This is a genomic window from Deltaproteobacteria bacterium (genome assembly GCA_026129095.1).
In the GTDB taxonomy this organism is placed as follows: Bacteria; JAGRBM01; JAGRBM01; order JAGRBM01; family JAHCIT01; genus JAHCIT01.
In genome coordinates, this window is sequence record JAHCIT010000013.1 from 1 (window position 1) to 57,671 (window position 57,671).

A 57,671-nucleotide genomic window follows, 5' to 3' on the forward strand; every position below is an offset into this window, starting at 1 on the left:
GAAAATTTTTCAAAGTTGTGTTAGCGGTAGTGGTAATCGCTGCTACTTCAGCATTGGCAGGACTTGTATTCGCAGCTATTGGTGGCACCAATCTGGGTGTTGCGGCCGGAGTTGGTGGGTTTACCGGCGGGTCATTGGGCCTGGCCCGGTCCGCCCATCGAAATGTAGATGACTTGGAAGGGATGTTAGTGGGTTCCATGATTGGAACCGGAATAGGCATTCTAACCGGAATTCTCACGTATCTTGGCGGAGCATATATTCGGGAAAACCTCACCGAAGTTTCTGAATTTCTTGGCGACAGTGCCCGAAATGCAGGCAAGGAGGCGCTAGAGGGACTCCAAACCCAGCCGGGTGGACAGGCGGCGGCCGGTGGAGAAGTCGCCTATTCGCTTGCCAGGAAGATATTCAGACCCGCACTAAACTTTATCTTCCAAGACGGCCCATGGGCAGAGGGAATCCGTTCAGCAGTATTTACTGGCGGTACTGTTACCGGCGGGTATTTTGCGGCGAAAAGGATCGATCAGCTCGTGGATTACCTAAAGAACAGAAGGAACTGCATTTCTGTGGATATCCACGGGAATTCGATGTCACACGCCTGCCCCATATAACTAAAAGCCAGTGATATGAAGTGTCCATCAGCAATACGAATTGCTCCCCTTGTCCTGATCAGTTTGGCATTGGCAGTCTTCCTGCCCAGTTGCGCAATGAAGCCGGGCCCAGCCCTGGAACCTATCGACGACATGGTGCTGATCCCGGCGGGCAGCTTCTTCTTCGGAAAGGATGAAATACCCCAATTCCTTCCGGATTTCTGGATTGACCGGCATGAGGTAACGGTCAGCGAATACTATCAGTGTGTCCGTGCGGGCGTCTGTACTCCGCCTGAACCCGTTTTGATTGGATTGTGGCCGCTGTGCAGCTGGAACTATCCGTTCTTCTTCGGGTCGGGTGAGCCCCGTTCCGGCCGCGAGCGCCGTCCGGTGAACTGCGTAACGTGGGACCAGGCCAGTATCTACTGCCAGTGGGCAGGCAAGCGGCTGCCGACAGAAAGGGAATGGGAGAAGGCTGCACGGGGCGATGACCGGCGGATGTACCCCTGGGGCGATGCGCCGCCGTCCTGCGATCGTGCGGTGATGAGGAAAAACAATGTGTCTGGTTGTGGCGCAAAAACGACATGGGATGTTTGCTCAAAGCCGGATGGAAACTCGCCGCATGGCCTGTGCGACATGTCCGGCAATGTGTGGGAGTGGGTGGCTGACTGGGCAGAGATTCCGGGAAGATCGGAGGCAATAAAAATTATCAAAGGTGGGACGTATCGTTGCGATCAGGATTCAAAGACATTGAAACTGACATACCAGGGTGGGGGAAGAAACGAGTTCGCCGTAGATGTTGTCGGCTTTCGATGTGCGAAATAGCGAGTGCCATCCCCATCACCACCCCCGCGTGGGTGAGTATCCGGTCGAAGGTGGCTTGGGGCCTGCATGTCGCCGTACCAGGGCGAGACGAGAAACATCAGGTAAACGGCTGCGAGATAAATCCAGACGGAAGCGAGCAGTAGCCGGCGGGGGGCAAAGGCAGGAGCTCTCCTGCCACCCCCTCCCCGTTATAGCCTTGCGTCGGGGGCACCGGTCATGATGGACCGGATGGAGTCCCGTGTTCCTGATCTTCGCGTGCGGGTGCGCAGCCCGTCGCCGGTGAATCCGGACGGCCGGTTTGTCCTGTACTGGATGCTCATGGGCCGCCGTCCGGCGTGGAACTTCGCGCTGGACCGGGCCGTGGAGTGGGCGTCCGAACTGAAGAAGCCGCTCGTCGTTTTCGAGGGTGTCCGCCTCCAGTATCCCTGGGCGAGCGACCGCCTGCACCGGTTCCTGCTGGACGGGATGCGCGACAACCTGAGGGCGTTCGCGGCGGCGCCGGCCTGCTACTACCCCTATGTCGAAACCGCCCCCGATGCCGGGAAGGGGCTCGTCCGGGCGCTCGCGGGGCTGGCCGCCGTCGTGGTGACCGACGACTATCCGGCGTTCATGATCCCGGCCATGACCGAAGCGGCCGCCCGGCAGTCGCCGGTCCGGTTCGAGCAGGTCGATTCGAACGGCCTGCTCCCCATGCAGGCGGCCGGGGCGGTTTATCCCACGGCCTACGCGTTCCGCCGGTTTTTGCAGAAGGAACTCCCCGCCCACCTGCTGGCATTTCCAAGGGCCAGTCCCCTGAAAGGGGTCACGATCCCGGCGCTCGATGCCCTCCCCGCGGAGATCACCGGGCGCTGGCCCGCCGCCACTGCCGCTATGCTGGAGGGCGGGCAGAGGTTTCTCGCCTCGCTCCCCATCGACCACCGCGCCGGGGCGGCCGGGACGCCGGGCGGTTTCCGGGCGGGACGAAAGCAGCTTGGGGATTTTCTCGGTGCCCGGCTCCCCCGCTATCCGGAAGACCGCAGCGAGCCGGAGAAAGACGGCGGATCGGGCCTTTCACCCTATCTCCACTTCGGACATGTGTCGGCCCACGAGATCGCGGATGCCGTGTTCCGGGACGCGGGCTGGTCGCCGCAGCGGCTCGGCACCGGGGCGCAGGGCCGCAAGGAAGGGTGGTGGGGGCTGCCGCCAGCGGCCGAGGCCTTTCTGGACGAACTCGTCACTTGGCGGGAGCTGGGCTTCAACTTCTGTTCCCGGCGGGACGACTACGACCGGTACGAATCCCTTCCCGACTGGGCGCTTCACACGCTCGCCCGGCACGCGGGCGACCGGCGGCCCCATGTTTACCGGTTCGAGGAGTTCGACGGCGCCCGGACACACGACGCCCTGTGGAACGCCGCCCAGTCTCAGCTCGTCCGGGAGGGCCGGATGCACAACTACCTGCGGATGCTCTGGGGAAAGAAGATCCTCGAATGGTCGGAGGGGCCTTCGACGGCGCTCGCCACGATGATCGAGCTGAACAACCGCTACGCGCTCGATGGCCGGGATCCGAACTCCTACAGCGGGATATTCTGGGTTTTGGGGCGGTACGACCGGCCCTGGGGGCCGGAGCGGCCCATCTTCGGGACCGTCCGCTACATGAGCAGCGAGAACACCGCCCGGAAGTTCAGCGTGAAGAACTATATCCGCAAATACGCCCCGGACGGCGGCGGGCAGGGCGCGCTGCTGTAGGACGGTTCAGGCCGGTTGCTGCTGGCTGACGCAGTGGAAGGCGCCGAAGCCCCAGACGAGATCGTAGGAGTAGATGCCGATCACCTCGCGGCCGGGGAAACAGCCGCGCAGAACGGCGAGGGCCTGCTCGTCGCGGGGCTGCCCGAAGGTGGGGACGAGGACCACCCGGTTTCCGATATAGAAATTGGCGTAGCTCGCCGGCAGCGGTGTGTCCTCGTAGACCATCCGCTCGGGCATGGGCAGTTCGACGATCCGGAAGGGAGAGCCGTCCTTGTCCCTCGCCAGCCGAAGCGTCTCCAGGTTTTTTTGCAGCGGTTCGTGGTTCGGGCTCGCCGGGTCCGGCTCCACGGCGGTGACGATGGTCTTCGGATCCACGAACCGCGTGATGTCGTCCACATGGCCGTCGGTGTCGTCGCCCTCGATGCCGTCGTGAAGCCAGATGAAGTGGTCCGCGCCCAGATAATCGGTGAGGTACCGTTCGATATCCTTTTGCTGGAGATGGGGATTCCGGTTCGGGTTCAGCAGGCACTGGGCCGTGGTGATGAGCGTTCCCCGGCCGTTCACGTCAATGGACCCGCCCTCCAGCACGATACCGGGTTTGAAATGCCGCAGCCGGAACCGCTGGGCGATGCGGCCCGGAATGGCGTTGTCCAGATCCCACGGGGGGTATTTCCCTCCCCACTTGTTGAACTCCCAGTCGGTGACGGCGATTTCGCCGGTCCGGTCATTCCTGACGAAGATCGGGCCGTGATCGCGGCACCAGGCGTCGTTCGTGGGGAAGGGGTGCAGCAGGTACATGTCCTGCGGGACGCCGGATTCGGAGAGGAGACTCGCTACCCCGGCGGCCATCGCCTCTCCGGTGACGTTGATGTGCACGAACTCGCCCGTCCGGGTCAGATGGTGGACCATCTCGGCCCAGATGGGCGGTATCTTCTCGATCTTTCCCGGCCACGACTGCTCGTTGTGCGGCCAGGAGAGCCAGGTGGCGGCGTGGGGCTCGAACTCGGCGGGCATCCGGAAGCCCAGCTCCCGGGGTGTGGGGGATGACATGCGTCCGGGTCAGCTCCCCTTGTCCAGATACCGCCGGGTGAGGCCGCCATAGGCATCAATGCGCCGGTCGCGCAGGAATGGCCAGTTCCGGCGGACCACCTCGATCCGCTTGAGATCGGCCTCGCCCACCAGGATTGCCTCGCGGTTTGCCGATGCCCTGGCGACGAACTGCCCCTGCGGATCGCAGAGGAACGACTGGCCCCAGAACTCGATCCCGCCCTTGCGGTCGCCGCCGTGTTCATGGCCGACACGGTTGGCGACGGCGACATAGACGCCATTGGCGATGGCATGGGCCCGCTGGATGGTTTCCCAGGAATCGTGCTGGGCCTTCCCGTAGCGGCCCTTCTCGGAAGGATGCCAGCCGATCGCGGTCGGATAGAACAGGATCTGCGCGCCCTGAAGCGCGGTGAGCCGTGCTCCCTCGGGGTACCACTGGTCCCAGCAGATGAGGACGCCGATTTCGGCGAATTTTGTCCGGAAGGTGCGGAAGCCCAGATCGCCCGGCGTGAAGTAGTATTTCTCGTAGAACAGCGGATCGTCCGGAATGTGCATTTTCCGGTATATGCCCAGGTAGGAGCCGTCGGCATCCAGGACCGCCGTCGTGTTGTGGTAAATGCCGGCCGTCCGCCGCTCGAACAGCGACGCCACGACAGCCACGCCGTGCCTTTTCGCCGCCTTCGAGATGGCTTCCGTGGAGGGGCCGGGAACCGGCTCGGCGAGGTCGAAGTTCTGGTAGTTCTCCGACTGGCAGAAGTAGAGCGAACGGAACAGCTCCTGGAGACAGACGATCTGCGCGCCTTTGCGGGCTGCCTCGCCGATCCGGTCGATCGCCTTCTGGAGATTCGCCTTGGGGTCGGCGGAGCAGGACATCTGGACCAGCCCGATCCTGACCGTGTCCGTGCTCTGTGCCGCGGTCTTGCGGGCGCTGCTTTTCGGCTTGCGTTTGGACGGCATGGACTACTTCCCCCGGTGCTTCTCGTACAGGCTGTCCCGCCAGCGGATGAGATCGCCAAACTCCCCGGTGAGGCTCTCATCGTACAGGCAACGCCGGGTTCCCGGCTGGAGCGGCAGATACCGGTCGGCGGGAGGATTCATGAACTGCAGCGCCGCCGCCATGGCTATGTCGGCATAGGTAAACCGGCCGAGCAAATAGGGGGAAGAAGCGGCCAGCCGTCCCCGGAGGGCCAGAAGCTGCTCACGGTACCGGTCGCGGTGGGCTTCCAGTGGCCGTGCGCCAAGATTGTATTTCCGTGCGATGAACCGGGTTCCGGAGCGGGCCATCGGGATGAGGGACTTGCGGAGACTTTCCGGTACGGCGGCGGGGAGCGCTTCGGCAAGTGCCTCCTCGTCATGGCTGAAATTGTCCGTCACCAGTGCGCGGCCTGCCTCCAGTGCGATCTCGCTCGCCCCGTTCCAGTTGAGGATTTCACCCATGAGTTCGGCCGGGAACAGGCGGGGGCCGTGGCCGGTCTGTTCGGCCCGTTGGGCGATGGCGAGGGAATCGCTCACTGTGCCTGAACTTCCGATCAGCACCGGGACCGTAATCCGCCCGGTCACACGGCGGGTGCGGAGCCGGAGCAGCACTTCCCCCAGCATCGGCATGTGAGCCTCTTCCCGGTACGGAATCCGGTGGTGGTCGAGTGCCCAACGAGCCTTCTCGGACCAGGGGGAGTAGGAAAGGGCGACCAGTGTATCCATCGGTATTCCGCCTCGGCCTACACACTTGGCCCAAAGGGCGGCAGATAGGCAAGTCAGGAAGCGCGAAACGGGTTCACGGACTGGTGACGGTTTCGATCACGGCCCGGGCATAGTCGGTGAACTTGTCGAAATCGCGGCCCTTGGGGAACGCCTGCACCTGGGCGAGGGCGGCTTCCTCGATAATGGCCGCCCGGTTGGAGACCAGTACGAACCGGGTCAGATCGTCAGGGCGGGTCTTGGCGAGGAACTTCACCAGCGTGGACCATCCCTGCACGACCTTGTCCTGGAACAGCATCGAATCGCTGGTAACGATCAGGGCATATTTCCGCTGGCGGAGATGGGCGGCGAACTCCTCTATGGAACTGACGGAATCGACCGGCAACCTGAATGTCGTGCCCAGGCGCTTGGCGAACTCCTCGCGTCCCTCAAACGTCGGACTGTCGACATACAGTATTCGGTAGTTCACTGTCGGTGTCTGGTGCCCCCGTGGCCCATGTCCCTCCGGCCCCGGTTCGGAAAGCGATACCCTCTATTTGTAGCACTCTTTTGCCATCTGTAGTAACTGGCCACGTGACCGCCGTCACACTCCGGTCTGGTCGGTTGGCAGTGCCGGGAGTAGCGGTTACGAACCCTCGCCAGCCAGAAACATCTGTATACAGGAGATCAGCCAGGTTCATATGCTCAAGGTCAGACGGATTGATGAAACGGATGTGCAGGGAAAACGCGTGCTGGTGCGGTGCGATTTCAACGTGCCGATCCGCGACGGCAGGGTTACAGAGGACACCCGCGTCCGGGCCCACCTGAAAACCATCAACTACCTTCTGGAGCGTGGCTGTTCCGTCATCCTGATGAGTCATCTGGGCCGTCCGAAGGGAAAGTCCAATCCGGAGTTTTCGCTGAAGCCGGTCGTTCCGGTGCTGTCGGAGCATCTCAAGCGGCCGGTGACACTGGCACCCGACTGCATCGGCCCCGATGCAGAAAAACTGGCCGCCGCCCTGAAGCCGGGCGAGGTACTGCTCCTCGAAAATCTCCGCTTCCACAAGGAAGAGGAAAAGAACGATCCGGACTTTGCCCGGAAGCTGGCAGTGCTGGCGTCCGTTTATGTCAACGATGCCTTTGCCGCGAGTCACCGGGCTCATGCTTCCGTTGTGGGACTGGTGCCGTTCGTCCAGTCATCGTGCGCTGGTTTTCTGCTGGTTTCGGAGGTGGAAACCTTCAACCGGTCATTCGCCAGTCCGGCGCGGCCGCTCGTCATGGTGCTCGGCGGAGCGAAAGTCTCCACCAAGATCGGCCTCATCCGGAATCTCCTCCCCAAAGTGGATTCGCTCCTGATCGGCGGGGCGATGGCCAACACGTTCATCGCCGCCAGGGGAAATCCGGTCGGAAAGAGCCTGCAGGAAACGGACTTCCATGCCGAGGCAATGGCGGTTCTGGCCGAAGCCTCCAGTATGGGGAAAAGGATACTGCTGCCGGTGGATGTCATTTGTGCGCCGTCGCCGGATGATGCGGCCCATAAGCAGGTTGTGCCGGTGGGGAGTATCCCGGCCGGTTCAATGGCGCTTGATATAGGCCCCCGGACGGCAGAACTGTTTGCCGCTGAAATTGCGGCCGCCCGGACGGTGGTCTGGAACGGTCCGGTCGGGCTGTTCGAGATGCCTGGTTTCGACGAGGGTACCCGTGCCATCGCCCGTGCCATCGCTGGCAACAGGGAGGCGCTCACGGTGGGCGGGGGCGGCGATACCGATGCCGCCCTGGAGATGACGGGCCTCAAGGAAAAGTTTTCCCACGTCTCGACCGGCGGCGGAGCTTTCCTGGAACTGCTTGAAGGGCGCGACCTGCCGGCGATTACGGCCCTTGGCTAGGCGTGGGGTCCGGTTTCCCGCGGCTGTCCAGAATGGCCTGTCCAAAATCCGCACCCTGTGCCTCTAGCTGGATCTGACGGGGGACTTCCGCTCCGAGTGACTTCAGCTTTTCGATCAGTGGCCGGGCCCGGGACCGGTAGCCTTTTTTCAGCCACACCCGGCTCATGAGCACCAGACAGGGGATATGGTCCGGGTCTGCCGCGAGGCATCCGTTCAGATAGGCTTCGGCCGTATCGAACTGGTTGCGCAGCAGCGCATGGAGGGCGAGCGTGGCGCGGGCATGGATATTTCCGGGGTCGGTTTCGGCCGCTTCTTCAAGCAGGGCCTCCCCAAGCCGGACGAGTTCGGGGCTCTCCTGTTCCATGTAGTAATCCCCGGCGGCAGTGAGCGCTTCGGACGACCGGGCCGACTGCTCGACCAGTTCCGACAGGGCCACATCCACTGCCTTGTCGCCGTACCTGCTGCGAAGCCGTGCGGCTGCCCGCACGAACTCGACAGCCGGGCGGGGTGTCTCTGTTATCCAGCGGCTCGCCGCCAGACGGGCATACTGGGGGGCCCCCATGTCCTGCATGGCCCGGATATTCTCGAAATAGATCCAGTCGAAATCGCTACCGGAACCCTTTGCTGTTTGGACGGCGCGCCGCTTGCTGGCGACGGCCTCCTGCCACAGCTCATCAGCCACACTGAACTCCTCATCCACGGTATAGAGCTTGGCGGCGAGGAACAGTCCTGCCGGATAGTCCGGCAGCACCTTCAGGGCATGGCGTATGCGTTCCTTGGCGAGGCCGATGGCACCCTCCTGGGCAGCGCAGGCGGCAAGGTTTGTCAGGACCATCACGGAATCGGGCACATGGTGAACCGCGGTCTCGAATCGGCGGCAGGCGGTGGCCCAGTCCGGGTTCCGTGTATGGGAAAGGGCCGAATAGGAGATCAGGAGGGCCGTTCCGGCAGCCACCGGCAGCACGATCTGTTTCCGGCGTGTGAAGTCCTCCAGGCTGAACCGGTGGAACAGCATCCACCCCGCCCCAAGGGCGAAAAAGGCTGCCGGGCCGTACAGCAGCCGGTCTCCAAAGACAGTGCCGATCGGTATCGGGATATTCGATACCGGGAATAAAAGGGCCAGTATCCCGCCAGCGGCTATCCAGAGCGGGTGGGGATGCTTCAACACTCCCCAGGCAGCAAGCGGAAACAGTCCCAGTGCAAGGAGCCCTGTGAACGACTGCCAGGATGCCAGGGGGTATGCAATGAAATCCGGATACCCGTACAGGGCGACCAAGGGGTACGGAACGGCAAGCCGGGCAAGATAGGTCCAGAGAATGTGCCCTGCGTTGAGGATGCGTTCATGGAAAGGGAGCGCAGCCAGCGGGTTGGCAGCAAACTCCGCGAGACCGGCGGCGAGCGCCCATCCTACCGTCAGCATCCGGAGAGCGAGGAACAGGGCGACCATGGCGCACCAGGCCACCGCGACCCACCAGCAGGTACGGCGGATTTCGGGCGTTGCCGCGGGCGCTGCCAGACCAAGGAGCACGATCACAGCCGCACCGGCCGCCGCCTGTTCCTTGGAGAGGATCGCGCAAAGGATGGCGCCGGATGAGGCGATGATGACCATCGCCCGCCCGGAATCGGCATAGCGGGGAGATGCGATCAGCAGGGCCAGCAGCAGGAACAGCAGGGCCCATAACTCCGACTGGGCCACCAGCCAGTTGACGGGTTCGGTCGCGGCCGGGTGGGCGGCAAATACCAGCCCGGCGGCGATGGCGGCAGGTACCGGGAAACCCCAGGCGAGTGCTGTTTCCAGCAGGAGCAGGGCGTTACCCGCATGGAGTGCTGTGCTGACCATCCGGTATCCGCTGCCATTGGTCCCGAATATCCGGCCCTGAATGGCCAGCGCGCCGGTTGAAACCGGCCGCCACTGCAGGGTGCCCGGAATGTGGTCGCGGCTTACGGAATCAGCCCAGTTCTGGCCGAACGGGATGCTGCTTACCTCGTCAAAGTGAAGTTCACTGTGAAAGGCATTGGAATACAGGGCCACCGTCAGTAGCAGGATGGCCACCCGGGAGACGATCAGTTTGACGGAAGGCGTCATTGAAGCGGTCCGGACGACAGTCCGGCGATAGGCTCCTTTCCCGAAAAGCGGTAGCAGGATAACGGTTTTTAGTGACGCACGGAAACTGGCCCCAACCGTGAAACTGTTCGGCGGGGGCATTTGAATGTGGGCGGAACCGGTCTAAACTCCGCCCATCGGCAGCCAGATACGGCCACCCGTTCAGGAAGCGGCAGGCCGTACAACTCATGGAAATAGTGCCCGTTTCCAGACCAGCCGGAACCCGCCAACCTGACCGTGGCGTCGGTGGTGGCAGGCGTGCAAGGGCCGGAATGCAAGAGGTTTGAAGACAGGATATGCCACCTCCGCCAGGAAAACTCGGTGAACTTCTCGTCCGCGAAAAGCTGATTTCGCCCCTGCAGCTCCAGCAGGCGATGAATGAGGCCAAGAAGACCGGCCAGCGGCTCGGTTCGGCACTGATATCGACAGGAGCCGTCAAGGAAGAAGATCTGACCGAGTTCCTTTCGCGCCAGTATGGCGTGCCGACGATCAATCTGGACGAGTTTGAAATCGACCGGGAAGTGATCGCGCTCGTTCCGGAGAAGCAGGCCCGCCAGCACAAGCTGATCCCGGTAAACCGTGCCGGCTCGACGCTGATCGTGGCGATGGTCGATCCGTCGAACATCCAGGCGGTGGACGACATCAAGTTCGTAACCAGCTACCAGCAGATCGAGGTGGTCGTCTCTACCGATACCGCGATCATGGCCGCCATCGACAAATACTACACGCAGATCCAGCAGGCCGCAGAAGCGAATCTGGAAAGCCTCGACATGCCGGACCTGAGCGATATTGAGCTCGGCGAGGATGACGAGGATGTGAACCTGGACGAACTGGGCAACGCGTCCAATGATGCGCCGGTCGTCAAGCTGTGCAACTACATCCTGACCGAGGCGATCAAGCGCAAGGCATCGGACATTCATATCGAGCCATACGAAAAATCCTTCCGGGTGCGTTACCGGCAGGACGGCGATCTCATGGAGTTCATGAAGCCGCCGATGAAGCTCAAGAATGCCATCACGGCCCGCCTCAAGGTCATGGCGAACCTGGATATCGCCGAGCGGCGGCTTCCGCAGGACGGCCGGATCAAGATCAAGATGAAGGGTATTGGCGAGATGGACTACCGGGTGTCCGTGCTGCCCACCCTGTTTGGCGAGAAGGTATGCATGCGCCTTCTGGACAAGTCGAATCTCCAGCTCGACATGACCAAGCTCGGTTTTGATGAATACCAGCTAGGCCAGTGGCGTACCGGCATCGAGCGTCCGAACGGCATGTGCCTGGTGACGGGCCCTACCGGTTCCGGCAAGACAACGACACTTTATTCGGCGCTTTCGGAACTGAACTCCGAAGACGTGAACATATCGACGGCGGAAGATCCCGTGGAGTTCAACTTCTTCGGCATCAACCAGTGCCAGATGAAGGAAGATATCGGCCTGAACTTTGCCGCGGCGCTCCGCAGCTTTCTCCGTCAGGATCCAGACATCATTCTGGTGGGCGAGATCCGCGACTTTGAAACGGCGGAAATCGCCATCAAGGCCGCGCTCACCGGCCACCTGGTGCTCTCGACGCTGCATACGAACGATGCCCCGGCCACGGTGAGCCGCCTGCTCAACATGGGTGTCGAGCCGTTCCTCGTGGCGAGCGCCGTAAACGTCATTCTCGCGCAGCGGCTCTGCAAGAAGATCTGCCAGAACTGCAAGACCGAGGACACGGAGATCACCAAGAAGGCACTGGTGGATTTCGGTGTTCCGGCCGACCAGGTGGACGAATTCGTGCCCTTCAAGGGTGCCGGGTGCGACAAGTGCAACAATACCGGTTTCAAGGGCCGTATCGCCATCTACGAAGTCATGCCGATGTATTCCGACCTGAAGGAACTGATCCTGAACGGCGCGTCGTCGCTGGAGATCAAGAAGGAAGCGATGCGGCTCGGCATGTGGACCATGCGGTATTCCGGTGTCGTCCAGATGCGCAAAGGGCTGACCACCATGGCGCAGGTGGCGCAGAACTCGTCGCCGGACAACTGACAGGTTCTATCTGGCGGACGGGATGATACTGAGCAGGGAAAGAGGAGAAATACCGGATGTCAGGCGTTAACCTTCACCAGCTTCTCAAGGTGATGATCGACAAGGGCGGTTCCGATCTTCATCTTTCGACCAATTCTCCTCCCCAGATCCGGATTGACGGCGACCTGACGCCGCTGAAGACGCCGCCGCTGACTCCGGCCGATACGAAACAGCTCGCCTATTCGATCCTGACCGAGTCCCAGAAGCACTCCTTCGAGGAAAACAACGAGCTCGACCTTTCGTTCGGGGTCAAGGGCCTGGCACGGTTCCGTGCCAATGTGTTCATGCAGCGCGGGGCCGTAGGGGCCGTGTACCGGGCGATTCCATTCAAGATCATGTCATTTGAGGAACTCGGTCTTCCGTCCGTCGTGGCGGCGATAGCCGACAAGCCACGCGGGCTGGTCCTGGTGACCGGCCCCACCGGTTCCGGCAAGTCGACAACGCTCGCCACGATTATCGACAAGATCAACACCGAGCAGGCCTCGCACATCCTGACCGTTGAGGATCCGATCGAGTTCCTCCATCCACACAAGCGTTCGCTGGTCAACCAGCGGGAGGTTCATGCCGATACCAAGAGCTTCAAGACCGCACTCAAGTTCATTCTCCGGCAGGATCCGGACGTGGTGCTGATCGGCGAGATGCGCGATCTGGAAACCGTCGAGGCTGCGCTCACCGTGTCGGAAACCGGCCACATGGCATTCGGGACACTGCATACGAATTCGTGTGCCCAGACCATTAACCGGATTCTGGACGTCTTCCCTGCCTACCAGCAGCCCCAGGTCCGCGCCCAGCTCTCCTTCGTGCTTGAAGGAGTACTGTCCCAGTCGCTGCTCCAGAAGGCGACCGGAAAAGGCCGTGTGATGGCCATGGAGATCATGGTCCCGAACAGCGCCATCCGGAACCTGATCCGTGAAGACAAGATTCACCAGATATATTCGCAGATGCAGGTGGGCCAGAAGAAATACGGCATGCAGACGATGAACCAGTCACTGTTCAACCTGTTCCAGAAGCGGCTCATCAATATCGACGAGTGTTTCTCCAGAACCTCGGATCCCGAGGAACTTCGTACGATGATGCAGCGGGCAAACATCCTGCCGCCGCAGTATGCCAACATGGAAGTCTAGGGTTTCCCCGGTAACCGGGTGGGTGGTACGCCTGAGGTGAACCCGCCTGGCCAGCCATCTCTCCCCATCCGGTTCCGTTTGTACGGAGCGGCGGCGCTGCTCAATCTGGCCGTGATGGGGCCGGTCTATGCCGGGTTCTCCGTCTTCTATTTTCGTGATGTGCTCACGAACTACACGCCGTATCTCGCGTGGTTTTCCGGCCGGGTCGCCTCCGGCGAACTGCCCTTCTGGATGGACGGCATATTCGGCGGCATGCCTTTCTGGGGTGATCCGGTTCAGGGAGTCCTGTATCCGCTCCGGTGGCTGATGGTCCCGCTGAGGGGGCTGCATCCGGCGCATGCCTGCTCGGTTTTTATTGGCATTCACTACCTTCTGGCCCATGCAGGCTATATCCGGCTGCTGTCGAATCTGGGGGTGCGGCCCGCAATCGCATTTCTGGCGGCTGCCGGTCTGGTATACGGCACGGTGGGGCTAGGCCTCCATGCGGCGATCCAGTTTCTTGCAGGCTTCGCCCTGATGGGATGGCTGGGCGCGGCGCTCCTGGACCATTTGCGAAACCCCACGGTCCGAACGATGACCGGTCTTGCCCTCTGGGTGGCACTGCTCGTGACCACCGGTGATCTCCAGTCGGTTTATCTGGTCAGCCTTTTTGCGCTGGGGGTGAGCCGCCCCTGGATTCCCGGAGGCCGCCGGACATTCGCTCTCACCTTCGGCGGGCTGGCGCTGGCGGCATTCCTCACGGCGGCCATTCTTGTCCCGGGGGTCGAACTGTCACTGAACTCAAGCCGCGGCGAATCGAACACTCTTTCCCTGGTGCAGGCATGGTCCTGGAATCCGGTCCGGCTTGTCGAGTGGATTGCGCCGGGCCTGTTCGATCCCCCGCCGGAAGCGTCGGCGGACATGAGCGGTATTTCACGTCCGGTGGTGGCGGGTCTCGGGCTTTATTTCTTGCGCGCCCATCCGGGGATGGTGGTCCTGCTGCTGCTGCCCTGGCTGGTATCAGCGGCCCGGGGGGAGATCCGGATCCGCTGTTTGCTTGCTCTCGCGGCGATTTCGCTGCTGACGGCCGGAGGGGAGTATTTCGGATTCTATGAACTTCTCTGGAACCTGCTTCCGGGCTGGAAACAGTTCCGGTTTCCGGAGCGGTTCCTGCTTTCGGTGGTCATTTCCTTGTGGCTCGCATCGGCTCTGGTAATGGAAAAGCTCGCATCCGGGGTGTGGCGCCCCTCACGGGCGCTGCCCGCGGTGATATTTTGCGGAGTCCTCCTGATGCTATCGCTGGCCGGGATGACAGGAGGCGGTTCGTGGGCCGGCATGCCTGCCGAGGTTGCCGCTTTGAAGGCCAACCCCCTTTTCAGGGAGCATGCCCTGTCGGCATTCCGCTGGGGGTTGCTGCTGCTTGCAGGCGGGATGGGGTTCCTGTGGTTGCTCTGGCGGGATGACCGGCGCTGGTTGCCGACGTTTGGCGCACTGGTTGCGCTGGAGTTTGGCGTTGCCGGATATCCGGTTCTGCGAACTATTCCGGCCGAACTGTTTCCCATGCCACCCGGGGTCATGCGCCTGCTGGCAAATCGGTCAGACGAGCGTATCGTCCCTTTGCGGATCCAGATGGAGACCGGCCAGCAGGTGTTGCCGGTCCAGAGGGCCCGGGAAGTTGGGGCAGCGCTGTTCTGGCAGGGGCTCGCCGGTGATCTGGTGCTGCTGACACCCTTTTCCATACCGGGCGGGTACAACTCCTCCCGTCCGCTGGACCATGAACTTGCCACAAGAACAATCCCTCCCCTCAACGGCCTTCGTCTTCAGTCGCTGGATTACGTGGCGGCAGTGCCCGGCTGGACCCCGCCGGTGGACGGCTTCGAGTGCGCCGGACCGGAGGGGGAGCCTCCATTACGCCTATGCCGGTTCGTGGAATCTCTTCAGCCAGTCCGGGCGCCACGGCACTGGAAACAGGTGAATGATCATGCCGTCCTGGAAGGCCTGCTGTCGGATCCGGACTGGAATCCTGGCGAAGTCGAGTATCTCGGCCCCCGGCTTTCAGGACATCCCATGCCAGCGGTCCCGGTTCTGGACGGGACCGATGAAGGAGCCATTCTCCATGCAATCCACTGGACTCCCGAAATCCGCCGGATTGAAGTGGAACGCGACAGTCCTGGTCCCATCATCCTGCGGGACAACTACTTTCCCGGCTGGAATGTCTACGTGAACGGCAAGCGCAGTGATACCCTGGTCGCCAACGGGTTTCAGCTTGCAGCATGGGTCCCGGCTGGCAGGTCGACCGTCGAATTCCATTACGAACCGCTCAGCCTTGCCATCGGTCTCTGGATTTCAGGGCTGACGGTTCTGGCCATGATTGGCTGGTATGCCCGCCACCGGCGCAGTCGTATGGCGGACCAGAAACCTACCTGAGTGTGGACAGCAGGCTTTCTGCCACTTTCATTCCGTCGACCGCCGCCGACACGATACCACCTGCCCAGCCGGGGCCTTCACCGGCAGGATAAAGCCCCATGAGCCCTTCGGCTTCCAGTGTTTGGGTCCGGGCGATCTGGACGGGGGAGGATGTCCGGCTTTCGACGGCAATGAGCAGCGCTTCCTCGGAATCGAAGCCTCGTATCTGACGTGTGAACCTCCGGATTGAGCGCTCCAGCGCCGCCTCGCATGGCTGCGGGAGGAGTCCGTGCAGATCGGCTGCAACCACAGAGGGAAGAAAACTTGTCGAGGGAAGGGATGCGGACTCCCGCTGGGCTAGATAGTCCACAAGCCGCTGGGCTGGAGCGCGGTAGCTGCCTCCGCCCAGTGCGAAGGCCCGCTTTTCCAGTTCTGCCTGCCAGTCCATTCCGCGGAGCGGTCCTTGGCCGGGAAAATCATCCGGATTTATCTGGACGACCAGTGCCGCGTTGGCGAACCGGTGGTCGCGGGCGAAGTTCGACATGCCGTTTACTACAAGGCCGCCGGGCGCGCTGGAGGCGTTGATGACGAGGCCGCCGGGGCACATGCAGAAGCTGTAGACGCCACGCCCCGTTTCCCGGTCCGTGACGGCAAGCCGGTAGTCAGCCGCCGGCAACGGGCCGTCGCGTTCTTTCCCGTAACGGGCACGGTCGATCAGCGGCTGGGGGTGCTCCACGCGAAAACCCACCGCGAAAGGTTTTGCTTCCATCCGGAGTCCGGCGCGTTCCAGCGCCGGGAAGAGATCCCGTGCCGAGTGTCCTGGCGCAAGAACGACACGGCTGGCGGATATTTCTTCACCTGTCGATATCCGGAGTCCGGCCACCCGTCCGTTTAGGTGAAGGATATCCGTTACTTCGGTGCCAAAACGGAACTCGGTGCCCAGCTGCTCCAGATGATCCCGCAACCGGCGCAGGAGCCGTTTCAGGAAGTTGGTCCCGATGTGCGGCTTGCCATCGGTAAGGATGCGCTCCGGTGCGCCGTATTCGACCAGACGCCGGAATACCCACCCGATGCGCCGGTCGTTCTTTCTGGTCGTCAGCTTGCCGTCAGAAAAGGCTCCAGCACCGCCTTCTCCAAACTGGACATTGGAGCGGGGGTTCAGCGTTCCATAGCGCCAGAACCGGGCGACGGTGACGGTACGTTTCTCCACGGGTTCTCCCATTTCCAGGATCAGGGGCGGAGCGCCACCCTCGGCAAGTACCAGTGCGGCGAACAGGCCGGCCGGGCCTGCACCAATAACGACCGGCCGGGACGCGGGCCGGGAGGGCAGCGGAGTTGGGGGCTGGTACGGAATCTCCACGGTGACGGGCTCGATTCGGCCGGGCACAGTGGGGACATTTGCCAGATCGGTTTCTGCAAGCAGCCGGTAAACCCAGATCACCGGCCGGTGGCGGGCATCGCGGCTCACCTTGAGGACGGAGCAGTCCTGTATCCGTTCAGGCGTGGTTCCGATGGCACTGGCCGCCAGTTCCTTGAGGCCGTCCCTGTCCAGCTCCCTGTCAGCCCGGAGATTGGAGAGTATCAGTTTCACGTTTTGCCTTGCTGTCAGGGCTTGCGGCTCCGCTGGCGGGTTTGTTCGGCAAGCGCACGGGCCTCATCGGCCCGGTCCTTCAGTTTCAGTGAATCGTACATCCGGGCGATGGCTTCGTAAGGCCGGGGATCACCGGGGACATTCACCGCATAGTCGGTCCAGACACGCCGGGCCTCCTCATGCAGCCGCCGGCGGATGTGCAGACTGGCCAGATAGTCGGCGTAGGTCCAGTTCGCCGGTTCGCGGCTTGCCACTATCCGCATCTCGCGGATGGCGTCGCCGATGGTCGAGAGGCTCCGGGCAAGTGCCTGCGCGTAAGAGTAACGGTATGGCGGCCGGTCCGGAAACCGGGCAGTCAGTTCCTGCCAGAATGCCACGCCGGGGTCCGCCTGGAACTCGACATAGGCGTTGTAGAGTTTCTGCCAGGTCTGATGCCGGTCCGGTTCCAGTTCCAGTGCCTTGCGGTAGGCGGAGACTGCATCGGCAACCTCCTGATTCAACCGGGAAAGGTCGCCGCGCAACTCATATGTTTCTGGCGTTCCGGGCGAATGCTGGTGAAAGGCATCGAGCCGGTGAATGGCGCCGTTGTAGTCGCCAAGGCTTTTCAGTGTTTCTGCCAGCCGGATCAGGTGATGGGGGTTCTCGGGCTCGGCAATGCTGGCCAGTTCATATTGCTCCCGGGCCTGTCCGGGAACATTGAAACGGCGCAGCAGGTCTCCAAATACCGTTTGAAACCGGGCCGTTTGCGGGAATGTCTGGCGGATTACCGGATACAGCCGGAGGAGCCGCTCCCTGTCCTTCAGGGGATCTCCGGCAATCACGGGCAGTACGCTTCCTGTCAGTTCAGGACGTTCCTTGAGCAGCAGTCCGAAGCTGAGCAGGGCATCGCCGAAATTGCCCTGCCGCCAGTCGAAAAGGGCGAGGGCATAAAGCGGGCGCCAGTCATGTGGTGAAAGCTCAACCGCCTCTACGAGATCCGCCCTGGCGGCGTCGGGGAGCCCCGCCTCTGCCTTCCAGCGCGCGCGCTGGCGGCGGTAGGTTGCTGACCGTGGATCAAGGGTGAGCGCAAGGTCGTAAGCTCCGATGATTTCCCTGATGGCCGTTTGGCGGCCAGTGATTTCGGTATCTCCGGCGGAGGCAGGGATCATCTTCTCCAGCAGCCCGGCGCGGAGTGCCTCGCGCCGGGCAAAGGGCAGCGGACCGATGCGTACTGCCAGGTCCAGATAACCGATTGCTTCTTCCGGGTTGCCCATGAGCGTACGGGCACGGCGCTCATGGGTGGCGGCGAGCAGCCGGGTAACGGACAGGTAGCCAAACAGCAGGAGACCCAGGACTGGCACGGTGGCCAGTGCGAACCGTTTCCATCCGTGGGCCCTCAGCCGTTCGGCCTCGTCGCTCTGCCGGTGCGAGGCCGAGGCCATGATGCACGCCAGTACCGCGATGGCGGCGAATGCATTTGCCGGGATGCGGAGCCCGAAATCCACGAGCGAATGGACGAATACGGCCACAATGGCGACCGTTCCGCCCCGGACCATCGCCCGGTCGTAAATGCTTCTGATTTCGTTCCGTGCGGAAAAGACGTGGAGAAAGAACAGGGCCGAAGTCAGCACGAGCAGCAAGGCCCCCACGATTCCCGTCTCGGTCACGATCTGCAGCAGGTCGTTATGAACGTGATCAACCCGGTAGAGAATGCCTGCGGGGCGGTGGGATGGAAACCAGGCGGCGAACTGGCCGGGGCCGATCCCCGTTACGGGATGGTCCGCCAGCATGCCAAGCGCCGATTTCCACATCTCTATCCGTTCGAGAGCGGACGGCTCCTGTATGGTGGCTGCGCGGGCCAGCCGCATGGTGAATGAATCGCTGCCGAACCAGACCGCAGTCAGCATCAGTATGAGTGCAATACCGGCGATTACCTCCACGATCCGGCGGGCCGAACTCGAAGTCCGATGGAGGATGAAGTCGAGCCCTACCGTTACACCGGCCACACACATGGCCATGAAACCGCCCAGGCTGCCGGTCAGAAAGAAGGCCATGAGCAGGGAAGAGGCGAGCAGGAACAGGAAACCGGGCCGCTCCCATAGCCTGCCGGCGGAACTTGCCGCCGACCGGAAGGCCACTCCGGCGTAGTAGGTAACAGGGATGAGCGACAGCAGGAGCAAGGCGAAATGGTTCCGGTTCACGAATGTACCGGAGAGCTGCCACAATCCGGGGCCTGATGCCGGTGCGCCTTCTCCCGGAAACCGGACGACCAGTCCGATCCCGGCGGCAAGGAGTGCGATGGCCGCCATCAGCACGATGGATCGCTCAAGCACCTGCCGGTCCCGGTAGTGGTGGACCAGCGCGATATACAGGGCAAGACCGGTCAGCCAGTAAAGGGCTTCCTCCAGTGCCTCGGCACTGGGTTCAGGGACCAGAGCACGGACGAACAGGTACAGAACAAACAGCCCGACGGCCATAACGGCCTTCCAGCCTGGTACGGCGGTATGTCCGGTGCGGATCCACTCGGCGATCACTGTCACGGCGAGCACGAAAGCGGTGATCTCAAGAATAAACCGGCCCAGCGGAGTGATTCCGCCGGCATAAAGAACCAGAACGGCAAAACCGGAACCGGCGGCCAGTTCCCTCAGGATCGCCAGCTGCTTCACCCGGGGCTGCTCCTACTGGGCCCGGCTGGAAGCTGGATAGGTGTAGTAATAGTACTGGTGGTGCTTGAGATCTGTGAACCGGTTCATCACAACCCCGTAGACCTTGGTGCCGGTCTTCCGGATCTGGTCGAGGGCACGGCCGACGTCGCCCCGGTTTATGCTCGAAGCGTCGAACACCATGATGACCCCCTGAACGGCGGTGGCGAGAATCGCCGCATCAGCCACAGGCAGTACCGGCGACGCATCGATAATCACCTGGTCATACTCCGAAACTGCCGCGGCGATCAGTTCCTTCAGGCGGCCGGATTCCAGCAGTTCCGAGGGATTGGGCGTGATGACCCCGCAGGTCATGATGTCCAGTTTCTCCAGCCAGGTAGGAACCACTGCCTCGTGGTAGTCGTCGATGTCACCAGCCAGGTAGTGCGTGAATCCCATCTTCGCGTTCAGGCCCAGTTCCCGGTGGATGTTCGGGTTCCTCAGGTCCGCGTCGATCAGCAGTACCCGCTTGCCGGCGAGGGCAGTGGCAACGGCCAGATTGATCGCGGTCGTCGTCTTGCCCTCACGGGGAGAACAACTGGTGAGCAGCAGCGAACGGCCACTCTCAATCGAATGCGAAAACTTCACATTGGTGCGAAGGGTCCGGTAGGCCTCAGCCGGAATGGACGCCGGCCGGAGCCTGGATACCAGGGCCGCAGGCAAAACGCTGCCGGGATCATCACCATCATTCTCGGAGATGACCGGGATGGTCCCCAGAATCGGTACATCGAACAGATCCTTGAACTCGTCGAGGCTCTTGATGCGGGGGTCCATCAGCTCAATCAGCAGTGCGGAAAGGATCCCCAGGGCGATGCCGATCAGTGCGGCCAGTGAGATGGTCCGCCGCGGGGTTGGACGGATTGGCGTTACCGGCCGTTCCGCCTTTTCGACGATGCGGATGTCGGTCTCGGCGATATTGCCGGTGATGTCGATTTCCTTCAGCTTCTGGATCAGGGCGTTGTAAAGCGCCTTGTTTGTATCGGCAGTCCGGCGCAAAAGGTCATACTGGATCGCCTTTTCACGTACCTCGATCGCCTGTTCCCGTGATGCCTTGCGTGAACGTTTCAGGGCTTCTTCCTGACGGGCAATCCGGCTGCGCAGCGAGGCGATCTGCTCGTCGAGCCCCCGCATTCTCGGGTGGGCGGGGAGATATCGTGCGGACAGTTCAGTTTTTTCGGCCTCCCGGGCGATCAGTTGCGAGCGCAGGCTCTGCAGGACATCGCCTTCCATTCCGGTGGCGAACTGCCCCTGAACGGTTCCTGTCTGGACCTGCGATGGCATCTGCGTCTCGGCGGCGATTTCGACCAAGTCTACGCCATGCTCCTTGATGTAGTCGATCACCGCGAGTTCCGACTCCTGGACCCGCTGTTCCAGCTCGATGATCTGCTCTTTCAGCCACGTGTGTGATCTGGTGAAGCTTTCAATCTGTTCCTCGATCGTGCGGGAGATGTACTGTTCCGCGTAGGTGTTGGCTATCCGCATTGCGCGATCGGGACTCGTGTCGCGTGCTATGACACGTATGATCCGGGTGTTCTCATGGCGGCGGATCTCGATGGATGACATCGTTCTGCGCACCCAGTCGGCAAACACGGCCTCGCCATCGGCCTCGGGGGTGATACCCATGGCACGGGTCACCCGCTCGGCCATCGGCTTCGAGCGGAGAATCTCCATCTCCGTGTCGAACTTCATATTGGTGATGTAGTAGGCCTCGAACGAAACCAGCTGGCGCGGGAGCATTTTGCTGACCGCTTCCGGCTGGAGGGAGACACGTGCCTCGGCCTGGTAGACCCGGGGCTCGCGGAGCGTGACGGCAGCGGCTGTAACTGTCACCAGGCCGGCGACCGTCGCGGCAATCCAGCCGCGTTTGCGGAGAAACCGGACGACTTCGTGATGGGACAGTCTTTCAACGTTCAGGTTCAAGTTCGTTGGTCCCGCCTAGAAAAAGCTTTCTGGCACGGTAATCAGGTCGCCGGGAAGCAGTTTCAGGTTCTTGTCCTTGTCGCCTTTCAGGATATCAGCCACCCGTACCATGAATATCTCGCGCTCCGGGCCTTGTCCCCGGATAACGCGGCTCCGGTTGGCCGATGCGTATTCGGTGGTGCCGCCTGCCTGGAGGACGACGTTCAGGACGGTGGTGTCTTCGTTCCACTCATAGGCACCTGGCCGCTGTATGGCGCCGGTGATGTACACAACATTTGCGGTCCCCCGTCCCCCATCCCGTGCGGTACGGACGAAAACGATGTCTCCGCTGCGGAGCCTGAGATTCTGGGACAGGTCGCCGCGGGTAAACAGAGCCGACAGATCCACGCGGCGGATTTCAACCGGCGTACCGCCTTCCCGCTCCGGAGAGTCGCCCAGCCGGACCACATCACCGGTCAGGGTGCCCCCGGCTTCCGGTCCGCCGGCCTCCAGCAGCACTTTCAGAATGCTTGGATCCTCATCCAGGAAGAACAGGCCGGGCCTCTTGACCGACCCGAACACGTAGACCTTCTGGCTCCGGTAGCTGGCGACAGAAACCGTGACTATCGGGTCGACGAGGTAGCTTTCGGCAAGCTTCCGTGTGATTTCATCATCCAGCGACTGGGTGGTTCGTCCAGCGGCCTTGATCTGCCCGAGTAGCGGGAATTGAAGAACGCCCTGCGACGAGACTTCAAACTCGCCAGTGAGGTCAGCTTCCCTCCAGACAGTGATCTGGAGCCGGTCTTGCGGACCGATCCGGTAGGACTCTCCGGCATCAGCTGCATGGGCCCGGTCCGCAAACAATCCCGCGCTGCCGAACACCATGGCCAGTGCCAATATGATGATCTTCCGGTTCATGATCTGTCGGAAGTATAACATATCAGACTTACGATGATTTCCAGTTGATAGAGGGGGCTTCTAGAGGGTCAGCTTTAACCCGGTCGTGGCTACATGCCCGCTGAAGCGGTTGGCCTCCAGCCCCTTAAAATAGGTGTACCCCGCACTTGCACTCAGTTCCTTGCGTATCGGGTACGAAAGCCCGGTTGTAATCGAAAAGAATGCCGAGTCCGGATTCCCGCCCGCCCCCGTGGGAAGCACGAGGAGAGAAGCCCGCGAATAGGTTGCCGAACCGCCCCATCCGATTTTCCGGGTTAGCTGGTATCCGGCCTTTCCGTTGACGGACAGGAGCCTGACGGCGGTGCCCCGGGAGTCCATCCGCTCGGCATACGAGAGATCGGCCGCCATCTTCAGCCTGTTGTTTGGCGTCCAGATGATTCCACCATTGGCCGCCGGATTGGTCAGCGTTCTGGAGGCGATACGCGCAAACGACACTCCCGCTCCCATATGCGTTTCGAGCCTCGGACCGGTCCGGTAGTTTACCGTCGCGGTGGTGGTCAGGGTGGTCAGGGTATAGAGCGGCACGACAGGGGTGCCAGCTATGAAGCCGTCGTAGAACCGTGTCTGACTGAAGCCCTGCGTCAGCGAGATCCGGGTTTTGGGACTCAGCCGCCGCTCGAAGGAGGCCGAAGCACGGTAGTTGTAGGAGTCATTGGGCAGGTCGATCAGCGTGACGGCTTCATAGCCCATGCCGAGGGTGAGGCGGTTCCGGCCAGCCAGTGGCGCATCGTAGTGCAGGTTCACACCGGCGCGGTTCACGCTGGTGAGATTCGCCGGGGTTTCGGCCGGCCGGGAGAACTCGATGGGCTGGGCGTAAAACCGGTCGGATAGCGAGAGACGCATTCGCCGGCCCAGCCGGAAGGCGAGATTCACTCCTGCATCGGGCAAAATCTTGTCGGCCAGTCCACTGTCGGCGAATGTATAGGCGGCAATCCCCGCATCCATCGAGAATTCGCCAAATGCGGCCTGCGGCCGGATCGAGAACCGCGGCCTGTAAACAGCATACAGGGTGCTGTTTGCGGCGTTTCCGGCGGCATAGTTCACATTGGTCGAATAGTAGCCATCGACGCCAAGAGTGAACTGCCAGAACGAGTTCTCGAAGGAAGCGCGGGCCGGAAACGCTTGTCCCGTCAGCAGGATGGCGAGACAAAGTGTCAGCCAGCGGGCACGGGGAAAATTCTGGAGGTGGGCAGGCAGTCGCGGCAGGGGCGGCATCAGCTCACGGAAGCCCCCCGGCCGGGATATAGGGACTCACCGGGGTACCGAAGTTCCCCTCATCGCCAAGCTGGAAATCGCCCCAGTCGATCGGATGATCAGGCAGGATGGCAAAGTCGGGGCTTCCGCCAAGCAGGTCCTCGCGCTCCTGCATCCGGAGCTGCCCTATCCGGTCGGTGAAAAGCACTGACTGCAGGTTGGAGGCAAGCCCGCCCTCGTCTACCGGGGCAAGCGGTTCGCCTTCCTGGAGGCCTGCTGCCATCGCCACCTGGTAATACGAGGATGTGCTCTCATCCTTGCGGGCGATTTGCAGGTCAAAGATCTTGACGGAGGAGCCAGCCCGTAGCACGACCCGGTTTGCGCCCCTTTTCAGTTCCACAACCCCAATAGTAAATGGCTTGGGCGCGTTGTCCGGAGTTCGGACCTGGGCGTCGTCGCTCCGGCATCCGTTCACGGACCAGGATGTCTTGCCATTTCCGCTCATGGTGGCGCGCAGTTCAAAAAGGCCCGCATCCGGGGCATTGATGATGAATTCGGTCCGTCCGGCGTCAGTACCCAGCAACGGCCGCTTGACGGATATGCCCTGCCGGGGCTGGCCACGCTCGTCGGATACATCCGAAGGCCTTACTGAATCGGGATTTCTTACAGCGGCGGCAGCAGGAATGACTTCAGGAGGCTTGCCCGCGTCCGGGAGATCCTTCATCAGCCCCAGCGCCCGCACCATCGCCACGGTTTTTTCTCCATAGGTCAGGGGCTCATTCAGCGGCCCCTGGAAATCAGGAGTCACCGGCCCCATGCATGGAGTATCAACCCTGATCTCTCCGATGGAACCTCCCGGTGGCAGCGTGACCCGCAACTGGTGAGTGCCGGCAGGGAGCTTCAGCGGCTCTGCCTGGGTGGAAGTGCCGGAGCCGTCATCTCGGGCCGCAACGGGTGCGCCGTTGTTGACAGCCCAGACCTGGGTGCCGCCTCGCACGGTGGCCGAAATCGTCACTTCACCGGCTCGGAGCGTAGTGAACTGGTAGATGACCGGTGCGGCGGCTCCCCTCGCATGCAGGATTTTCTGCGGTTTGTTTCCTACAAGGACCGTCCCTTCACGGATGTTGGGTGCGGCGGTTGTGTAGTTGGCCGGGTCGATCTGGATCTCTCCGCCACCATTCATGAACTCCACCGGGTCAACCGAATTGCTCTCATCACCGGTCGGCAGGTTGAAGCCGAGTTTCTTCGCCAGAGACCTGGCAAATTCCTTGCGGCTTACAAACCGTGCGGATGAAGCAGTATCCTGGATAATAGTGCCGCCCCCGCCGGATGTCTGGGCGAGCGAAGTTCTGCTGTCAGCGAGCGAAAATACGACAAACAGGGCTGCCACAGCAGCACCGATCCGGCGAGGACCAAGATGGAGTTGAAGGCGGTTCATGCGTGCCAACACTTGCCTGCCGGATGGCATATCGCCCCGGCCAATACTATCCTCCCGCGCCAAATGACCCCCCGGCCCGCGGAAATAGTTTGATCCGCCTGCCAGATTCGTGCAATAAAAAAGGCAAAAGTTTTATATAGTTACGTGATTTGTGCCCACTGGTTTCCGTTTCGAATTGGAACGTGAAAAGACGCCGGTAACGACAGGATATGGCTGATTCAGGGCTGATAGACAGGCTGATTGCAGGACAGGCCGAAGCGTCCGACCTGTGCGGACAGGATTTCACTGGCGCCCAGCTTGCTGGCTGCCGGTTTCCTTCTGGCCGGATAGAGAATGTGAATTTTGAACGCTGTGAACTCGGTGGAGCCAGCTTTGCCGGAACCGAGTTCTCGAACTGCAATTTCACGGCGGCCCGGTTCCGCGGTGCCGAGGCCCAGGGTGCGGTTTTTGGAAGCTGCGATCTGACTGCTTCCGAACTGGCCCAGATCAATATTACCCACGCCCAGTTCAAGGGATGCCGTTTCGACAAGTCCTTCTGGCAGGGCGTCACGGCACACGAACTGACCGCAGACCAGTGTTCGTTCCAGGAAGCACGGATGGAGGAGGTTGATTGCTCACGGGGCGTCTTTCGCGGGTGCGAGTTCCGGAAGTCTTCCCTGTCCCGGTGGATTTTTGTTGAAGGGGTTCTTGCTCGGCCGGTTCTGGATGGTGTCCGTATCGAAGGCGGGCAGTTCCGGCGGACACGGTTCCAGTCGGTTGATGCCCGCGGGACAGTGATAGCCTCCACGGATCTGAGGGAAACTGTCTGGGAACTGGCGAAACTGTCCTCGATGCAGTTCACCGAATGCCGTCTCGATTCGAGCCGCTGGGAATCGTGCCAGCTACCGCAGGCGCGGTTTCAGCTGGTGAGGCTTGATGATGTCGTGTTTGAGGAGTGTGACCTCCAGAAGGTTACGCTGGACAACTCGACCATGCGCCGCTCGGTGTTTGACCGGGTAATGATGGAAGACGCCTCGCTTGCGAGCGTTGATGCGAATGCCGCCTCGTTTGCCATGACGCGCCTTGCCGGAGCGGACCTGACATCGGGGATGTTCGACCGGGCCTGTTTCGAGGGGGCCCTGATGGACCGCGTGAAGGCAGGAGGTGCGAGCTTCGCAGGTGCCGTGCTGTCGGGTGCGATCCTGAGCGGCATGGAGGCTGAAGCGGCGGTGTTTTCTGGCGCCAATGCCTCGTGGAGCCGCTGGCACAATTGCCGGATCCGGGGGATGCAGGCCGAGGGGCTTAAGGCGCCCGGCCTCGATCTGGCCGGATCGGTGCTGACCGAGGTGGCGCTGGCAGGAGCTGATCTCAGATACAGCGACTGGAGCCGTACCAAGCTGGCTCATTCAGCGATTACCGGTGCGGTCTTGACGGGTGCCAACCTGTCATCAGCCCGCTGGCAGGCTGTTGATCTCAGGGGATCGCGGACTGACCAGGTCCGGACGCAGGGCGGGAGTTTCGCAAGCGTCCTGAGTGACCTGCCGCTGGACCCGGCTCTTGCAGAAGCGGAAAACGAGACGGCAGATCTGCCGGTCACCCCGTCGTCACGGTCGCGGGCGGCCAAGACTGCCGCCCGGCCGGCGGCACGTGAAAAACTACGGCCGGAGACAGCGACGGATTTCATATACGACCAGTGGCCACTCCTTCTGGGACTGATCACAGGACCGGCGATGTTTCTGGCACTGGCGTATCTCGCCCGGTTCGATCCGTCCATGCTGGGAATATTGCTGTCTCGTGGCCTGTATATTCCGGCTGGTGCGGCGACGGTTCTGGTCTTATCATTGATCGGGAGCGGCGTGCGTCATGCGGTCCGGGTGGCCGAAGGGCGGGATGGCTCGGTGTCCAGTTTTCTGGCGTCACTGGTCGTGAACGGCGTTTCGCTTGGTGTCTGGTCTTCACTGGCAGCCTGGTATGCCGCTGCAGTGCGGATAAAGGGAGGCTGACACCATGGCGGCACCCGGACCGGTTGTGATCGACCCCAAGGAAAAAAAGAAGCTCACCGGACTTGCCCGCAAGGCAGCCCGGAGAGGAGAGCACCGTGAGGCCGGCGAGTTATACGTTCGGGCCGGTGAACTGAAAGAAGCCGTGCGGTGCTATCTCGCTGCCAGCGACATATCGGAGGCGTCGGTTCTGCTGGCCCGTGCCGGTGATCCGATCGGTGCCGCAAAACTGAGGGAAAACCTTGAAGAGTGGTCCTTTGCTGGCGATCTGTACCGTCACGGCAAGGCATGGGATGACGCCGCCCGCTGCTTTGACCGCGCCCACAAGCCCGCCGAGCAGGCACGGGTCTACATCGCAGCCGGCCAGTCCGTAAAAGCGGCCCAGCTTCTGGAGAAACTGGGGCTCAGCCGGATGGCGGCTTGGACCTATGCCGAGGCCGGAGAGCCGGAACGTGCTGCGGCTGCCTTCAGGTCAGCGTACGAGGCTGAAGTGGAGCGTTTTCACACCGATTCCGCCGTTCAGCGGTCAGTGCCCGTGATAGGGCTGGCACGCATGTCTGGCAGGATGCTGGCGGCGGCGGGGAAACTAGAAGACGGCGTGGCATTCCTGGAATCGGCCGGCCTGTATTCGGACGCCGCCGAAATCCTCAAGCTGGGTGGGCAGGTCTCCCGGGCGGCGGACTACCTGGTTCGTAGCGGACGGCTTCTGGAAGCGGCTGCCATGCTTGACGAATCGGGCGAGAAGGCGCGGGCAGATGAGCTTCGCGGTGATCTGGCTCTCAGCAAGGGACAGAAGCGTGAAGCGATCCGGTATTATGAGCGGGCTGGCCAGTTCGAGCGGGCCGGGCAACTTTACGAGGAGTCCGACGATCCGGCCAGCGCGGCACGGATGTACGAGATGGGCGGCCAGTTCGACCGTGCGGCTGATCTCCACCGGCAAAGCGGCGATTCCCTGCGGGCGGCGCAAGCATTTGAAAAGGCCAAGGCATGGGAGGCGGCTGCCGAAGAGTATGTAAAGGCCAAGGAACTCACCCGGGCGACCCAGATGCTCGAACAGGCCGGCAGGAAATTCCAGGCAGCCGATCTGTATATCCGCCGGGGGCGGCTGGAAGAGGCGATCCGGTTGCTGCAGGAGCTTGAGTCCGACGACACCAACTATCGGCAGGGAAAGTCGATGCTTGGGGACATATTCCGCGAAAAAGGAATGTTCTCGCTGGCGATCAAGAGTTACCAGCTGGCCGTCGGTAACGATGAAGTGACCGCATCCAATATCGAGGCATTCTACCAGATGGCCGCCTGCCATGAACGGGAAGGGAACCTCACGGCGGCAGCGGCACTGTTCGAGCGGATACTGGTTCGGGATTACCTGTACAAGGACACTCAATCCCGGCTGCAGAGCCTCAAACGCCAGATCGGGGAGGGGTCATCCGGCCGTACAACTACCGGTGGCCGTGGCCGCGATGCCTATGCCGAGACGATGTTCGGTGCTCCGGCAGCGCCACCGAAGCCCAAGCGCTACCGGGTGGAATCGGAACTGGGCCGTGGTGGCATGGGTATCGTCTACAAGGCCCATGACACCCTGCTGGACCGGGAAACTGCCCTCAAGGTGTTGCCGCCGCATTTCAAGGCGCATCCGCAGGCTCTGGAAGCATTTTTCCGGGAAGCCAAGGCGGCCGCCGCCATGAACCACCCGAATATCGTCACGATCTATGACATGGGCGAGGATGCAGGCGACAACTACATCGCCATGGAGTTCGTTGACGGGCAGACACTCCGCGAAGTCCTGAACCAGCAGAAGCTTTTCCCGGTGAAGGCGGCCCTGCTGGTGGCCGGACAGATCTGCCGGGCACTGGAATATGCCCACGGCCGCCGGGTCATCCACCGGGATATCAAGCCGGCCAATATCATGTGGACGAAGGACAAGCAGGTGAAGATCATGGACTTCGGGCTCGCCAAGGTGGTGAGTGAAGTCCAGGCGCAGCAGACGATCGTCGCCGGAACACCCTACTATATGAGCCCTGAACAGACGCTTGGTGAAGGGGTAGACTACCGGACGGATATCTATTCGACCGGAGTCACGCTGTTCGAACTGCTCACCGGCCGCGTACCGTTCAAGGATGGCGACGTGGCCTATCACCACATGCACACACCGCCGCCGGCTGCTTCGTCATTCAACCCGAAAGTTTCTCCGGCCCTGGATGCGGTGATTCAGAAGGCGATGTCGAAGAACAAGGAGGAACGTCATCAGGGCGCACGCGCCCTGTTCGACGATCTGAAAAGTCTGGTGGACAAGGGACTGGTGTAGACCGGCCTACACCTTGAAGTTCTGGACAGTTGTCGACAGTGTCTGGGCCTCGGCGGCCAGCAGCCTGATCGCCTCATTCAGTTCCAGCACCCGGTCCAGGTTGTTCCGGCTCGATTCGCTGATCGAGGTCGCGGCCCAGCTTATTTCCTTGGCCCCTGCGCCCTGCTCGCGGGCAGCGCGGTCGATGCTCTCCACAAGGCCCGCGATCCGCTGGATCCGCTCGGAGATCCGTTCCGTGAGCCGTTTCTGCTCCAGCACGGTACCGCGCACCTCGTTGGCGGTCGCCTGCATCGCCTCTGATGCCTTGGTGATCTGGTCCGCGCCGCGCTTCTGTTCGTCCGTGGCCCGGGCGATGCTGTCCACCATCTCTACGGTGCGGCTGATGGAACGGGTAATATCCGCCGCACTCTGCGACTGTTCTCCGGTGGCCTGCGCGATCCGTTTGACACGCTCGGTGATCTCGACGGTGGAGTACTGGATCTGTTCAAGTGCGGCGCGGACTTCGGCCGAGACGGTGACGCCGTGCTCTATCTGCTGGTCGCCTTCCAGAACGAGCTGGACCGCACTGGCCGCTTCCTTGAGGATTGCCTGAATGCGCTCGCCGATATCGCGGGCGCTCCGCTGGGTGCGCCCGGCAAGCTGCTTGATCTGGCCGGCGACGACCGAGAACCCGGCTCCTTCCTCGCCTGCCTGGGCAGCGATGATGGCCGCATTGAGCGACAGCAGGTTCGTTTTGGTGGCAACGTCCTGGATGACCTGAACGATCTCCCGGATTTCGCTCAGGCTCTGGCTGAGCTGCTGCATGGTAGTGGTGGCCTGAAGCGAAGTATCACGGATGGCCTCCATTGTCTGAAGGTTTTCCTGCACGGCACGGGCACCGAGTTCGGCATCGTGGAGCACCCGGGAAGCAGTATCGACCGAGTCATTGGCGAGATCACGCACGCTGACAATCGACTGCTCCATTTCCCGGATACTGGAGGCAGTATCGTTCGCGGTCATCGACAGGGTATCGATATTGTCCACGACCGAACGGATGGATGCGGCCACCTCGAAAATCGACGAATTGGTTTCCTCGATTCGTGCCGACAGGGAGTCCACCGATTTCTCCACTGCGGCACTCCCTTGGGAAACCTCCCGGACTTCATCGATGGCAGTACGCGCCTCTTCTGAAAGTCCGCCAACCGTGCGGGAAACCTCATTCAAGCTCCGGCCGATCTGCTCAATGGAAACCGACGCCACATCAACGGCCTTGACCTGGGCCTCGGTGGAGTGATGCACCTCGCCGGAAGAACGGCTGACCCTGCTGGAAATCTCGCCAAGCTGCGCGCTCGACTGGCTGATGCGGCCGACGAGCGAGCGAAGTCCGTCGCGCATGAGCTGCACTGCCCGGCTCACGCGGCCCACCTCGTTGTATGCCGCCACATTTACCGGTTTTGACAGGTCACCCTCGGCGATACCCGCCAGTGATGAGAGAAGCCGCATGAGCGGCTGTGTGATCCCTTCGGCCGAAAAGACGGCGATCCGCCACAGGAGAACTCCGGTTGTGAGGAACAGGGCGGCCACCAGGAACACGGTGGTCAGATCCTGCTGGATATCCCGCCGCGGGAATACCATGGCCACTGCTCCGCCGCCCGTCAGCGGAATCCAGACCCAAAGGTCCAGCTTTCGGCTCAGCATCCGGCGGTAGCTGACGTCCTGCCGCGTTGTGGAGTCAGCCTGCAAGGCATCCATCACGTCTATCTCTGCCGTGCGGAGGGTGTCTTTGCGGGTCAGCCCGGCGTCGGCGATCCAGCGCAGTTCCGTTTCCGTGAGCGGCGTCTGCGCAAGCTGGCGTTCCAGGCTCTGGCTTTCGCCGACGAGACTCCCGTTCCGGTCAAGCCACAGGGCGGCGCCGTTGGGCGAGGGTTTGAAGACCGCCATCTGGGTATCCATGATCTGCACGATTTCATCGACTCCGGCGGGATCCTCACCGGCGGCCTCCAGCTGCTGGTGCCAGGCGGCCAGCCGGTAGACGGCTAGCCGTTCCATGGTGAACCGCACAGTTTTCTCGCCTTGGGCGAACCCGAACAGGATTCCAAAGCCGCACAGGATCACCAGCAGCCAGGCTACAGGCCAGCCGATCAGCCACCGCATCTGGCGGATCCGTGGCCGGAAAACAGCGTCATCGAGCGGCAGGCCGCCCTTGATCCGGAAATACTGGAATGCTGGTTCGAGCTTGGCCTCGGCGAGCGCCCGCTGGTATATCGAAATCATGACGCCGACGGCGGTGGCGACGAAAACAATCATCGTTTTCTCGATCCAGCCGACAACGAACTCCTCCCGGAATCCGTAGATGGCGGCGCTCATCATGCCGCCCAGCGGCCAGACGCAGATGACCCAGATGGTCGAATGAATGACCATCCGGTTGAGACACTCGATGAACTTCCGGGCCTGCTCGGGAGTCAGGTCGTGGCTCTGGGCATCTTCATCGTTTTCATAGTCCAGGACCGGCTTGGTCCACTGTCTGGCCGTGAGGATATGCGCAGCCATCAGGCCCACAAAAACCGCGAAAAACTGCGTGAGCGGTACCGGGTCAAAAATCAGGTCCGGGTTAAGTTCTGTCAGCGCCATCAGGATGCTGGCAGCCAGGCCAACGCCGATGACCGAATAGACGCCGTACCAAACGAACAGTTGCGTGAAAGCCCGCCGGATCAATTGGTGGTCCTTTTCACTGACCAGACGGAACGGGACAGGACGCCGGTTTTTTTGCTGCCCTTGATCGTTGTGCTAGCCAGTATGAATATCATAGCTGTTTCCAGCCGGGGGACAATCTGATCCGGCGATGGGTTTCAACCCTGTTTCCTGAGCCTGCCCGCCAGTCCTGTACCGGCAATCAGCAGCGAAATCAGCGTCAGCGGCCAGTCTCCGGCCGCCGTATAGAGACTCGGAATGTCCGCGGCGTAAACCTCACCAGACAGTATCCCTTCCGTGAATATGGGTAGCGGTGTTCCTGCATATCGCCCCAACGGATCAACGATGGCGCTGATGCCGGTTCCGGCATTGCGGACGAGATACTTCCGGTGCTCGATCGCCCGGAGCCGGCTCTGCTCCATATGCTGGGCCGCCGCCCGGGTTTCGCCGAACCAGGCATCGTTGGAGACATTAAGAATGACCTGTGCGCCCGAGCGTACGAGATTCCGGACCAGTGCGGGGTAGAGCGCCTCGAAACAGATCACCGGTCCCAGGGTGAACCTTCCGATTCTGAACAGGGTGGCCTGTCCGCCCGGGGTGTAATCGTCGGGCACGGCTTCCGCACGGGGAAACAGCGGGTTTCCTGTCAATGGGTTGAACTCGGCGAACAGGAGAAGCTGGTTCTTGTCGTAACGGGCAGTAAAGCCGGTTCTAGGGTCCACCTGGAAAATCGAGTTGAAGTAACGGGGGCCGCCACCGGGTCCGCTGAAATCGGCGTGGGGACCGCCGAGGAGCAGATGCGCGCCTGACGAGAACGCGAGGGCATACAGGCGACGGCCCCATTCGTTGCCGCTGTCGGTGACATAGGTGTTCATCGCCGTTTCCGGCCAGATGATGACATCTGGCTTTGATTCGGACGCCGCCTGCTCGGAAAGTGCCAGATGGCGGTTCATGTTCTGCGGGACCAGTTCGGGTTGCCAGCGTTCACCCTGCCGGATGTTTGCCTGAATGGCGGCGATGCGGAGCGGAGTGCCGGTTCTGCGCGTTTCCTTCAGGGCGGCCTCGACCCATAGCGAGCGAACTGCGCCATAGAGGAGCAGGACGGCGAGGACTCCTCCGGCCCAGCGAAGCGGAGGAGAATGGCGCAGGTAACCGGCTAGCGGGACCGGGCGGGCGTGGAGATACCGCTCAACGGCCTCATAAAGGAACCCGCCGGTGAGGGCGGCGACGAATGAGTGGCCCCGTACACCGAACAGGTCAACTGACTGGGCCAAAAGGTCCGAGCTGCCCAGTCCGGCACCGATGAGTCCCCACGGCATGCTGAGCGGGCCGGTCGTGCGGAAGATATCAGTCAGGAATGCCACCGATCCCGCCAGGAGCGGCCGGACGATGTAGCGAGGAACGGATTTTGGCGATGGCGAAGGGCCTGTGGAGGCCCCTGCAAGCAGTCTCCAGAGAAACACCGGGAGTCCTTCGAAAAAACCATTGCCGACACCCACGATAAAGACCGTGAATCCAGCACTTGCCAGTACGCCCATACGGTAATGGTCGTGGACCGCGGTGTAGACCCAGGACGCGGTCGCAAGTGCCGAGACGGTTCCATAAATGAGTGATGCGATGGCCGATTGGACAAGCCCAAGGCGACGGACGGCCAGCATCGGGAGCGCTGCTGCCGCCAGGGTTCCGGCCGGAAAATGCATGGGCGCCAGGCCGGCCGGGAGCAGCAGGCCGCCTGCGACTGGCAGCAGCAGAATGTACAGCCAGGGGCGCTGGACTGTATCCGGACGCGCCCCGGGGACGCCCTGATATTTTTCGCCGGAGTTCGCCATTTCCAGAAGGGAGACGCTACCTTGCCCGCCGGTCTGTGAACAAGGAACCGCAATGTCTGCCCGTGCTTTCGGCGGCCCGGTTTCCTCACACCGGCAAGGAATGTCTCACGTGAGCCAGCACAAGTTCACCAACCGTCTTGCGGGCGAGAAAAGCCCGTATCTGCTTCAGCACGCCCACAACCCCGTGGACTGGTACCCCTGGGGGGAAGAGGCGATCCGCAAGGCGGCGGCCGAGGACAAGCCGGTTTTCCTGTCGGTCGGTTATGCCACCTGCCACTGGTGCCATGTGATGGAGCGGGAGTCGTTCGAGGACGAGGAGGTGGCCGAGGCTCTCCGCCGGGACTTTGTTTGCATCAAGGTGGACCGGGAAGAGCGGCCCGACATTGACCAGATTTACATGTCCGCTGTGCAGGCGATTACCGGCCGCGGGGGCTGGCCGATGTCGGTCTTTCTTGCGCCGGACCTGAAACCCTTCTGGGGCGGAACCTATTTCCCCAGGCAGGCATTTCTCAGCATCCTGTCGCAGATCAGCCGTTCGTGGAAACACGAACGGGAGAAGATCGCCGACAGCGGCAAGCAGATTCACCAGATGCTGACGCAGATGGCCGAAACGAGGCGGCAGGCCGGGGAACTGGACGGGAAAGTTTTTGCGGCGGCTACCGCACAGAGCGCCCAGCAGTTCGATCCCAAATGGGGCGGGTTCGGCGGTGCGCCAAAATTCCCCCGTCCTGCGCAATTGCGGCTGCTCCTGCGGATCGCACGTCGCAGCGGCGACGAGCGCGTGCTCCAGATGGTGACTCACACGCTGCTCCGGATGGCTGCAGGTGGCATTTATGACCATGTTGGAGGCGGTTTTGCCCGTTATTCGGTGGATGAGCGATGGGAAATCCCCCATTTCGAAAAGATGCTCTATGACAATGCCGGGCTCGCCGTTATCTATACGGAGGCGTTCCAGTACACGAAAAATCCCATATTCGCCCAGGTAGTACGCGAAATCCTCGACTACGTCCTGCGGGACATGACCCACCCGGAAGGCGGGTTCTATTCGGCCGAGGATGCCGACTCCGAAGGGCACGAAGGCAAATTCTATGTCTGGAGCGATGAGGAGTTCCGGTCCCTCCTCACGGCGGACGAATACGCCGAACTGGTGAGGCATTTCGAGATCAGCCCCCACGGCAACTTTGAGGGCAAGACGAACCTGATGCTCCGCCGGCCGGAGGATTTCCTGGCGCGCCGGACAGGCAGGCTCGATTCGGCCCTGAAAAAACTGTTCGCAGCCCGTGTGAAACGCATCCGGCCTCTGCTGGACGACAAGATTCTCACTTCGTGGAATGGTCTCATGATCGCTGCCATGGCCAAGGCCGGCCAGGCGCTCAGTGAGCCGCGCTACCTTGATGCCGCCCGGAAGGCGCTCGCCTTTGTCCGCAGGCACCTTTATCAGCCGGGCAGGTTGATGCGGCGCTGGCGTGACGGCGAAGCGGCTGTTGCCGGGACTCTCGATGACTACGCCTATCTGGTTGATGGGGTGCTGCAACTGGCCGAATCCGATCCGGATCTGTACCCGCTTGTTCTGGAACTCCAGGCGCTTCAGGACGAGAGATTCTGGGATACGGCACATGCGGGATATTTCTATACCGATGGTTCCGACCCGACCGTGCTGGTCCGTACCCGGCAGGCGGAGGACGAGGCGGTGCCGAGCCCCAATGGCGTGAGTGCGCTCAACCTGCTCCGGATCTATCACCTGACCTTCGATGTCAACCGGCTCAGGCAGGCCGAGCGGATGTTCGAGGGGTTCGGCGGACTGGCGGCGCGGTATCCGGCCTATTTCGCGGCGCTGATCCAGGCGTACGACTTCCATCATGACGAGACGAAAGAGGTGGTGATCGCCGGCACCCCGGACGACCCGCGAACAGGCTTCCTGATTGAGACGTTGTACTCCGCTTATGTTCCCAACCGGGTGGTGGTTCTGAATACTGGTGGCGCGGCGCCGGTGAAGCTCGCCCAGGGGAAGGACCCGATAGCCGGTGCGCCAGTTGCCTACGTTTGTGCCGATAACAGTTGCCTGAGGCCCACCGCCGATCCTGCCGAGTTCGCCGGCCAGCTTGGCGAGATACGTCCCATCAAGCTGGTGACTGTCCCGCCGCCGGAGGAGTGACCTGGCATTCCTCCCTGTTTAAGGGTTGACGCATCGGTCCGGATCGGTGAAAACCGATGGGACAAATTCACTGCGTGCGGAGGTATTGCAGGCATGGATATCAGGACCGAATGGATCGAGATCGATGTGGGCGGGCAGAAGATGCGTTCTTATCTGGCGCAGCCCAAATCCGGCGGGCCATATCCCGGTGTGATCGTCATACAGGAGATTTTCGGAGTTAACTCCCATATCCGCAGTGTCGCCGAGCGCGTTGCGGCCGAGGGATATGTGGCACTCGCTCCGGAGATGTTTCACCGCACTGCCCCCAAGCTGGAACTGGGATATGAGCAGGCCGATTTCGGAAAGGGCCTTGAGCTCATGGCCAAGGCAAAGCTGGATGAAATTCGCGCTGATCTTGGTGCGGCCAAGACGTTCCTCGAAGGATATGCGGCCTCGAAGGAGAAGAAGACCGGCTGCATGGGATTCTGCTTCGGCGGTCATGTTACCTATATCGCAGCCTGTGACCTCGGGATTGATGCCGCCGCGAGTTTCTACGGCGGCGGTATTGCTGTTGGTTCGCCGGGTGGCGGCTCACCGACGTTCGAGCGGACGAAGAACATCAAGGGTGAAGTCCTGTGCCTGTTCGGCGCCAAGGATGCCTATATCCCCGCCGACCAGGTGAAGAAGATCGGAGACGCCCTGAAGGCTGCCGGCGTGAATCATGAGGTCAAGGTCTACGATGGTGCCGACCATGGCTTCTTCTGCGACCAGCGGGGCACCTATCAGGAGGCTGCGGCCAGGGACGCGTGGGAGAAGGTCAAGGCACTTTTCCGGCGAGCATTGGCGTAAACGGTATGGAAGTCATTCTCGCCACATTTGAAATCAAGCCGGACAAGACCGGTGAGTTCGAGGCCCTCGGCAGGGAACTGGTTGCCGCCACCCACAAGGAGCCCGGCTGCCTGCTGTACCGTCTCCACAAGAGCGGTGAACGGACATATATTTTCTACGAGGCTTATGTCGATGCCGATGCGGTGAAAGCCCATATGGCGGGCCCTGCTTTACGGGAACTGTTCCCGAAGGTGCAGGCGCTTCTTGCCTCACCGCCCAGGATCGAGCGGCCAGCGGTCATCGCCGGATAAGGGTCGTTACACTTTCAGCACGTCCGGCAGCTCTTTCAGGGCCCGGATCGTTTGGTCCGGCTGGACCTGTTCAGGTGCGAGTTCGAGGTTCTTCAGGTTGATCCAGATGGCACGGAGCCCGAGATCTTTCGGTCCCTTTACGTCGGCCAGATGCGTGTCGCCGACCATGACAGCCTTTTCGTGCGGGACACCGGTTTCGCGCACAGCCAAGTCATACAGTTCCCGGCGGGGCTTGCAGAGTCCCAGCGCGTCCGAGATCACGATGCTTTTGAAGCGGGCAGTCCAGCCAAATTTTTCCAGGATCGCGTGCCCCGCGCTCGTATGATCAAAGTTGGAGATGAGCGCCACCGGTACTTTCGCGGCATAGGCCTCCAGCAGTTCGGTGGCGCGTTCGGCGGGCCGGGCGTGCCTGACGAGATATCCCATGTGCAGTTCGGTCATTTCACCGGCCAGTTCCGGACCGGCATTGATGCCGAGCCGGGCGAGCAGCCGCTCGTGCCGCGTGGTGGCCGCAATCTCCCGGTGCTCAGCGGCCTTTTCCTTCTGGATGTCCAGGTAAACGGCGATCAGCTCGTTCAGGAACCGGTCCAGAGGGATATCGTACCCTTTCCCGGCGAGAAAATCACGGAGCCGTCCGGCAGTGGAAGGACGTTCCTGGCCCGCAAACGTGACACGGGGGAAACCCTCGTAATCGATGTGGATCAGGGTATCGAACAGGTCGAAAAAGACCGCTTCACAGGAAATGGGGTCTGACATCGGCGGCGAGTCTACACGACCCGGAGCACCGTGGGCAGTTGATTTGGTACGCCCGGCGAAGGAACCCTCTCTCCTGCATGACAGCTGAGATCCCTGGCTACATTCACGGCTATTCGGACAGCGAGGAGACGCGGCTTATCGAGCAGGCCGGGTTGCTGGCGCCATTTGTGTTCGGCGGCCTGGACTATTCCGCAGGCGGGCCGCTGCTGGAACTGGGGTGTGCTGTGGGTGCGGAGCTGAAGCTGATGCACCGCAAGTGGCCCCGCCTTGAGCTATGGGGTGTGGACCGCGCTGCGGGGCACCTGGAGCGGGCCCGCCGCTATCTCGCGCCGGAAATTGCCGCCGGACAGGTCAATCTGGTGGAGGCTGACGCCGCCCGCCTGCCGTTCGGGGACGGCCGGTTTGGCCGCGTGGTGACGATCTGGCTTCTGGAGCATGTTCCGGAGCCGGGCAGGGTGATCGTCGAGGCGCTCCGGGTTCTGAAACCTGGCGGCGAGCTCGTATTGACTGAAGTATCCAACGAATCCCTCAGATTCGATCCGCCGGTGCCAGAGATTGCCGCCTGGTGGGATGCGTTCAACCGTTACCAGCAGCAGGGAGGTGGCGACCCGTTTATCGGCCCCAAACTGGAAGGGTTCGCAAAGGCCGCCGGTGCTGTTGATGTCCGTTCTGAAGCACTACGGATGATCGATACCCGGCGGGATCCCGGCGAACGCCGGAAATGGGCAGTCTATCTTCAAGCCCTCTTATTGTCGGCCGCACCGGGAATGATTGCCGCCGGGCTGGTGTCTGAAGCGGACGCTCGCCTGGTGCGGGCGGCCTTTACCCGGGTGTCCAGCGATAGTTCTGTATCGTTTAGATACGATGCAACCCGGTTAGCCTGCCGCCGGGCCTCAGATTTTCTGCAAATAGCAAAGTAATATCTAATAATATCAATATGTTGATCGCCTGACCCCTGATTGTGCCTTCATGGCACAGTCCCTGCTTTACTTGTATTCAGATGAGTAGAGACGGCACCAAAACGATTCATTATGATGCAAAACAGGAAAAACCGAAGCATAATAGTATCTATTTGAATCGTTTTGGCGGCTGAAATCGGCTCATCGCAGGTTACTAAAGACCACAGGGAGTCAAATTGGACATGGGCCACACACAGCAAAAGGGCATCAAGAGTGAAGAAACCCGGGCCGGGATTGCATCCATTCTGGTCGTGGAGGACGACCCGGCGCAGCGCCGACTTCTGGAGCGCCAGATTGTCGAGCAGGGGTATTACCTGGTGTCCGCCGGGTCGATTGCCGAAGCCGCTGCCCATCTCGCGGACAAGCGGTTCGACGTGGCGCTGGTGGACGTTCGGCTGCCTGATGGCTCGGGACTGGACCTGATCTCCCGGATCCGCAGTCTTGATGGCGAAACGCAGGTCATTGTCATGACCGCGCATGGCACCATGTCGATGGCCATCGAGGCTCTCCGTCTCGGTGCCTATGACTTCCTGCCCAAGCCGTACTCGATCGAGAAGCTCCGTATCACCGTCAAGAACGCCGTCGAGCATCGCCGGATGTCGTCGGAACTCCATACCCTCCGCGATACGGTGCGCGACCGGTTCGAGACGAAATCGCTCATTGCCAGCAGCCCGGCCATGGGAGAGGTGATGCGGCTGGTGCAGCGTGTGGCCGCCAGTTCGGTCAATGTTTTCATTCACGGCGAGTCCGGCACCGGCAAGGAAGTGATCGCCCGGGCGATCCATTTTGGCGGTGACCGCGCTTCGGGGCCGTTTGTCGCGGTCAACTGTGGCGCGATCCCCGAGAACCTGCTTGAGAGCGAACTGTTCGGCCACGAAAAGGGCGCCTTCACGGGGGCGGTAGCCCGCCACACAGGGCGGTTCCAGGAGGCAAACGGCGGCACGCTGTTCCTCGACGAAATCGGCGAGATGCCGCTCAGCATGCAGGTGAAGATCCTGCGGGCCATCCAGGAAAAGGAGGTCCACCCGGTCGGTGCGTCGAAGCCGGTCAAGGTTGAAGTGCGGATCATCTCTGCCACGCACAAGAACCTGGAGGCAGAATGCAAGGCAGGCCGGTTCCGTGAAGACCTCTACTACCGGCTGGCCATGTTCCCGATTGCACTGCCGCCGCTGCGTGAGCGGCTGGTGGATCTGCCTGACCTCGTTCAGCTCATTCTCCGCAAGCATTCCCGGGCGAATCCGTATTCGGCCCGTGAAGGGATTTCTCCCATCGTAATGGAAGCGCTCCGCAGCTATCCATGGCCCGGCAATATCCGGGAACTGGAGAATGTGCTCGCCAGGGCCTGCATCATGGCCAACAGCCCGGTGATCGAACTGGGGGATCTCCCGGCCCATTTCCACGGACTTGTCGAGGGTGGCATGGCCACCGTTTCGGCGGCCAGGGGGCCTGCGGAAAATACAACCCAGTCCGGCTCCCGTGAGATCTTTGCGTTCAACAAAATATACTCCTATGACACTTACGAAGAGGAGATTTTCAAGAACGCGCTGCGGCTCGCCCGCGGGAACATTACCCGTGCGGCCCGCGAGCTCGGCATTGGCCGTGTCACCATGTACCGCAAGATGCGGCGCTATGGTTTCTCGGCCGATCTGGATGGCGACGATAGCGGGATGGAATCCGAACTGGTGGCCGCAGGATCAACCGCGAACTGACCTGCCCGGCTGATGAGGGGCGTCTCTGAATGACGCCGCCAGCAACAGCCATAGAAAGACCGGCGGCAGGCAGAGCAGGGTGGTCATTACGCTCATGAAGGTGACTCGTCCGGGCGCCAGATGTGCTGCTTCCGGAACGGCGAATGAAGGATCGGCGGGATCGGCCAGAAGCGCGATCCCGTCGCCCGTCTGGGGTCTTGAGCCGTCAGGACTTACGATACGGGCGTCTCCCTGCCAGGTCTTGCCATCTGCTGCCCATTCGAAGCTGACATAGGTCGCCCGCTCACCCCGGACTTCCCGTTGCAGGGAGTGGACAACCGTACCCGTGATCCGGATTCCGCCCTGCTCGAAAATCCGCCCGGTTCGCAACTCCAGCCGGAGGCTCAGGGCCGCGATCACGGCCGGTATGCAGGCGATGAACGAAAACAGAACGAGAACGGTGCGCTGGCGGTGAAGTGGCACAAACATGGCGTGGCGAGTGTAGCCCGGTTTCCCCTCCGGCGGCGGGTGATTTACGATCTCCCCGGATCATGCCGATCATAAGACTGCCAGATACCGTTGTCAGCCAGATCGCCGCTGGCGAGGTGGTCGAGCGGCCGGCAAGCGCCCTGAAGGAACTGGTCGAGAATGCCCTCGATGCCGGGTCCACCCATCTCGAAATCGGACTGGCTGCGGGCGGGAAAGAACTTATCCGGGTCTCCGATAATGGCAGGGGGATTCCGCTGGAAGAACTACCGGTCGCGCTCGAACGGCATGCGACCAGCAAGGTGCGCCGGGTCGAGGATCTTCATTCGATCACGACGTTCGGTTTTCGCGGTGAGGCGCTTCCCTCCATTGCATCGGTTTCCGAGTTCCTGATCGAGAGCCGTGCCGCTGGCGCAGAAGTGGGCGGCAGGATAGAGGTCAGCGGCGGGGTACTTTCACCGGTAAGACCCGCTTCCCGGCCGCCTGGAACGGTGGTTGAGGTGCGTAACCTGTTTCTGCCGGTTCCGGCCCGGCGGAAGTTCCTGAAAAGCGAGACGGCGGAACTCCGGCGCTGCTGCGAAGTGATCGATGCGGTTATTTTCAGCAGGGAGGATGTGGGTCTCAGGGTCAGCCACGACGGCCACGAATCGTATAACGTCCCGTCCCGTGCGACACTTGAAGACCGTGCGGAAGTGGTATGGGGCAGGAAACTGCGTGGGCAGCTTCACTCTCTCGACTGGGAGGGAATGATGCAGGGGTCGGTACCGGTCCGGGTATCGGGGCTTCTTTCCGGGCCCCGGCAGTCCAGCCCGGCGGCGCGCAGCATCTTCCTCATGGTGAACGGCAGGCCCATCCGGGACCGGGCGCTCACTGCGGCCGTGACACAGGCTTACCGCGAGGTACTCGTTGAGCAGCGTTACCCCTTTGCCGTGATCCGGATCGAACTGGACCCGGAACGTGTCGATGTGAATGTTCATCCGGCCAAGACCGAAGTCCGGTTTCAGGATCCGGGCGCGGTCTTTTCGGCTGTTCACCGGGCGGTAAAGCACCTTGTCGAATCGGCTCCGTGGAACCGCGAAGGGGAGAAGCCGCTGCCTCTCTCGCCATGGAAAAGGCAGGCCGGGGTTCAGGACAGCGGGCAGTTGCAGCCGCCATCACTGCCCCAGATGCCGTTATCTGACGGCTTCGCGGCCTTCGGATACGCCCGCCGGGGAAGCGCCGCTCCGGCAGTGGTGCTGGAAGCGCAGCCGGAACCCGCAGAGCCCCGCAAGTCCAGGGGGCGGTTCGGTTCGCTCGACGTGATCGGGCAGGTCCGGAATGAATTCCTGCTCTGCCAGGACGGAGAAGCGCTCATTGTCATTGACCAGCACGCGGCGATGGAGCGGGTCGCATTCGAACGTCTCCGCCGGCGTTTCGATCCGGATGCAAAACCGGCATCCAGGCAACCGCTGCTCGTTCCGGAGACTGTCGAACTGTCGCGCCCGGAACTGGCGGCCGTGGTGGAAGGGCGGGCCGTACTGGAAAAGCTCGGTTTCGAGTTCGAACCGTTCGGTCCTACGACGGTCCTGCTCCGGTCGGTCCCGGCGATCTTTGGTCGCCGTCAGCCATCGAGGCTTTTTCTCGAAATTGCGGGCGACCTTGCCGACGAAGGGGTGGGGGGGGCTGACCGCGAAGCCATCGACCAGCTTTGTGCCCGCATGGCCTGCCACGCCGTGATCCGTGGTCCGAGGCCGCTTTCCCCGGAGGAACGGCAGGCTTTTCTGGACGAGATGGACGAGGCCGACTTCGGCGCCCACTGTCCCCATGGCCGCCCCGTTTACTTCGAGATACCGTTTGTCGAAATCGAGCGGCGCTTCGGGAAAAAGGTGTGACCTTAAGGGCGGCTGTCATCTCCGGCCCCACGGCGGGTGGGAAGTCGCTACTCGCGCTGACTGTGGCGCGGCTGGCGGAAACACGGAAGAAGCCTGCCGTCGAGATTGTCTCGGCTGATTCGGTGCAAGTCTATGCCGGATTCGACATCGGATCCTCCAAGGCTCCGGCGGCTGAACGGGCATCCGTTCCCCATCATCTGGTCGATATCCGCGATCCGAAGCTCGGCCCCGCTGCGCGCTATACGGCGGCAGAGTTTCTCTCCGATGCCGTCAGGACGATCGGCGAGATCAGTGGGCGGGGCCATACGCCGCTGGTGGTGGGCGGTTCGGGGCTTTACCTGAGAGCGCTTCTCAAGGGACTCTCCGGCGCGCCGCCCGTCCCGGAGGATGTGCAGGCGGCGCTGGAACAGGAGGCGGATGAGCGCGGACTCCCGGCGCTCCGGGCGGAACTGGAAACGCAGGATCCCGTTACCGCCGGGATCGTGAAACCGGGCGACCGGCGCCGGATCCTGCGGGCGCTCGGGGTGTTCAGGGTCACGGGTAGGCCGCTAGGCGACTGGAACCGGGAGCACGGCTTCAGGGCCCGGCCCATCGAGGCGCGGGTTTTCGTGCTTTCCCCGCCCCGCGAGGAACTCCGCCGCCGGATTGCGGTGAGAACCCGCGAGATGCTGGAGAGGGGCCTTGTGAGCGAGGTGAAGAACCTGCTCGCCAGCGGGGTGCCACAGGACGCGCCACCGTTCGAGGCGATCGGCTACAAGCAGGTTCTGAAACATCTTGCCGAAGGCGCCTTTAGGGGACCGGGCGAGCTGGAGGCAGAAATCACTCTCCGGACCCAGCAGTATGCCAAGCAGCAGGTTACCTGGTGGCGGAGCGAAACGGACGTGGAATGGGTGGACCCTGCGGCCGTGAGCCTGGAAGCACTGGCGGAGAGGTTCCCCGTCTGATCCGCTGCCGGCATTCTCTGCCGTTTGGAATTGTTCGCACCGCCCGGATACAGTCCGTTATCCGGTCCGTTAGGGAGCAGGTGTGCCAGCGAAACGTTCAGGGAGCAGGAAGGAACAGAGAACCGGCGCGAATGCTTCGGGGCCGAAAAATGGCGTGCTGGACGGCCTGCGACGCGAGATCGACGCCATTGACGATCAGGTTCTTGCGCTCCTGAATGCCCGGGGACGGGTGGTCCAGAAGGTCGGCGAATACAAGCGCGAGCAGGCAACCCATATACACGTGCCCGAGCGGGAGCGTCTGGTCCTGGATCGGCTTTTCCGGCAGAACACGGGGCCACTGTCGAACCGCGCCATTGAGGCCATTTACCGGGAGATATTTTCGGCGGCGATCTCGCTGGAGCGGGAAATCAGGGCGGCCTATCTCGGGCCGGAGGGGACATTCTCCCACCTGGCGGCCCTCAGGTACTTCGGTTCGTCGGCGGGCTACTTGCCGCAGCCGGCAATTGATGATGTGTTCCGGGCTGTCGAACAGCAGCGCGCCGACTATGGACTTGTGCCCCTGGAAAACTCCACCGAGGGAACCGTCACCTATACGTTCGACCGGTTTGTCGATACGCCGGTGAAAATATGTGCCGAGACCTACGTCGAGATACATCACCACCTGCTGTCGACAACGGGCGATTCCGGAAAGATCCGCCACATCTATTCGTTCTCGCAGCCGTTCGCGCAGTGCCGCCAGTGGCTCGCCAGGAACATGCCCGGTATCGAGATCCGGCCGGCGACGAGCAGCGCGAACGCTGCCGAGCTGGCCGCCGGTGACCCGAAGGCGGCGGCCATTGCCAGCGAACTGGCGGCCGATCTCTACGGACTGAAATATGCCGCCCGCCGGATTGAAGACCTGAGCCAGAACGAGACCCGGTTCGCCGTGATCGGCCTGCAGGAGACAAAACCCACTGGCCGGGACAAGACGACGCTCGTCTGTTCGGTGAAGGATGAACCCGGCATCCTGTTTCGGCTTCTGCAACCCGCCGCCCGTGCGAAGATCAATCTTTCCAAGATCGAGAGCCGGCCCTCGCGTACCCGCAAATGGGAATCGGTCTTTTTCTTCGACCTGATGGGCCACGCCCATGACCCGAAGGTGTCCCGCGTACTTTCCCAGATGCGCGCCTGCTGCCAGCTCTTCCGGGTGCTGGGCAGTTATCCCGCTGCCCGGTAGGTGGAGAATGCCACCCGTTTGCCCCACCGGTACCCCCGTGCTACGCGAGGCTGCCCGGAGGGGCGCCTCCCCGCCGCGGGGCGATATATCCGTGATCGAAATTCCCAAAAATATCAGTGAGTTGTTGCCCTACGTTCCAGGCAAGCCGGTCGAGGAACTGGAACGCGAACTGGGCCTCCAGGAGATCATCAAGCTGGCCTCCAATGAGAACCCCCTGGGGGGTTCACCCAAGGGGGTGGAAGCTGCCCGGCGGGCGCTGGAATCGGTTCAGCTTTACCCGGACGGTTCGGGCTACCGGCTGAAGCAGAAACTGGCAACCCTTCATCAGGTTGCGCCGGAACAGATCGTCCTGGGGAACGGCTCCAATGACGTTATCGAAATCGCCGCCCGGACGCTGCTCACCCCCGGCACGACAGCGGTCATGTTCCGCCATGCCTTTGTCGTCTATCCGCTGGTGACCGGGGCTGCCGGTGCCGGACTGATTGAGGTTCCGGTCGAAGATCGAGGCGGTTTCCGGCAGGAGATGGACCGGCTTTTGGCGGCGATCCGGCCGGACACGCGGATCGTTTTTCTGGCAAATCCCAACAACCCGACCGGTTCAATGGTGGGCCGGACGGACTTCGATGCTTTCGTGGCGAAACTGCCGCCTCACGTGCTGCTGCTCGTCGATGAGGCATATGCCGAATACGTCACCGATTCCGACTACCCCGATCCCTGGCCGCTGGTCCGGTCTGGCTGCGAAAACATCCTCGTGACGCGGACGTTTTCCAAGATATACGGACTCGCGGGTCTCAGGGCGGGCTATGGCGTGACCAGCGCAAGACTCGCCGGATTTCTGGAGCGGGTCCGGCAGCCGTTCAACGTAAACTCCTGCGCACTGGCGGCCGCCGAGGCTGCCCTGGACGATACGGGGTTTGTGCGCCGCTCCCGTGACCTCAATACCCGCGGGCTCCAGATGCTCCGCGACGGATGCAAGCGGCTGGGGCTGGAAGCCACGCCTTCATGGGCCAATTTCGTGCTGGTCCGTATTCCCCGCCCGCCGAAAGCCGTGTATGAGGCGATGCTGAGGGAAGGGGTGATCGTCCGGCCCGTGGGGGTCTACGGACTGGACGAACATCTCCGGATCAGCGTGGGCGAAGCGGACCAGAATATCCGCTGCCTGAAGGTTCTCGAAGAGGTGCTGAAGCGTGTTTGAACGGGCGCTCATCGTGGGCGTGGGCCTCATGGGCGGATCGCTGGGGATGGCGATTCGCCGCAAGGGTCTGGCGAAGACCGTCGTGGGGCTGGGCCGTTCAGCCGACAAGCTCAGGCGCGCGAAGGAACTGGGCGCCATCGACGAATACGGAACCGGGATCGGAGACGTGGCCGACGGCTGCGATCTCGTCGTCATGTGCACACCGGTTGAACTGATACCCGATCTTGCCTTCGATGTGGCGGGCGACCGCGTGTTCCCTGGCTGCGTCTTTACCGATGTGGGCTCGGTAAAGGGGAACCTGTGCGCGTATCTCGACAAGCGGATGCCCGCGCACACCCCGTTCGTGGGTTCGCACCCGATCGCCGGGGCGGCCGAGGCGGGCGTCGAACATGCCCGGGCTGATCTCTATGACGGCCACGTCTGCATCATCACGCCGACACCCGCCACCGACGCCGCCGCCAAGTCGAAGATTACCGATTTCTGGAAGCGGATCGGCATGCGGGTCGAGGAGATGAGTCCGGCCGAGCACGACGCCGTGCTGGCCTCGATCAGCCACCTGCCGCACATGATCGCCTATGCACTGTTCGATGCCGCCCTGGAAGCCGATAAAATACGTGCGGGCGCGCTCCAGATGGCGGCCGGGGGCCTCAAGGACACCACCCGGATCGCCCAGAGCCCCGGCGCCCTGTGGGCAAGGCTGCTCACCGAGAACCGTGATGAGGTGATGAAATCCCTTGGACGGTTCGAGCAATCGCTGGGGGAAATCCGCAGGCTCGTGGAGGCCGGAGATATCGGCGCCCTCTCGGCCCATCTGGAGCAGATCGCTGCCAGCCGCCGCAAGCTGGGGTCGTCATGAGCTCGGTCACGCTCAAGCCGGTATCGAAGGTCCGCGGCGAAATCGCGCTGCCAGGGGACAAGTCGGTTTCCCACCGGTCGATGATGTTCGGTTCGCTGGCCGACGGGGTGACCGAGGTGGATAATTTCCTCGAATCCGAGGACTGCATTGCCACCCGTCGAGCCTTTGAGCTCATGGGAGTGCGGATTGAAACCCCCGGTCCCGGCCGCGTGACGGTGCATGGAGCCGGCGTTGATGGCTTGAGAGAACCAGCCCAGACCATTGACGTGGGAAACTCCGGGACGTCGATCCGGCTGCTTACCGGAATACTCGCCGGGCAGCATTTCCGCTCACGCCTCGATGGCGATGTGTCGATCCGCCGCCGTCCGATGAAGCGGGTTGTTGAGCCCCTGAGAAAAATGGGCGCCATCATCACGGGGGAAAACGACGGCCAGAATGCACCGCTTGTGGTCGGCCCCCTGCCGGCGGGAGTCAGCCTCACCGGTATCGACCATGTTTCTTCAGTTGCGAGCGCGCAGGTGAAATCCGCGATTCTGCTTGCGGGGCTTTTTGCCAGTGGTGTTACCAGCGTGAGCGAGCCGGCGGTTTCACGGGACCATACCGAAAGGATGTTTGCCCACTTCGGGGTCAAGCTGAAGCGTTCGGGGAAAAAGGTCTCCATTGCCGGAGGGCAGCGGCTTAAGGCCGCCCCGGTGACGGTGCCGGGGGACATATCTTCGGCCGCCTTTTTCCTGGTGGCGGGGCTTCTCGCAGGCGAGGGGGAACTGGTGCTGAAGAACGTCGGTGTGAACCCGACGCGCGACGGGATCCTGGCGGCACTGGAACGCATGGGCGCCCTGATCGAACGGCTGGACGAGCGGGTCCAGTGCGGAGAGCCGGTAGCCACCCTGAGGGTCCGTCCGGCAAAGCTCAAGGATGCACAGATCGGCGGCGCGCTCATTCCCCGCCTGATCGACGAGGTGCCGGCGCTGGCCGTGGCGGCAGCCTTCGCTCATGGCCAGACGGTGATCAAGAATGCCGAGGAACTCCGGGTGAAGGAGTCCGACCGGATCGCCACGATGGCCGAAGGGCTGCGCGAGGCAGGCATCAAGGTCCAGGAGACGAACGAAGGGATGAAAATATTCGGCGATCCGTCGCACCGGGTGAAGGCTACCCGGTTCAAATCCCACGGCGATCACCGGGTGGCAATGAGCCTGTCGCTGCTCTCGCTGCGCGCCGATGAGCCGATCGAAATCGACGATACGGACTGCGTGGCCACCTCATTCCCCGGCTTCTTCCGGCTGTTCGGGGAGGTCACTTCTGCGTGAGCCGCCGCCCTGTGGTCGCCATCGACGGCCCCTCCGGTGCCGGAAAGAGCACGGTCAGCAAGGCGGTCGCCCGGCGGCTGGGGTATGTCTACATGGATACGGGCGCCATGTACCGGGCGGCTGCTCTGGCAGCGATCCGGGCCGGTGTGGATGTGGCCGATCCCGTGCAGGTAACGAAACTGGCCCCTGCTCTCGATATCCGTCTTGAGTCCGGACCAGACGGCCTTCGGACGATTCTGGGTGGAGAAGATGTGTCCAGCCTGATCCGGACCCCGGAAATCAGCATGGCAGCCTCCACAATCAGCAGGCACCAGCCGATTCGTGACCGCCTGACGGCTCTTCAGCGCCGGATGGGCGAAAAGGGCGGCCTTGTGTGCGAGGGGCGGGATATGGGGACAGTGGTGTTTCCCGACTCCCCGGCCAAGTTTTTCCTGTCAGCCTCTCTTGAAGAGCGGGCCCGCCGCCGTTTCCGCGAACTGAGGGAAAAGGGCGAATCCGTCACCCTGGAGGCAACGATTGAGGAAATGCGCCGCCGGGATGAGCAGGATTCCAGCCGGGACATCGCCCCGCTGAAGGTGGCCCCCGGTGCGGTCGAAATTGACTCCTCCAGCCTGACGGTGGATCAGGTCGTGGAAATCATTTTGCGACGGGTGGACGAGTAGCCTTCCTTCGGATAGAACCTTGGGGCCAGGAACCGGCCAGTCCCTTCAAACTGGCTCCGGTCCGGTCGCAAAGCCCGATAAGGGCAAATCCGAATGCCGGCCAGGAAATCCAGTTGAGAGTGCCCGGGGAGGCAGGGCCGCTCGCACTTGATTTCAGCGTCCTGGATAAGGTGATTATGGAAGGGGCAGGAAGTCCCTTCCCGAATAAGGTGGTCAGTGTCAGTCGTTATGTCAGCAGATGAGAAACGGTCACAGGGCAGCAGCGGTGGCGGAGACAGCTTCGCCGAACTGTTCGAAAAAAGTGTCGCAGCGGAGAGCATTCGTCCAGGCGAGGTCGTCACGGGGACGGTCGTGGCCGTTGACGGCGATGAAGTCATTATCGACATTGGATACAAGAGCGAGGGCCGTGTCCCGGTCTTCCAGTTCACCGATGATGGCGGCAAGGTCATTGTGCAGCCCGGCCACAAGATCCGGGTCATGGTCGAGGATCTCGAGGACCAGGGCGGATTCGTGCGCCTCTCGAAGGAGAAAGCCGATCGCCGCCGTATCTGGGATGAAATACAGGAGGCTTTTGAAAAGAACCTCGTGGTTGAAGGACGGATCACCGGACGCGTGAAGGGCGGCCTCCAGGTCGACATCGGTGTGAAGGCATTCCTGCCCCAGTCGCAGGTGGATCTCCACAAGGTTCGCAACCTGGATCCGTATCTCAACAGCAAGGAATCCCTGCGGTTCAAGATCATCAAGTGCAACAAGGCCCGCAACAATGTGGTGGTGTCCCGCCGTGATGTGCTCGAAGTAGAGCGCGAGGTGGAACGGAACCAGACCCTGAAAACCCTTGAGGTCGGCTCTACCATTACTGGCAAGGTGAAGAACCTCACCGACTACGGCGCATTCGTGGACCTGGGCGGAATTGACGGTCTGCTGCACATTACCGACATGTCGTACGGCCGGCTCAACAACCCGGCTGAACGGGTGAAGGTCAACGAGGATGTGACCGTGAAGGTCCTCCGGATTGACCATGAAACCGACCGGGACGGCAAGGACCGTTACAAGGTAGCACTCGGTCTCAAGCAACTGGAGCCCGATCCCTGGTCGGACGTGGATTACCGGTTCCCCATTGGGACCAAGGTCAAGGGCAAGGTGGTTTCCGTGGTGGATTACGGAGCCTTCGTCGAAATCGTCGAAGGAGTCGAGGGTCTCGTCCATTTCTCCGAGATGACATGGTCGAAGAAGGCCAAGCACCAGCATCCGTCCAAATTCATCAAGGTCGGAGCCGAGGTCGAGGCCGTCATCCTGTCCATTGACAAGAACAGCCGGCGCATTTCGCTCGGCATGAAGCAGCTTCTCAAGAATCCGTGGGAAGAACTGGCCACAACGCACCCGGTGGGTTCGATCATCGAGGGCAAGGTCAAGTCCATTACCGACTTCGGCATCTTCGTCGAGCTGAACGACGAAGTGGACGGTCTTGTCCATGTGTCGGATATCTCGTGGACCAAGAAGGTGAAGAATCCGGCGGAGATGTTTACCAAGGATGAGGTCATCAAGGCCAAGATCCAGTCCATCGACGTGGACAACGAAAAAGTATCCCTGTCGATCAAGCATCTGGAGTCCGACCCGTGGGGAGATTTCAAGTCCCAGTACCGGCGCGGGTCCATCATCGAAGGCGTGGTGAAGTCGATCGCCGATTTTGGCGCGTTCGTCGAGATTGTCGAGGGAGTCGAGGGTCTCATCCGGACCAACGAGATATCAACCGAGCCGGTCCGTAATGCCGGCGAAGTGGTGAAGATCGGCGACAAGATCCGCGCTGAAATCACTTCCATTGATGATAACGAGCGCAAGGTTGGCCTGTCGGTCCGCCAGATGGAGATGAACGCCACCAAGGCTGACATCAAGAAGTTCATCGAGACTCAGGGCAAGGCAAGGGCCAGTCTCGGCGACATTCTCGCCGATCGCATCGCCGAAAAGGCGGCTGCCAGCCAGCCCGCTACGGAAGCTGCTGCGGCCGAACCGGAAGCTTCCGGCAGCGGCAAAGAGAGCAAGGAATAGGAAGCAGCAGCGGGCCGTTCACTACCGGCCCGCTGCCATTTTGGAGAGCCGGCATTGGCGAGCAAGACCTCACGGGCCGTCTGGATCATTGTCGGCACAACGCTCGTCCTGGTGCTGGTCATCCTTACTGGAAGCCTGTTCTCCCCTTCCGATTCGTCCGGTCCGGCGTCAGCCATGCTCCGGGGCCGGGCGTCGGGATCGGTCGCGGTGGTGCCCATTGAAGGCCCGATTTTCAATGCCCGTCCGGTCATCAAGCAGCTCCACGCAAGGAGCGAAGACAAGTCCATCAAGGCGCTCGTAGTCCGCGTGGACAGTCCCGGCGGGGGCGTGGTGCCAAGCCAGGAGATTTACAACAAGATCCGGCGCATACGGGAGGGCGGAAAGCCCGTCGTCGTGTCGTTCGGATCGACGGCGGCCTCCGGGGGATACTATGTCGCTTCGGCCGCCGACTGGATCGTGTCCAACCCCGGTACGATCACCGGCTCCATAGGTGTGCTGATCGAGACGGCGAAATTCCACAAACTGCTGGCCAAGATTGGCGTTGAATCGGTGGTTATCAAGAACTCAAAAGGCACATTCAAGGATATCCTGAATCCGGCACGGGACATGACTGGCGAAGAGGAAAGGCTGCTCAAGTCGCTCCTGGATTCCACTTTTGACCAGTTCGTTGATGCCATCGTCGAAGGTCGTAAAATGGACCGGGCAGAGGTGCTGGCGGTGGCTGACGGGCGGATATTTACTGGTGTGCAGGCTGCGGCGGCGGGCCTGGTGGATCAGGTCGGTGATCTCGACGCCGCCATCGCCAAGGCCGGGGAACTGGCAAAGCTCGGTCCAGACCCGCATGTCATTTACCCGCGCCGCCCCAAGCCGACGATTTTCAACCTGTTTCCCGATCAGGATGACGAATGGTCTGGTCCTGACGAGACGCCGTTTCTGGGCAAGCTCCTCGGACGGCAGATCGCCCAGCATCTCGAATTCAACGGTCTTCTTTTCTACCTGATGCCCCGGTAAGCCGTTTGGGCAGGGAGTGATCCCGTGGCTGGCAAGCGCAACAAGCAGGTTTCCGGACGGGCAAGGACGAAGACGCACCGCGCTTCCTCCAGGAAGCCGGGTGGCAGCAGGCTCCGGATGCGGGGCGTGGACCTGCAGCCGGAATCACCACGGACACGCGCAAGACTCTGGGCTCCCTGGCGGATGGACTATATCAAGGGACACGCCACGAATGGTCCTGCCTTCCAGGGGTGTGTGCTCTGTGAGCTGCTCAGGATGGATGATGGAGACGGGAACCTCGTTCTCTGCCGGACCGGAAATGCCTACGTGGTGATGAACCGGTATCCTTACACGAACGGGCACCTCATGGTGGTTCCTCGCCGCCATACGAGCGATTTCACATCGCTGACCGCGGAGGAAACGGCAGGCCTGATGGAGCTTATCCAGAAGTCAGTGGCCGCCCTCCAGCAGTCGATCCGGGCACAGGGGTTCAATGTCGGCATGAATATCGGCCGGATTGCCGGGGCCGGAATCGATGAACACCTGCACTTCCACGTTGTGCCGCGCTGGAACGGTGATACCAACTTCATGCCGGTTCTGGCTGACGTGAACCTGGTGAATGACCATCTTGTGCCCAGCTATCGCCTGATCCGGGAAACGATGAAGAAGCTGGGGTAGGGCAGTCCTATTTCGGCGACGGAACAGTCTTGATCAGTTCGTCCAGTACGAGATCTGCCGGTTTCTGGCGGGGATCTTTGGCGATGATCCGGTGGAGCATCACTGGCTTGGCGACTGTCTGAACATCCTCGGGGATGACAAACCCCCGTCCCCGGACAAGCGCCAGCGCCTGCGCCGCCCGTTTGAGTGCCAATGAGCCACGGGGCGACATACCCTGTGTGAACCGGGCATCCGCGCGGGTCGCTCCGGACAGCCGTACGATGTAATCAAGCACCGTTTCCTCAACCCGGACAGCCGCGGCTGCAGCCTGTAAATCTGACATCGCATTCACACCGAGTACTGGCTTCAGGCTCGACCACTCGGGGTGACCCAGCGTTTCGCGCAGGATGTCGCGTTCTTCGGCTTCTGCCGGGTAACCCATGGAAAGCCTCATCAGGAACCTGTCGAGCTGGCTTTCCGGAAGGGGGAACGTGCCGTGCGGCTCGTGAGGGTTCTGGGTGGCGATGACAAAGAATGGCTGGGGAAGCTTCAGCGTTTCGTTTTCGATGGAAACTTGCCCTTCGCTCATGGCCTCCAGCAGGGCCGACTGCGTTTTGGGTGAAGCACGGTTGATCTCGTCAGCCAGAATGATGTGGTGGAAAATCGGACCTGGTACCAGCTCGAACCGGCGATCGGACTCCTTCCAGATTGACACCCCCAGGATATCGGATGGCAGGAGATCGCTGGTGAACTGGATACGGCGGAAACTGGCATCGAGGCTCCGGGCGAGGGCCTGTGCGAGCGTTGTTTTCCCAACACCTGGGAGATCTTCCAGGAGGACGTGCCCTTGGGCGAGCAGGGCGGCTACGACCAGCTCGATTATCTCGTCCTTGCCCCGGATCATGCGGCCGATGGACGACCTGAGCGCCTGTATCTGCTGGACGGCCGGGGATGGAGAGGTTTGCGTGGCGGGCTGCATCGATGATCCCTTACTTTCCCTGGAACACGGGCTGACGTTTTTCGATAAAGGCCCGCTGGCCCTCGCGCAGATCCTCTGACAGGAAACAGGCGATCCGGATCTGCTTGAGTTCCTGTTCCCTGGCGGCGTCCAGCGGAGGAGCGTCCAGCAGGTAGCGGATCGTCTTTTTCATCCCGCGGACGGCAAGTGGGGCGTTGGCCGCAATCCGCTGAATGAGTGTTTCTGCGGCCGCGTCCAGGTTGCTCCGGTCCGCAATCCGGCTGACGAGTCCCAGCCGGAGTGCCTCCTCCATCGTGACCGGTTCGCCAGCCAGGAACAGCATGCGCGTAGCTCCCGCGCCGATCAGGTCAATGAACTTCTTGATACCCCGAGGATGATAACAGATGCCCAGTCGTGCGGGCGGCATCGAGAACTTCCCGTGCGAGGCAGCCAGGCGAAAGTCGCAGGTGACGGCCAGTTCCGCTCCCGCTCCATAGGCATGGCCGTTCAGGATAGCGACTGTCGGGAGGGGAAACTCCTCGACCCTATCCAGCATCCTTAGCAGTTCGTTGGCTTCGATGTCGTTCGAATCCTTGCGGACGCCATGGCTATCGCCGGGGCGGGCGCCTCCGGTCGGGATCGCGGCAATGTCATAGCCGGAGCAGAACGCTTCGTCACCGGCCCCGCGGAATATCACGACCCGGACGTCATTATTCTTCTGAACGTCATCCAGAACTTTCGAGACAGCCACTGCCATCTCCGCATCCAGGGAGTTCCGTTTGGCGGGATTGGTGAGCTGGATTCGGGTTACAGGGCCGGTCTCGACGAGCACCTTGCCGCTGGCGAGCGATTGGGTAGCCATTACCTGTGAGCTTGGCCAATCGGGCACAGAGGCTCAAGGGCCGCAAACACCCTGTTCCTATGCCATGTCTGCCCGGCTTGCCTCATTTAGACCGTGCGGTAGGGTTTGGCTGGGGAAACGGAAGCGGGCAGGAGGTTGATGCAGACATGGCGAAGAAGGCTCAGGGCAGCACGAAGAAGACCACGGCAAAAAGCAGTTCCCGCACGGCGGCATCGTCAAGGCGGGTGGCGTCCGGCGTCCCTGCCGAAACACCCATCGACAGGCGGCTTGCGCTGGTGAATGGAGCGGGTGGTTTTCTGGGACTTAATGTGGTGCGGGAGCTGGTCCGCCAGGGCTGGCATGTGCGGGCAAGTGACCTGCCGCAGGTCAGAATCGACCATCTCTCCCGTGATTTCGGCGTGGAAACGCAGCCGGCGGACCTTTTGGACCTTGAGCAGTGCCGTGCACTCGTGAATGGAGTCACCCACGTCTTCAATCTCGCGGGACTGTTCAACTTCGCCGCCAGCCGTGAGCAGCTTTTCAATGCCAACGTGAAGGCAACCGAAATGATGTGCCGTGCCGCTTCCGGGACAAAACTGGAGCGTTTCGTGCATGTGGCGACCATCGGTGTCTATGGAAGAATGGGCCGCCGCGCAGCGGATGAGAGCTGGCCGCACCGGCCGAAGAATCCCTATGAGGCGACCAAGGAACAGGGAGAGGCTGTGGCGTTTCACTATGCACGCACCCGCGGACTCCCGGTGGTATCGCTCCGGCCGACCGTGATCTATGGGCCGCGTTCCCGCTACGGCGTTGTCACGTTCCTGTCGGCTATTGCCATGCTGCGGTTTTTCGGCATCCGGAAGGCTCCGGCTATCCCTGGAGGGCCGAAACTCTCACATGTGCACGTCGAGGATGTCGCCCGCGCGCTGGTGCATATTGCCACCCATGGCAAGGTGGGCGAGGCCTACAACTGCGCCGACGATACCCCGCAGGCGTGGGGTGATCTGGCCACTTTCATGGCTGGCGAGTTCGGCATCGAACCGGCTGATGAATACCATGTACCGGACCCGGTTTTTCACCTGCTGGGCCGGGTGGCGCCATACGTGCCGAAATCATGGCTTGCCGGCCGGCAGAAGCAGATTGACCAGCAGTGGCAGAAGCTGGTGGAAGCCGGCGTGAAGGATTTCCTGAAACCCACGCTCGACATGGATTTTCTTGGTTACCTCCGGTCGAACCATATCCTCGACACCGGGAAGCTGAAGAACACCGGCTTCAGGTTGAACTATCCGCGCACGGTCGATGGCCTGCGTCAGACGATCGAGTGGTACCGGGAGGCGGGCTGGCTGCCGAGGCTGGACCAGTTCCACCAGTCCGGCAGCCGGGCTACGGCCTGACACCTGCACGAATGAAAACCGACACGGTATTCGTGGACGCCACGCGCGTGGTGACGGATGCGGGCCGCATCTCGCTGTTTTTGTGGGTGGATGTCATGCGCGGAGACGGTGGTGAGGTGCTGACCGGCGAGCCGGCGAGGCTATGGGTCGAGCTGGAATGGGAAAAGACCGGTGGCGAGGCGGAATCTCTCCGAATGTACGAGGAGGCAGTTCCTGCCGAGTGGCTCACCGGTTCCGCGCCTGACCGGAGGCTCAAGGCCAGAGTCCGGGCGCTGTTCGAGGAAGGCCGGGACCGGATGTACGCCGTGGGTGCCGGCGGGACGATGGCATGGGCCCGTGACTGGATGAAGTCGGGCCGGCCGGCCGGGAAAACTCCTAGTTCAGGAACGGCAGAATAGGCATGCCGGTCTTGGGATCAGTATCGAGCAGGACGGCTTCCAGATAGAAAACGAGATCCAGCCAGTAGAACAGGCAGTAGGCTCCTGCCACCAGGAACAGGATGAAGCTGGGCCAGAAAACGGCCTTGCCGCAGGGTTTTGCAGCGGCTCCGGGCCATATCCAGTTGCCGATGAAGACCCCAATCGCCGTCATCAGGTAGCTGGCAATGACGAGCCGGGGCTCGCGGCCCGAGATGTTGACCATGGACTCGACATCTCCGGTACCGAAGGTAAGCCAAGCGGTGACACCGAAAAGGATGGCGAAAAGCGGCAGCAGCCAGAGCGCCGTTGAACCGGCAGAACGCGCCAGTTCCTTCCACGGGGCGGGGGCCGGAGCGAGCCAAACCAGCGTAATGGCGGAGAGCGCGAGCAGCAGGAACGATCCCAGCAGTGCCTGATAGCGGGCGACGTAGAGATGGGCTTTCACCCGCTGGGCGGGGCTGGGGGGCGGGACGCCCAGTTTTTCGCCAAGCGCGGTAGCAGCATCATAGTAGGCGGCCGACTGGGAGTAGCGGTTTCGCGTAAACTCCAGATCGCCCAGACCTTTCAGTGCAAACGCCGCCGACAGGGTGCCGGGATAACGGTCAAACACCATCCGGTACAAACGGCGTGAATCATCGAAACGGTTCTGACGGAACGCATTCTTGGCAAGGAAAAAGAGATATTCGGGCGAACGCGGATAGCCGGGATTGGCCTCGGTAAGCCTGAGCATTTCCTGCTCGAATGCTTCCTCACCGATGTCCTTCCGGGTGTCGAGGAGTTTCTGGAACTCCTTGTAGGTTGCCGCCCATTTACCCTCGAACGGAAGCAGTGAGGGGAGCCGCCGCTCCACGCGGGCCGCTGCACGGCTGTCATGATAGCGGGAGACGACCAGCCGGTATATTTCGAGTGCGCCGTCCACATCGTGAAGTTGCTGGTCACGGATGAAACCACACTGAAACAGCGCGCTCGGCGCTGACGGGCTGGCGGGGTATTTGTTCGCCACTTCCAGATAGATCCGGCAGGCTTCATCGAGATTCCCCGCCGTCTCAGCCTTCTGGCCCTCGACGAACAGGATCTCGCCAGGTTCCTCCGGCGCAGATGCCTCGCCGGTAGCAAGTACGGCCAGAGGCATCAGGCCGCAACCATATGCAGCAACCAGAAGGAGACCCCGCCAGCGGGCCACGGCTATT

Annotated in this window: 45 protein-coding genes (1 of these 45 running past the window's edge); 26 read left to right on the forward strand and 19 right to left on the reverse strand. The window is 61.8% G+C overall.

All coding sequences use genetic code 11. The features are described from left to right. The 3 genes from KIT79_14880 to KIT79_14890 form a co-directional block, all read left to right on the forward strand. On the forward strand, positions 1-608 hold a 608-nt coding region (locus KIT79_14880; protein ID MCW5830589.1), incomplete at its 5' end, for a hypothetical protein. 96 nt (positions 609-704) lie between these two features. Continuing rightward, positions 705-1,412 (forward strand): SUMF1/EgtB/PvdO family nonheme iron enzyme, encoded by a 708-nt coding sequence (locus KIT79_14885; GenBank protein MCW5830590.1) that lies wholly within the window; start codon positions 705-707, stop codon positions 1,410-1,412. Positions 1,413-1,640: 228 nt separating this feature from the next. Further along, a complete protein-coding gene (locus KIT79_14890) occupies positions 1,641-3,137 on the forward strand; it encodes a deoxyribodipyrimidine photolyase (GenBank protein ID MCW5830591.1) in 1,497 nt (498 codons plus the stop codon). 6 nt (positions 3,138-3,143) lie between these two features. On the opposite strand, the gene KIT79_14895 is transcribed toward KIT79_14890, so the two are convergent. The 4 genes from KIT79_14895 to KIT79_14910 all read right to left on the reverse strand — a co-directional run bounded on the left by KIT79_14895 (position 3,144) and on the right by KIT79_14910 (position 6,351). Beyond that, entirely contained in the window at positions 3,144-4,151 is a 1,008-nt protein-coding gene (locus KIT79_14895) for an agmatine deiminase family protein (GenBank protein MCW5830592.1), read from the reverse strand. A gap of 45 nt (positions 4,152-4,196) precedes the next feature. Next, the gene (locus KIT79_14900; GenBank protein MCW5830593.1) at positions 4,197-5,141 is read right to left on the reverse strand and encodes a carbon-nitrogen hydrolase; all 945 of its coding nucleotides are present in this window, start codon (positions 5,139-5,141) and stop codon (positions 4,197-4,199) included. A 3-nt stretch (positions 5,142-5,144) separates the two neighbouring features. Then, positions 5,145-5,885, reverse strand: coding sequence for a glutathione S-transferase (locus KIT79_14905; GenBank protein MCW5830594.1), 741 nt, complete (start codon positions 5,883-5,885; stop codon positions 5,145-5,147). A gap of 73 nt (positions 5,886-5,958) precedes the next feature. Next, positions 5,959-6,351 (reverse strand): hypothetical protein, encoded by a 393-nt coding sequence (locus KIT79_14910; GenBank protein MCW5830595.1) that lies wholly within the window; start codon positions 6,349-6,351, stop codon positions 5,959-5,961. A 211-nt stretch (positions 6,352-6,562) separates the two neighbouring features. Here KIT79_14910 and KIT79_14915 point away from each other — a divergent pair, with 211 nt between their 5' ends. After that, a complete protein-coding gene (locus KIT79_14915) occupies positions 6,563-7,747 on the forward strand; it encodes a phosphoglycerate kinase (protein ID MCW5830596.1) in 1,185 nt (394 codons plus the stop codon). Here the strand turns inward: KIT79_14915 and KIT79_14920 are convergent. Then, the gene (locus tag KIT79_14920; GenBank protein ID MCW5830597.1) at positions 7,731-9,833 is read right to left on the reverse strand and encodes a hypothetical protein; all 2,103 of its coding nucleotides are present in this window, start codon (positions 9,831-9,833) and stop codon (positions 7,731-7,733) included. The two genes, KIT79_14915 and KIT79_14920, sit on opposite strands and share 17 nt — an antisense overlap. Before the next feature lie 314 nt (positions 9,834-10,147). Here KIT79_14920 and pilB point away from each other — a divergent pair, with 314 nt between their 5' ends. From pilB to KIT79_14935, 3 genes are read left to right on the forward strand one after another with little or no spacing between them, the layout of a single operon-like run. Then, positions 10,148-11,872 carry a type IV-A pilus assembly ATPase PilB gene (pilB, locus tag KIT79_14925; protein ID MCW5830598.1) on the forward strand — a complete coding sequence of 575 codons (1,725 nt, stop codon included), beginning with the start codon at positions 10,148-10,150 and terminating at the stop codon, positions 11,870-11,872. A 56-nt stretch (positions 11,873-11,928) separates the two neighbouring features. After that, entirely contained in the window at positions 11,929-13,035 is a 1,107-nt protein-coding gene (locus KIT79_14930) for a type IV pilus twitching motility protein PilT (protein ID MCW5830599.1), read from the forward strand. Positions 13,036-13,053: 18 nt separating this feature from the next. Then, positions 13,054-15,441, forward strand: a complete 2,388-nt coding sequence (locus KIT79_14935; GenBank protein MCW5830600.1) for a hypothetical protein — start codon at positions 13,054-13,056, stop codon at positions 15,439-15,441. Here KIT79_14935 and KIT79_14940 read toward each other — a convergent pair. The 6 genes from KIT79_14940 to KIT79_14965 are packed head-to-tail and all read right to left on the reverse strand — an operon-like array spanning position 15,434 to position 25,180. Beyond that, positions 15,434-17,011, reverse strand: a complete 1,578-nt coding sequence (locus KIT79_14940; protein MCW5830601.1) for an NAD(P)/FAD-dependent oxidoreductase — start codon at positions 17,009-17,011, stop codon at positions 15,434-15,436. The two genes, KIT79_14935 and KIT79_14940, sit on opposite strands and share 8 nt — an antisense overlap. A 14-nt stretch (positions 17,012-17,025) precedes the next feature. Continuing rightward, on the reverse strand, positions 17,026-19,656 hold the full coding sequence (locus KIT79_14945) for an O-antigen ligase family protein (protein ID MCW5830602.1): 2,631 nt from the start codon (positions 19,654-19,656) through the stop codon (positions 17,026-17,028). 12 nt (positions 19,657-19,668) lie between these two features. Continuing rightward, positions 19,669-21,612: a polysaccharide biosynthesis tyrosine autokinase gene (locus KIT79_14950; GenBank protein MCW5830603.1), complete on the reverse strand. Its 1,944-nt coding sequence runs from the start codon at positions 21,610-21,612 to the stop codon at positions 19,669-19,671. 15 nt (positions 21,613-21,627) lie between these two features. Then, on the reverse strand, positions 21,628-22,530 hold the full coding sequence (locus KIT79_14955) for a polysaccharide biosynthesis/export family protein (protein ID MCW5830604.1): 903 nt from the start codon (positions 22,528-22,530) through the stop codon (positions 21,628-21,630). A 39-nt stretch (positions 22,531-22,569) separates the two neighbouring features. Continuing rightward, entirely contained in the window at positions 22,570-23,763 is a 1,194-nt protein-coding gene (locus tag KIT79_14960) for a hypothetical protein (GenBank protein MCW5830605.1), read from the reverse strand. Positions 23,764-23,767: 4 nt separating this feature from the next. Next, positions 23,768-25,180, reverse strand: coding sequence for a hypothetical protein (locus KIT79_14965; protein ID MCW5830606.1), 1,413 nt, complete (start codon positions 25,178-25,180; stop codon positions 23,768-23,770). Positions 25,181-25,389: 209 nt separating this feature from the next. Between KIT79_14965 and KIT79_14970 the strand changes: the two genes are divergently transcribed. After that, positions 25,390-27,162, forward strand: coding sequence for a pentapeptide repeat-containing protein (locus tag KIT79_14970; protein ID MCW5830607.1), 1,773 nt, complete (start codon positions 25,390-25,392; stop codon positions 27,160-27,162). A gap of 4 nt (positions 27,163-27,166) precedes the next feature. Further along, complete coding sequence (locus tag KIT79_14975; protein MCW5830608.1) at positions 27,167-29,464, forward strand: protein kinase; 2,298 nt, start codon at positions 27,167-27,169, stop codon at positions 29,462-29,464. 6 nt (positions 29,465-29,470) lie between these two features. On the opposite strand, the gene KIT79_14980 is transcribed toward KIT79_14975, so the two are convergent. Together KIT79_14980 and lnt are read right to left on the reverse strand one after the other, a co-directional pair. Next, positions 29,471-32,158, reverse strand: coding sequence for a methyl-accepting chemotaxis protein (locus KIT79_14980; GenBank protein MCW5830609.1), 2,688 nt, complete (start codon positions 32,156-32,158; stop codon positions 29,471-29,473). A gap of 134 nt (positions 32,159-32,292) precedes the next feature. Continuing rightward, a complete protein-coding gene (gene lnt / locus KIT79_14985; protein ID MCW5830610.1) occupies positions 32,293-33,963 on the reverse strand; it encodes an apolipoprotein N-acyltransferase in 1,671 nt (556 codons plus the stop codon). 109 nt (positions 33,964-34,072) lie between these two features. Between lnt and KIT79_14990 the strand changes: the two genes are divergently transcribed. From KIT79_14990 to KIT79_15000, 3 genes are all read left to right on the forward strand, one after another. Beyond that, entirely contained in the window at positions 34,073-36,118 is a 2,046-nt protein-coding gene (locus tag KIT79_14990) for a thioredoxin domain-containing protein (GenBank protein MCW5830611.1), read from the forward strand. A gap of 93 nt (positions 36,119-36,211) precedes the next feature. Further along, a complete protein-coding gene (locus tag KIT79_14995) occupies positions 36,212-36,946 on the forward strand; it encodes a dienelactone hydrolase family protein (protein ID MCW5830612.1) in 735 nt (244 codons plus the stop codon). A 5-nt stretch (positions 36,947-36,951) separates the two neighbouring features. Beyond that, entirely contained in the window at positions 36,952-37,236 is a 285-nt protein-coding gene (locus KIT79_15000) for an antibiotic biosynthesis monooxygenase (protein MCW5830613.1), read from the forward strand. 6 nt (positions 37,237-37,242) lie between these two features. Here the strand turns inward: KIT79_15000 and KIT79_15005 are convergent, their stop codons facing one another. Then, positions 37,243-37,992, reverse strand: coding sequence for an HAD family hydrolase (locus KIT79_15005; protein MCW5830614.1), 750 nt, complete (start codon positions 37,990-37,992; stop codon positions 37,243-37,245). A 77-nt stretch (positions 37,993-38,069) separates the two neighbouring features. Between KIT79_15005 and KIT79_15010 the strand changes: the two genes are divergently transcribed. Together KIT79_15010 and KIT79_15015 are read left to right on the forward strand one after the other, a co-directional pair. After that, complete coding sequence (locus KIT79_15010) at positions 38,070-38,912, forward strand: methyltransferase domain-containing protein (GenBank protein ID MCW5830615.1); 843 nt, start codon at positions 38,070-38,072, stop codon at positions 38,910-38,912. Between the two features lie 221 nt (positions 38,913-39,133). Next, positions 39,134-40,660 carry a sigma-54-dependent Fis family transcriptional regulator gene (locus KIT79_15015; protein ID MCW5830616.1) on the forward strand — a complete coding sequence of 509 codons (1,527 nt, stop codon included), beginning with the start codon at positions 39,134-39,136 and terminating at the stop codon, positions 40,658-40,660. On the opposite strand, the gene KIT79_15020 is transcribed toward KIT79_15015, so the two are convergent. Continuing rightward, positions 40,646-41,128, reverse strand: coding sequence for a hypothetical protein (locus KIT79_15020; GenBank protein MCW5830617.1), 483 nt, complete (start codon positions 41,126-41,128; stop codon positions 40,646-40,648). The genes KIT79_15015 and KIT79_15020 overlap by 15 nt on opposite strands. 62 nt (positions 41,129-41,190) lie before the next feature. Between KIT79_15020 and mutL the strand changes: the two genes are divergently transcribed. The 10 genes from mutL to KIT79_15070 all read left to right on the forward strand — a co-directional run bounded on the left by mutL (position 41,191) and on the right by KIT79_15070 (position 52,890). After that, positions 41,191-42,996: a DNA mismatch repair endonuclease MutL gene (gene mutL, locus KIT79_15025; protein ID MCW5830618.1), complete on the forward strand. Its 1,806-nt coding sequence runs from the start codon at positions 41,191-41,193 to the stop codon at positions 42,994-42,996. Beyond that, a complete protein-coding gene (gene miaA / locus KIT79_15030; GenBank protein MCW5830619.1) occupies positions 42,993-43,940 on the forward strand; it encodes a tRNA (adenosine(37)-N6)-dimethylallyltransferase MiaA in 948 nt (315 codons plus the stop codon). Before mutL ends, miaA begins: the two co-directional genes overlap by 4 nt. An 82-nt stretch (positions 43,941-44,022) precedes the next feature. Beyond that, the gene (gene pheA, locus KIT79_15035; protein ID MCW5830620.1) at positions 44,023-45,156 is read left to right on the forward strand and encodes a prephenate dehydratase; all 1,134 of its coding nucleotides are present in this window, start codon (positions 44,023-44,025) and stop codon (positions 45,154-45,156) included. Between the two features lie 7 nt (positions 45,157-45,163). Then, positions 45,164-46,351, forward strand: a complete 1,188-nt coding sequence (locus KIT79_15040; GenBank protein ID MCW5830621.1) for a histidinol-phosphate transaminase — start codon at positions 45,164-45,166, stop codon at positions 46,349-46,351. Then, positions 46,344-47,207 carry a prephenate dehydrogenase/arogenate dehydrogenase family protein gene (locus tag KIT79_15045; GenBank protein MCW5830622.1) on the forward strand — a complete coding sequence of 288 codons (864 nt, stop codon included), beginning with the start codon at positions 46,344-46,346 and terminating at the stop codon, positions 47,205-47,207. Before KIT79_15040 ends, KIT79_15045 begins: the two co-directional genes overlap by 8 nt. Further along, positions 47,204-48,514: a 3-phosphoshikimate 1-carboxyvinyltransferase gene (gene aroA, locus KIT79_15050; GenBank protein ID MCW5830623.1), complete on the forward strand. Its 1,311-nt coding sequence runs from the start codon at positions 47,204-47,206 to the stop codon at positions 48,512-48,514. The genes KIT79_15045 and aroA overlap by 4 nt, the downstream gene beginning before the upstream one ends. Next, entirely contained in the window at positions 48,511-49,176 is a 666-nt protein-coding gene (gene cmk / locus KIT79_15055; protein ID MCW5830624.1) for a (d)CMP kinase, read from the forward strand. Before aroA ends, cmk begins: the two co-directional genes overlap by 4 nt. Before the next feature lie 228 nt (positions 49,177-49,404). Then, the gene (locus KIT79_15060; protein ID MCW5830625.1) at positions 49,405-51,222 is read left to right on the forward strand and encodes a 30S ribosomal protein S1; all 1,818 of its coding nucleotides are present in this window, start codon (positions 49,405-49,407) and stop codon (positions 51,220-51,222) included. A 54-nt stretch (positions 51,223-51,276) separates the two neighbouring features. Continuing rightward, positions 51,277-52,233, forward strand: a complete 957-nt coding sequence (gene sppA / locus KIT79_15065; GenBank protein MCW5830626.1) for a signal peptide peptidase SppA — start codon at positions 51,277-51,279, stop codon at positions 52,231-52,233. A 117-nt stretch (positions 52,234-52,350) separates the two neighbouring features. Beyond that, entirely contained in the window at positions 52,351-52,890 is a 540-nt protein-coding gene (locus KIT79_15070; GenBank protein ID MCW5830627.1) for an HIT domain-containing protein, read from the forward strand. A 7-nt stretch (positions 52,891-52,897) separates the two neighbouring features. On the opposite strand, the gene KIT79_15075 is transcribed toward KIT79_15070, so the two are convergent. Together KIT79_15075 and KIT79_15080 are read right to left on the reverse strand one after the other, a co-directional pair. Further along, a complete protein-coding gene (locus KIT79_15075; protein ID MCW5830628.1) occupies positions 52,898-53,848 on the reverse strand; it encodes a MoxR family ATPase in 951 nt (316 codons plus the stop codon). Positions 53,849-53,858: 10 nt separating this feature from the next. Then, complete coding sequence (locus KIT79_15080; GenBank protein ID MCW5830629.1) at positions 53,859-54,689, reverse strand: enoyl-CoA hydratase/isomerase family protein; 831 nt, start codon at positions 54,687-54,689, stop codon at positions 53,859-53,861. A gap of 146 nt (positions 54,690-54,835) precedes the next feature. On the opposite strand from KIT79_15080, the gene KIT79_15085 reads away from it, so the two are divergent. Both KIT79_15085 and KIT79_15090 read left to right on the forward strand, forming a co-directional pair. Continuing rightward, positions 54,836-56,062 (forward strand): NAD-dependent epimerase/dehydratase family protein, encoded by a 1,227-nt coding sequence (locus KIT79_15085; protein ID MCW5830630.1) that lies wholly within the window; start codon positions 54,836-54,838, stop codon positions 56,060-56,062. Positions 56,063-56,073: 11 nt separating this feature from the next. Beyond that, positions 56,074-56,460 (forward strand): hypothetical protein, encoded by a 387-nt coding sequence (locus tag KIT79_15090; GenBank protein MCW5830631.1) that lies wholly within the window; start codon positions 56,074-56,076, stop codon positions 56,458-56,460. Here the strand turns inward: KIT79_15090 and KIT79_15095 are convergent. Both KIT79_15095 and KIT79_15100 read right to left on the reverse strand, forming a co-directional pair. Next, the gene (locus KIT79_15095; GenBank protein ID MCW5830632.1) at positions 56,438-57,664 is read right to left on the reverse strand and encodes a tetratricopeptide repeat protein; all 1,227 of its coding nucleotides are present in this window, start codon (positions 57,662-57,664) and stop codon (positions 56,438-56,440) included. The two genes, KIT79_15090 and KIT79_15095, sit on opposite strands and share 23 nt — an antisense overlap. A 2-nt stretch (positions 57,665-57,666) precedes the next feature. Then, positions 57,667-57,671, reverse strand: the final stretch of a protein-coding gene (locus tag KIT79_15100) for a hypothetical protein (protein MCW5830633.1). Its footprint extends 1,066 nt past the window's final position; only the last 5 of its 1,071 coding nucleotides appear in the window; its start codon lies beyond the right edge, outside the window; its stop codon occupies positions 57,667-57,669.

Excerpts from the sequence above, each read along its gene's own strand:
- KIT79_14885 (MCW5830590.1), top strand. The coding sequence starts at position 705 with ATGAAGCCGGGCCCAGCCCTGGAACCTATCGACGACATGGTGCTGATC.
- KIT79_14890 (MCW5830591.1), top strand. The coding sequence starts at position 1,641 with ATGGAGTCCCGTGTTCCTGATCTTCGCGTGCGGGTGCGCAGCCCGTCG.
- KIT79_14895 (MCW5830592.1), bottom strand. The coding sequence starts at position 4,151 with ATGCCCGCCGAGTTCGAGCCCCACGCCGCCACCTGGCTCTCCTGGCCG.
- KIT79_14900 (MCW5830593.1), bottom strand. The coding sequence starts at position 5,141 with ATGCCGTCCAAACGCAAGCCGAAAAGCAGCGCCCGCAAGACCGCGGCA.
- KIT79_14905 (MCW5830594.1), bottom strand. The coding sequence starts at position 5,885 with ATGGATACACTGGTCGCCCTTTCCTACTCCCCCTGGTCCGAGAAGGCT.
- KIT79_14915 (MCW5830596.1), top strand. The coding sequence starts at position 6,563 with ATGCTCAAGGTCAGACGGATTGATGAAACGGATGTGCAGGGAAAACGC.
- KIT79_14920 (MCW5830597.1), bottom strand. The coding sequence starts at position 9,833 with ATGACGCCTTCCGTCAAACTGATCGTCTCCCGGGTGGCCATCCTGCTA.
- pilB (MCW5830598.1), top strand. The coding sequence starts at position 10,148 with ATGCCACCTCCGCCAGGAAAACTCGGTGAACTTCTCGTCCGCGAAAAG.
- KIT79_14930 (MCW5830599.1), top strand. The coding sequence starts at position 11,929 with ATGTCAGGCGTTAACCTTCACCAGCTTCTCAAGGTGATGATCGACAAG.
- KIT79_14955 (MCW5830604.1), bottom strand. The coding sequence starts at position 22,530 with ATGTTATACTTCCGACAGATCATGAACCGGAAGATCATCATATTGGCA.
- KIT79_14960 (MCW5830605.1), bottom strand. The coding sequence starts at position 23,763 with ATGCCGCCCCTGCCGCGACTGCCTGCCCACCTCCAGAATTTTCCCCGT.
- KIT79_14965 (MCW5830606.1), bottom strand. The coding sequence starts at position 25,180 with ATGAACCGCCTTCAACTCCATCTTGGTCCTCGCCGGATCGGTGCTGCT.
- KIT79_14970 (MCW5830607.1), top strand. The coding sequence starts at position 25,390 with ATGGCTGATTCAGGGCTGATAGACAGGCTGATTGCAGGACAGGCCGAA.
- KIT79_14975 (MCW5830608.1), top strand. The coding sequence starts at position 27,167 with ATGGCGGCACCCGGACCGGTTGTGATCGACCCCAAGGAAAAAAAGAAG.
- lnt (MCW5830610.1), bottom strand. The coding sequence starts at position 33,963 with ATGGCGAACTCCGGCGAAAAATATCAGGGCGTCCCCGGGGCGCGTCCG.
- KIT79_14995 (MCW5830612.1), top strand. The coding sequence starts at position 36,212 with ATGGATATCAGGACCGAATGGATCGAGATCGATGTGGGCGGGCAGAAG.
- KIT79_15000 (MCW5830613.1), top strand. The coding sequence starts at position 36,952 with ATGGAAGTCATTCTCGCCACATTTGAAATCAAGCCGGACAAGACCGGT.
- KIT79_15005 (MCW5830614.1), bottom strand. The coding sequence starts at position 37,992 with ATGTCAGACCCCATTTCCTGTGAAGCGGTCTTTTTCGACCTGTTCGAT.
- KIT79_15010 (MCW5830615.1), top strand. The coding sequence starts at position 38,070 with ATGACAGCTGAGATCCCTGGCTACATTCACGGCTATTCGGACAGCGAG.
- KIT79_15015 (MCW5830616.1), top strand. The coding sequence starts at position 39,134 with ATGGGCCACACACAGCAAAAGGGCATCAAGAGTGAAGAAACCCGGGCC.
- KIT79_15020 (MCW5830617.1), bottom strand. The coding sequence starts at position 41,128 with ATGTTTGTGCCACTTCACCGCCAGCGCACCGTTCTCGTTCTGTTTTCG.
- mutL (MCW5830618.1), top strand. The coding sequence starts at position 41,191 with ATGCCGATCATAAGACTGCCAGATACCGTTGTCAGCCAGATCGCCGCT.
- KIT79_15040 (MCW5830621.1), top strand. The coding sequence starts at position 45,164 with ATGCCACCCGTTTGCCCCACCGGTACCCCCGTGCTACGCGAGGCTGCC.
- aroA (MCW5830623.1), top strand. The coding sequence starts at position 47,204 with ATGAGCTCGGTCACGCTCAAGCCGGTATCGAAGGTCCGCGGCGAAATC.
- KIT79_15060 (MCW5830625.1), top strand. The coding sequence starts at position 49,405 with ATGTCAGCAGATGAGAAACGGTCACAGGGCAGCAGCGGTGGCGGAGAC.
- KIT79_15070 (MCW5830627.1), top strand. The coding sequence starts at position 52,351 with ATGCGGGGCGTGGACCTGCAGCCGGAATCACCACGGACACGCGCAAGA.
- KIT79_15075 (MCW5830628.1), bottom strand. The coding sequence starts at position 53,848 with ATGCAGCCCGCCACGCAAACCTCTCCATCCCCGGCCGTCCAGCAGATA.
- KIT79_15080 (MCW5830629.1), bottom strand. The coding sequence starts at position 54,689 with ATGGCTACCCAATCGCTCGCCAGCGGCAAGGTGCTCGTCGAGACCGGC.
- KIT79_15085 (MCW5830630.1), top strand. The coding sequence starts at position 54,836 with ATGGCGAAGAAGGCTCAGGGCAGCACGAAGAAGACCACGGCAAAAAGC.
- KIT79_15090 (MCW5830631.1), top strand. The coding sequence starts at position 56,074 with ATGAAAACCGACACGGTATTCGTGGACGCCACGCGCGTGGTGACGGAT.